At 71.2% G+C, this 56979-nt stretch carries 45 protein-coding genes and 15 pseudogenes (1 of these 60 only partly in view); 31 read left to right on the top strand and 29 right to left on the bottom strand.

Annotated features, from left to right (window positions below):
• Together QQK35_RS00295 and QQK35_RS00290 are read right to left on the bottom strand one after the other, a co-directional pair.
• A protein-coding gene (locus QQK35_RS00295) for a hypothetical protein (protein WP_284251950.1) crosses the window boundary here: on the bottom strand, positions 1 to 43 show its start. It extends 206 nt beyond the left edge of the window; only the first 43 of its 249 coding nucleotides appear in the window; the start codon lies at positions 41 to 43; its stop codon lies off the left edge, out of view.
• Positions 33 to 683 carry an LLM class flavin-dependent oxidoreductase gene (locus tag QQK35_RS00290; RefSeq protein WP_284251948.1) on the bottom strand — a complete coding sequence of 217 codons (651 nt, stop codon included), beginning with the start codon at positions 681 to 683 and terminating at the stop codon, positions 33 to 35. The genes QQK35_RS00295 and QQK35_RS00290 overlap by 11 nt, the downstream gene beginning before the upstream one ends.
• A gap of 118 nt (positions 684 to 801) precedes the next feature.
• Between QQK35_RS00290 and QQK35_RS20115 the strand changes: the two genes are divergently transcribed.
• From QQK35_RS20115 to QQK35_RS00270, 5 genes are all read left to right on the top strand, one after another.
• Positions 802 to 2178, top strand: a complete 1377-nt coding sequence (locus tag QQK35_RS20115; protein WP_431311784.1) for a hypothetical protein — start codon at positions 802 to 804, stop codon at positions 2176 to 2178.
• 118 nt (positions 2179 to 2296) lie between these two features.
• Entirely contained in the window at positions 2297 to 4447 is a 2151-nt protein-coding gene (locus tag QQK35_RS00285; RefSeq protein ID WP_431311828.1) for an SCO7613 C-terminal domain-containing membrane protein, read from the top strand.
• Between the two features lie 94 nt (positions 4448 to 4541).
• Positions 4542 to 4784, top strand: coding sequence for a DUF1905 domain-containing protein (locus QQK35_RS00280; protein WP_348534853.1), 243 nt, complete (start codon positions 4542 to 4544; stop codon positions 4782 to 4784).
• Between the two features lie 50 nt (positions 4785 to 4834).
• Positions 4835 to 5659 carry a P-loop NTPase family protein gene (locus tag QQK35_RS00275; RefSeq protein ID WP_284251944.1) on the top strand — a complete coding sequence of 275 codons (825 nt, stop codon included), beginning with the start codon at positions 4835 to 4837 and terminating at the stop codon, positions 5657 to 5659.
• A gap of 64 nt (positions 5660 to 5723) precedes the next feature.
• Positions 5724 to 5885 carry a hypothetical protein gene (locus tag QQK35_RS00270; protein ID WP_284251943.1) on the top strand — a complete coding sequence of 54 codons (162 nt, stop codon included), beginning with the start codon at positions 5724 to 5726 and terminating at the stop codon, positions 5883 to 5885.
• 71 nt (positions 5886 to 5956) lie between these two features.
• Here the strand turns inward: QQK35_RS00270 and QQK35_RS00265 are convergent, their stop codons facing one another.
• From QQK35_RS00265 to QQK35_RS00255, 3 genes are read right to left on the bottom strand one after another with little or no spacing between them, the layout of a single operon-like run.
• Positions 5957 to 6439: a nucleoside deaminase gene (locus QQK35_RS00265; protein WP_284251941.1), complete on the bottom strand. Its 483-nt coding sequence runs from the start codon at positions 6437 to 6439 to the stop codon at positions 5957 to 5959.
• Positions 6436 to 7875: a purine-cytosine permease family protein gene (locus QQK35_RS00260; RefSeq protein ID WP_284251939.1), complete on the bottom strand. Its 1440-nt coding sequence runs from the start codon at positions 7873 to 7875 to the stop codon at positions 6436 to 6438. Before QQK35_RS00260 ends, QQK35_RS00265 begins: the two co-directional genes overlap by 4 nt.
• A gap of 49 nt (positions 7876 to 7924) precedes the next feature.
• Positions 7925 to 8122, bottom strand: a complete 198-nt coding sequence (locus QQK35_RS00255; RefSeq protein WP_284251937.1) for a hypothetical protein — start codon at positions 8120 to 8122, stop codon at positions 7925 to 7927.
• A 95-nt stretch (positions 8123 to 8217) separates the two neighbouring features.
• Here QQK35_RS00255 and QQK35_RS19485 point away from each other — a divergent pair, with 95 nt between their 5' ends.
• Genes QQK35_RS19485 through QQK35_RS00240 form a run of 4 tightly spaced genes read left to right on the top strand, consistent with a single transcriptional unit; the run spans position 8218 to position 13628 of the window.
• Positions 8218 to 9315, top strand: a complete 1098-nt coding sequence (locus tag QQK35_RS19485) for a DNA polymerase Y family protein (protein WP_348534852.1) — start codon at positions 8218 to 8220, stop codon at positions 9313 to 9315.
• The gene (locus QQK35_RS19480) at positions 9306 to 9854 is read left to right on the top strand and encodes a hypothetical protein (protein WP_348534851.1); all 549 of its coding nucleotides are present in this window, start codon (positions 9306 to 9308) and stop codon (positions 9852 to 9854) included. The genes QQK35_RS19485 and QQK35_RS19480 overlap by 10 nt, the downstream gene beginning before the upstream one ends.
• 20 nt (positions 9855 to 9874) lie before the next feature.
• On the top strand, positions 9875 to 13294 hold the full coding sequence (locus QQK35_RS00245; protein ID WP_284251935.1) for an error-prone DNA polymerase: 3420 nt from the start codon (positions 9875 to 9877) through the stop codon (positions 13292 to 13294).
• Positions 13295 to 13301: 7 nt separating this feature from the next.
• The gene (locus tag QQK35_RS00240) at positions 13302 to 13628 is read left to right on the top strand and encodes a hypothetical protein (protein WP_284251933.1); all 327 of its coding nucleotides are present in this window, start codon (positions 13302 to 13304) and stop codon (positions 13626 to 13628) included.
• Here QQK35_RS00240 and QQK35_RS00235 read toward each other — a convergent pair.
• The 3 genes and pseudogenes from QQK35_RS00235 to dinB all read right to left on the bottom strand — a co-directional run bounded on the left by QQK35_RS00235 (position 13625) and on the right by dinB (position 17962).
• Positions 13625 to 14863 (bottom strand): aspartate aminotransferase type Ic, encoded by a 1239-nt coding sequence (locus QQK35_RS00235; RefSeq protein ID WP_284251931.1) that lies wholly within the window; start codon positions 14861 to 14863, stop codon positions 13625 to 13627. The two genes, QQK35_RS00240 and QQK35_RS00235, sit on opposite strands and share 4 nt — an antisense overlap.
• 23 nt (positions 14864 to 14886) lie before the next feature.
• Positions 14887 to 16655 (bottom strand): annotated as a pseudogene (locus QQK35_RS00230) (DEAD/DEAH box helicase).
• Between the two features lie 63 nt (positions 16656 to 16718).
• Positions 16719 to 17962, bottom strand: a pseudogene (dinB, locus tag QQK35_RS00225) (DNA polymerase IV).
• A 41-nt stretch (positions 17963 to 18003) separates the two neighbouring features.
• Here dinB and QQK35_RS00220 point away from each other — a divergent pair.
• Positions 18004 to 18788 (top strand): annotated as a pseudogene (locus QQK35_RS00220) (SGNH/GDSL hydrolase family protein).
• A 21-nt stretch (positions 18789 to 18809) separates the two neighbouring features.
• Here QQK35_RS00220 and QQK35_RS00215 read toward each other — a convergent pair.
• Together QQK35_RS00215 and QQK35_RS00210 are read right to left on the bottom strand one after the other, a co-directional pair.
• Positions 18810 to 20039, bottom strand: a complete 1230-nt coding sequence (locus tag QQK35_RS00215) for a D-alanyl-D-alanine carboxypeptidase family protein (RefSeq protein ID WP_284251929.1) — start codon at positions 20037 to 20039, stop codon at positions 18810 to 18812.
• 30 nt (positions 20040 to 20069) lie between these two features.
• A pseudogene (locus QQK35_RS00210) lies at positions 20070 to 20866 on the bottom strand (TrmH family RNA methyltransferase).
• Positions 20867 to 20937: 71 nt separating this feature from the next.
• On the opposite strand from QQK35_RS00210, the gene QQK35_RS00205 reads away from it, so the two are divergent.
• Genes QQK35_RS00205 through QQK35_RS00195 form a run of 3 tightly spaced genes read left to right on the top strand, consistent with a single transcriptional unit; the run spans position 20938 to position 22905 of the window.
• Positions 20938 to 21786 carry a Sir2 family NAD-dependent protein deacetylase gene (locus QQK35_RS00205; protein WP_425565061.1) on the top strand — a complete coding sequence of 283 codons (849 nt, stop codon included), beginning with the start codon at positions 20938 to 20940 and terminating at the stop codon, positions 21784 to 21786.
• Positions 21787 to 21811: 25 nt separating this feature from the next.
• Positions 21812 to 22447: a histidine phosphatase family protein gene (locus QQK35_RS00200; protein ID WP_284251925.1), complete on the top strand. Its 636-nt coding sequence runs from the start codon at positions 21812 to 21814 to the stop codon at positions 22445 to 22447.
• Positions 22444 to 22905, top strand: a complete 462-nt coding sequence (locus QQK35_RS00195) for a YbaK/EbsC family protein (protein ID WP_284251922.1) — start codon at positions 22444 to 22446, stop codon at positions 22903 to 22905. The genes QQK35_RS00200 and QQK35_RS00195 overlap by 4 nt, the downstream gene beginning before the upstream one ends.
• Positions 22906 to 23022: 117 nt before the next feature.
• Here QQK35_RS00195 and QQK35_RS00190 read toward each other — a convergent pair.
• Positions 23023 to 24116: pseudogene (locus tag QQK35_RS00190) on the bottom strand (glycosyltransferase family 4 protein).
• A 13-nt stretch (positions 24117 to 24129) separates the two neighbouring features.
• Entirely contained in the window at positions 24130 to 25014 is an 885-nt protein-coding gene (locus QQK35_RS00185; RefSeq protein ID WP_284251920.1) for an alpha/beta fold hydrolase, read from the bottom strand.
• A gap of 70 nt (positions 25015 to 25084) precedes the next feature.
• On the opposite strand from QQK35_RS00185, the gene treS reads away from it, so the two are divergent.
• The 3 genes from treS (at position 25085) to QQK35_RS19475 (ending at position 28516) form a co-directional block, all read left to right on the top strand.
• Entirely contained in the window at positions 25085 to 26812 is a 1728-nt protein-coding gene (gene treS, locus QQK35_RS00180; protein WP_284251918.1) for a maltose alpha-D-glucosyltransferase, read from the top strand.
• Positions 26813 to 26890: 78 nt separating this feature from the next.
• Positions 26891 to 27127 carry a hypothetical protein gene (locus QQK35_RS00175; RefSeq protein ID WP_284251916.1) on the top strand — a complete coding sequence of 79 codons (237 nt, stop codon included), beginning with the start codon at positions 26891 to 26893 and terminating at the stop codon, positions 27125 to 27127.
• Positions 27128 to 27136: 9 nt separating this feature from the next.
• On the top strand, positions 27137 to 28516 hold the full coding sequence (locus QQK35_RS19475) for an exonuclease domain-containing protein (protein ID WP_344202565.1): 1380 nt from the start codon (positions 27137 to 27139) through the stop codon (positions 28514 to 28516).
• A gap of 37 nt (positions 28517 to 28553) precedes the next feature.
• On the opposite strand, the gene QQK35_RS00160 is transcribed toward QQK35_RS19475, so the two are convergent.
• The 3 genes and pseudogenes from QQK35_RS00160 to glgA all read right to left on the bottom strand — a co-directional run bounded on the left by QQK35_RS00160 (position 28554) and on the right by glgA (position 30866).
• Entirely contained in the window at positions 28554 to 28802 is a 249-nt protein-coding gene (locus tag QQK35_RS00160; protein WP_284251914.1) for a type B 50S ribosomal protein L31, read from the bottom strand.
• Positions 28803 to 28862: 60 nt separating this feature from the next.
• On the bottom strand, positions 28863 to 29660 hold the full coding sequence (locus QQK35_RS00155; RefSeq protein WP_284255555.1) for an ABC transporter ATP-binding protein: 798 nt from the start codon (positions 29658 to 29660) through the stop codon (positions 28863 to 28865).
• A 1-nt stretch (position 29661) separates the two neighbouring features.
• Positions 29662 to 30866: pseudogene (gene glgA / locus QQK35_RS00150) on the bottom strand (glycogen synthase).
• Between the two features lie 89 nt (positions 30867 to 30955).
• Between glgA and QQK35_RS00145 the strand changes: the two are divergent.
• The 3 genes and pseudogenes from QQK35_RS00145 to QQK35_RS00135 all read left to right on the top strand — a co-directional run bounded on the left by QQK35_RS00145 (position 30956) and on the right by QQK35_RS00135 (position 33897).
• Positions 30956 to 32136, top strand: a pseudogene (locus QQK35_RS00145) (glucose-1-phosphate adenylyltransferase).
• Positions 32137 to 32161: 25 nt separating this feature from the next.
• Positions 32162 to 32796: pseudogene (gene serB / locus QQK35_RS00140) on the top strand (phosphoserine phosphatase SerB).
• A gap of 678 nt (positions 32797 to 33474) precedes the next feature.
• Positions 33475 to 33897, top strand: coding sequence for a DUF4232 domain-containing protein (locus tag QQK35_RS00135; protein ID WP_284255554.1), 423 nt, complete (start codon positions 33475 to 33477; stop codon positions 33895 to 33897).
• Here the strand turns inward: QQK35_RS00135 and fabG are convergent.
• Positions 33894 to 34604, bottom strand: coding sequence for a 3-oxoacyl-ACP reductase FabG (gene fabG / locus QQK35_RS00130; RefSeq protein ID WP_284251912.1), 711 nt, complete (start codon positions 34602 to 34604; stop codon positions 33894 to 33896). The genes QQK35_RS00135 and fabG overlap by 4 nt on opposite strands.
• A 138-nt stretch (positions 34605 to 34742) precedes the next feature.
• Here fabG and QQK35_RS00125 point away from each other — a divergent pair, with 138 nt between their 5' ends.
• From QQK35_RS00125 to QQK35_RS00115, 3 genes are read left to right on the top strand one after another with little or no spacing between them, the layout of a single operon-like run.
• Complete coding sequence (locus QQK35_RS00125) at positions 34743 to 35042, top strand: DUF3099 domain-containing protein (RefSeq protein WP_284251910.1); 300 nt, start codon at positions 34743 to 34745, stop codon at positions 35040 to 35042.
• Between the two features lie 25 nt (positions 35043 to 35067).
• On the top strand, positions 35068 to 35271 hold the full coding sequence (locus QQK35_RS00120) for a hypothetical protein (protein ID WP_431311783.1): 204 nt from the start codon (positions 35068 to 35070) through the stop codon (positions 35269 to 35271).
• Entirely contained in the window at positions 35268 to 36092 is an 825-nt protein-coding gene (locus QQK35_RS00115; protein ID WP_284251908.1) for an SURF1 family cytochrome oxidase biogenesis protein, read from the top strand. Before QQK35_RS00120 ends, QQK35_RS00115 begins: the two co-directional genes overlap by 4 nt.
• 140 nt (positions 36093 to 36232) lie before the next feature.
• Here the strand turns inward: QQK35_RS00115 and QQK35_RS00110 are convergent, their stop codons facing one another.
• Positions 36233 to 37831: an ABC-F family ATP-binding cassette domain-containing protein gene (locus tag QQK35_RS00110; RefSeq protein ID WP_284251906.1), complete on the bottom strand. Its 1599-nt coding sequence runs from the start codon at positions 37829 to 37831 to the stop codon at positions 36233 to 36235.
• Between the two features lie 70 nt (positions 37832 to 37901).
• Between QQK35_RS00110 and QQK35_RS00105 the strand changes: the two are divergent.
• From QQK35_RS00105 to QQK35_RS00090, 3 genes and pseudogenes are all read left to right on the top strand, one after another.
• Positions 37902 to 38509 (top strand): annotated as a pseudogene (locus QQK35_RS00105) (biotin transporter BioY).
• Positions 38510 to 38566: 57 nt separating this feature from the next.
• The gene (locus QQK35_RS00095; protein WP_284251900.1) at positions 38567 to 39535 is read left to right on the top strand and encodes a glycoside hydrolase family 6 protein; all 969 of its coding nucleotides are present in this window, start codon (positions 38567 to 38569) and stop codon (positions 39533 to 39535) included.
• Position 39536: 1 nt separating this feature from the next.
• Positions 39537 to 40394 carry a response regulator transcription factor gene (locus QQK35_RS00090; RefSeq protein WP_284251898.1) on the top strand — a complete coding sequence of 286 codons (858 nt, stop codon included), beginning with the start codon at positions 39537 to 39539 and terminating at the stop codon, positions 40392 to 40394.
• 128 nt (positions 40395 to 40522) lie between these two features.
• On the opposite strand, the gene QQK35_RS00085 is transcribed toward QQK35_RS00090, so the two are convergent.
• Positions 40523 to 40900 (bottom strand): hypothetical protein, encoded by a 378-nt coding sequence (locus tag QQK35_RS00085; RefSeq protein ID WP_284251895.1) that lies wholly within the window; start codon positions 40898 to 40900, stop codon positions 40523 to 40525.
• On the bottom strand, positions 40897 to 42333 hold the full coding sequence (locus QQK35_RS00080; protein ID WP_284251893.1) for a glycosyltransferase family 2 protein: 1437 nt from the start codon (positions 42331 to 42333) through the stop codon (positions 40897 to 40899). The genes QQK35_RS00085 and QQK35_RS00080 overlap by 4 nt, the downstream gene beginning before the upstream one ends.
• A gap of 149 nt (positions 42334 to 42482) precedes the next feature.
• Between QQK35_RS00080 and QQK35_RS00075 the strand changes: the two genes are divergently transcribed.
• Positions 42483 to 43088 (top strand): hypothetical protein, encoded by a 606-nt coding sequence (locus QQK35_RS00075; RefSeq protein WP_284251892.1) that lies wholly within the window; start codon positions 42483 to 42485, stop codon positions 43086 to 43088.
• Here the strand turns inward: QQK35_RS00075 and QQK35_RS00070 are convergent.
• From QQK35_RS00070 to sufB, 8 genes and pseudogenes are all read right to left on the bottom strand, one after another.
• On the bottom strand, positions 43085 to 43888 hold the full coding sequence (locus QQK35_RS00070) for a diguanylate cyclase (RefSeq protein ID WP_284251890.1): 804 nt from the start codon (positions 43886 to 43888) through the stop codon (positions 43085 to 43087). The genes QQK35_RS00075 and QQK35_RS00070 overlap by 4 nt on opposite strands.
• A gap of 343 nt (positions 43889 to 44231) precedes the next feature.
• Positions 44232 to 45014 (bottom strand): sensor histidine kinase, encoded by a 783-nt coding sequence (locus QQK35_RS00065; RefSeq protein ID WP_284251888.1) that lies wholly within the window; start codon positions 45012 to 45014, stop codon positions 44232 to 44234.
• Positions 44942 to 45475: a sensor histidine kinase family protein gene (locus QQK35_RS00060; protein WP_284251886.1), complete on the bottom strand. Its 534-nt coding sequence runs from the start codon at positions 45473 to 45475 to the stop codon at positions 44942 to 44944. The genes QQK35_RS00065 and QQK35_RS00060 overlap by 73 nt, the downstream gene beginning before the upstream one ends.
• Positions 45476 to 46108: 633 nt before the next feature.
• The gene (locus QQK35_RS00055) at positions 46109 to 46438 is read right to left on the bottom strand and encodes a metal-sulfur cluster assembly factor (protein ID WP_284251884.1); all 330 of its coding nucleotides are present in this window, start codon (positions 46436 to 46438) and stop codon (positions 46109 to 46111) included.
• Positions 46439 to 46440: 2 nt separating this feature from the next.
• On the bottom strand, positions 46441 to 47217 hold the full coding sequence (gene sufC / locus QQK35_RS00050) for a Fe-S cluster assembly ATPase SufC (RefSeq protein WP_284251882.1): 777 nt from the start codon (positions 47215 to 47217) through the stop codon (positions 46441 to 46443).
• Positions 47214 to 47543, bottom strand: a complete 330-nt coding sequence (locus tag QQK35_RS00045) for a non-heme iron oxygenase ferredoxin subunit (RefSeq protein ID WP_284255534.1) — start codon at positions 47541 to 47543, stop codon at positions 47214 to 47216. Before QQK35_RS00045 ends, sufC begins: the two co-directional genes overlap by 4 nt.
• A 15-nt stretch (positions 47544 to 47558) precedes the next feature.
• Positions 47559 to 48693, bottom strand: a pseudogene (sufD, locus tag QQK35_RS20110) (Fe-S cluster assembly protein SufD); the annotation flags it as partial.
• 1 nt (position 48694) lies between these two features.
• Positions 48695 to 50111: pseudogene (gene sufB, locus QQK35_RS00035) on the bottom strand (Fe-S cluster assembly protein SufB).
• A 539-nt stretch (positions 50112 to 50650) separates the two neighbouring features.
• Between sufB and QQK35_RS00030 the strand changes: the two are divergent.
• The 4 genes and pseudogenes from QQK35_RS00030 to QQK35_RS20105 all read left to right on the top strand — a co-directional run.
• Positions 50651 to 50884, top strand: coding sequence for a hypothetical protein (locus QQK35_RS00030; RefSeq protein ID WP_284251880.1), 234 nt, complete (start codon positions 50651 to 50653; stop codon positions 50882 to 50884).
• 115 nt (positions 50885 to 50999) lie between these two features.
• Positions 51000 to 52457 (top strand): cell wall-binding repeat-containing protein, encoded by a 1458-nt coding sequence (locus tag QQK35_RS00025; RefSeq protein ID WP_284251878.1) that lies wholly within the window; start codon positions 51000 to 51002, stop codon positions 52455 to 52457.
• Positions 52458 to 52488: 31 nt separating this feature from the next.
• A pseudogene (locus QQK35_RS00020) lies at positions 52489 to 53895 on the top strand (hypothetical protein); the annotation flags it as partial.
• Positions 53879 to 54523 (top strand): annotated as a pseudogene (locus tag QQK35_RS20105) (cell wall-binding repeat-containing protein); the annotation flags it as partial. The pseudogenes QQK35_RS00020 and QQK35_RS20105, both read left to right, overlap by 17 nt.
• Before the next feature lie 116 nt (positions 54524 to 54639).
• On the opposite strand, the gene QQK35_RS00015 reads toward QQK35_RS20105, so the two are convergent.
• A complete protein-coding gene (locus tag QQK35_RS00015; RefSeq protein WP_284251874.1) occupies positions 54640 to 55602 on the bottom strand; it encodes a COX15/CtaA family protein in 963 nt (320 codons plus the stop codon).
• Positions 55599 to 56494, bottom strand: a pseudogene (locus tag QQK35_RS00010) (heme o synthase). The gene QQK35_RS00015 and the pseudogene QQK35_RS00010 overlap by 4 nt, the downstream one beginning before the upstream one ends.
• Before the next feature lie 170 nt (positions 56495 to 56664).
• Between QQK35_RS00010 and QQK35_RS00005 the strand changes: the two are divergent.
• A pseudogene (locus QQK35_RS00005) lies at positions 56665 to 56979 on the top strand (transketolase); the annotation flags it as partial.

Genomic DNA, 56979 nt, shown 5'->3' with positions numbered 1-56979 from the left:
CGGCGTAGTCGGTGCCGAGCCGATCGCAGTGCTCACGGAGCACCTGGAGCTTGTGCGCGACCGCCTCGACGTCGGAGGCGATGAGGTTGCAGCCCTGCGCGTACTGCGCGACCAGGCGCAGCGTCTTGCGCTCCCCGACCCGCCGATGACGATCGGGGGTGGGGCGCCTGGATCGGCGCCGGGCGGTTGATCGTCTCCGCCAGCCGGTAGTGCGTGCCCTCGTACGGGCCGTCGTCGTCGCTCCACATCTGCAGCGCGATCTGCACCGCCTCCTCGAGCCGCTCGAACCGCTCCGCCAGCGGCGGGAACGGCACGCCGAGCGCGAGGTGCTCGCGCTCGTACCAGGCGGCGCCGATGCCGAGGAAGGCGCGGCCGCCGCTCAGCACGTCGAGCGTCGTCGCGATCTTCGCCAGGAGCGCCGGATGCCGATATGTGACGCCCGTCACGATCGTGCCGAGCTTCATCCGGCTCGTCACGCCGGCGACGAAACCGAGGGCGGTGTAGCCCTCGAGCATCGGATCGTGGGCCGTGCGGAACTGCTCCATCTGGAAGTAGTGGTCCATGACGCTGAACCACGAGGCCCCGATCTGCTCGGCCGCGATCGCGGTGTCGCGCATCATCGGGGCGATCGTCGCCGGCTCGCCGGGAATGGTGAAGTCCATGAAGTGGAATCCGAAACGCATGACTCAACGCTACGCCCAGCCGGAGGGTGCCTCCGCACAGGGGGCGTCGCGGGCGGGGCCAATCCACAGGCCGGGCAGTCCGGACGGTTCCGAGCCGGCCTCACCCTAGACTCCGGGGATGCTGGAGGGATGGAGCCGCCAGGCGGCCGACTACGTCGACAGCACCGCCGTCTGCCCGCGATGCGGTGCCCGCATCGAGCCCACGCTCGTGTGCGGCACCTGCCGCGCGATCCTGAGCGGTGAGGAGGCCGTGCGGGTCCGCGCCGCGTCGCAACGGGCCGCCGAGGCCCTGCGGGAGCGGCAGCGACTCATCGATCTGCTGCCGGTGGCCCCGCTCGCGAGCGCGGCGGCGGCCGTGCCCGCCACGGCGCCGGTCGGCCCATCGCCGACCTCCGCGGTGCCGCGCGCCCCGGGATCGCAGGGCCAGATCGGCGTGCCATCCGTCCTGGCGGTCGTCGGCGCCGCCCTCGTCGCGGTCGCGGGCATCGTCTTCACCTTCCTCAATCCCGATATCGCCTTCGCCGCCCGCACGGTGATCATCGCCCTGCTCACCGTGCTGTTCCTCGGCGCGTCGTGGCTCATGATGCAACGACGATTGCGGTTGTCGGCCGAGGCCCTCGGGGCTCTCGGCATGGTCTTCGTCGTGCTCGACATCTGGGCCGCGGTGCAGAAGACGCCGCTCGACGTGAGCGGATGGGTGCCGGCCGCCGTCGGCACGCTGCTCGCCTCGCTCGTCATGTTCGGGCTCGCGCTGCTCGTGCGGATGCGGGTGTGGCTCTGGACCTCGATCGTCGGCTTCGTCCTCGTGCCGGCGATGTTCGGGTACGCGCTCACGAACGGCTGGGCGGTGCACGCCGGGCACGTCGCGGCGGGTTTGGTCGCGTGGGGCGCCCACCGCCTCCTGCGGCGCGCGGCCGGGCGCTTCGGATCGGAGCTGCGGGCCGACCACGGCACGGCGACCACGCTGCAGCTGGTGGCATCCGGGGTCGTGGTGCTCACGCTGCCGTTCTTCCCGGCGCCCGATGGATTCCGCGTCGTCGGCTCCGGGGCCGACGACGCGGGAGCCCGCGTGCTCGGTGCGGGCCTCGTCCTGCTGGCGCTGGCCGTGCTCGCGGCGCTCGGCACGCGGGATCGCCTCCCCGGCTGTGGAGCGTGCTGGCCGGCGTGTGGGTCGCCCTCGCCGTCGCCCAGCTCGCCTTCGTGCCGCTGGACGACGCGGCACCGCGCGTCGTGCTCGCGCCGCTCACGACCGCGATCGTGCTCGTGCTGCTGGCGGCGATCCCCTTCCCGGCTCGGTGCGACGGCCTCAGCTGCTCGCGGGTGCCACCGCGGTCGCCGCCCTGGCGGCCGTGCCCGCGGCGGTCGAGGGCCTGCTGGAGCTCGGATCGGCCGGCGTGCTGCTGCCCGCGGACGCGGGCAGGTGGTCGATCCTCGGGCTGGCCGCCGCCGCGGTCGGCGCGGCCGCCACCGGCTTGCTCTCCCGCCGGCGCGGTGAGGGCGGGTTCGCCCGTGCCGGCTGGATCTCCAGTCTCTGGATCGGCGCCGGCACCGTCCTGACCCTTGCCGCCTGGGCCGGCTGGAGCCGCACGACGGGCGCGGTGCTGGCCCTCGCGATGGCCCTGGTGCTCGGGATCCTGGTGCTGCTCGTACCCGCGGCGCGCCGGTCGCCGGCCTGGCTGCGCATCCCCGTGCTCGTCGCGGGACACGCACTGCTGCTCGTCGCCGGCATCTCGTCGTGGATCGAGCGGCCGCTGACCGTGCCGGTCGGGGTCGCGATCGTCGCGGTGCTCATCCCGCTCGGTCTCGCGTCTCCCCGCGCACTACGGCCGTACACCGTCGCCGCCGGCTACGCGTACGCGCTCGTCGTGTTCGCCACCGGTCTGGCCCGGGCCGACGTCGAGTCGATCGCGGTGCTCTGCCTCACCGCGTCGCTCGCCGCGGTCGCGGGCCTCGCGGCCACGCTCGTGCGACGGGTGCGGGCGGGGGCCTGGTACGCCGTGCTCGTGGTGACCGCGGTGCCGTTCCTGATCGGCGTCGTGACCGTGCTGTTCGTGCGCAGCGGGTGGACCGCGCTCTCGACCGGGCTGATCTTCCTGCTCGCGCTCACCCTCCTGCTCACCCGCCGCCCCGGGCTCAACCGCGTCGTGCGCACGCTCGCGGCGGCGCTGCTCGTGCCCGCCCTCGCGGTCGTCGTGGTGTGCCTCGGCGCGCAGCTGCTGGTCCAGAGCGGCTCGCCGGTGACGCTGCCGATCATCGCCGTCATCGTCGCGGCGACCCTGTGCGCCACCACTCCGATCGCCGCGGGCCTCACCCGGCACGGACTCGCGGCGCAGGATGCCGTGGCGGCGCGCATCGCGATCGAGACCTCGGCGCTCGTCACCGGGGCGATCGCGGTGCTGCTCGCGCTCGTGCGCCAGGCGGCCGGACTCGGTACGACGTTCGTCGTGCTCCTCGTCCTCGGCATCGGCGCCGCGGCCGCGGCGGCGTTCGCGAAGCGCGGCTACGGCTGGTGGGTCGCCGGCGTGTGCTGGAGCGGCGCCCTGTGGTGCGCGCTGTGGCTGGCCGGTGTGCAGGTGGCGGAGCCCTACGTGCTGCCGCCCGCTCTCGCGCTGGCGCTCGTCGGGGTTCTGCTCGCGGCGCGCGGCGGGGCGGGACTGCCGCTCGTGGCGACCGGGCTGGCGTGCGCGGTGCTGCCGACCCTCGTGCTGCTCGCGGTCGCCGGGCCTGGCGACGGCATCCTGCCCTGGCGCACGGTCGGCCTGCTCGGCGGTGCGTTCGTGCTGCTCGTGCTCTCCCGCCTCGCGGCGGGCCGGCTGGATCGGCACGGCCGGCTGGCGAGGCTCCACGCGCCCGTGCTCGCCGCCGCGATCGTCGCCTCCGCGGCCGGCGCGGTGCAGGGCGTGCGGTGGGCGGTGCGGGGCGACGCGGTCGCGATCCCCTCGGCACAGCTGGTCCTCCCGGTGCTCGGCCTCGCGATCGTCGCGGTCGTGTTCGCGGGATTCGCCGGCCGGATGCTCGTGCAGCGCACCGGCCGCGCCTCGCGCTGGGTGCTTATGCCGGCCACGCTCTTCCTGATCCCCGGGCCGATCGCGTCGGCACGCGATGTCTGGCTGCCGATCTGGACCCTCTGGGGCCTCATGCTCGCGCTGCTCGCCGGGGTCGTGCTCGTCGCATGGCGAGCGCGACGCGGCCCCACGATCCTGCCGCCGGTGTGGCTCGTCTGGGGCGCCGCGTGGGCGGTCGCCGTCGCCGGGTGGAGTGCCCGCGAACTGCGGGTGGAGATGTTCTCGCTGCCCCTCGGCATCGCCCTCCTCGCGGCGGGTGTCGTCGGTATGCGTCCCATGGCGCCGACCACGATCGTCGACCGACCCCTGCGCACCACGCCCAACGGCTGGCCGGTGGGGTTCACCGGCTCGTGGGCGCTGCTGACGCCGGGCATCGCGGCGGTGTTCCTGCCGTCGCTGCTGTCGACCGGCACCGATCCGCAGACCTGGCGCGCCATCCTCGTGATCGCGCTCGCGCTCGCCGCGATCCTGGTCGGCTCGCTGTTCAAGCTCGGGGCGCCGTTCGTGCTCGGCATCGCCGTGCTGCCGATCGAGAACATCGTCGTGTTCGCGGTGCAGATCGGCCGCTCGATCGGCTCGACGCCGTGGTGGATCACGCTCGCCAGTGCCGGCGCCGTGCTCATCGTCATCGCGGCGACCTGGGAGCGGCGCACGAGCGGCGAACGGGGCGTGGCCGCCCGGATGCGCGATCTGCGGTAGCGCGCGCTCCGACTTCGACCTGCGATAGTCGAGTCATGACCGCGTCGTACGCGTTCGAGGCCGAGCTCTACCGCTGGGCGTCGCGGCGGGAGAAGTGGCTGTTCGTCTCGCTGCCCGCCGACGTGTCGGAGGAGATCGGCGAGCTGCCCGCTCCCCGCGCGGCTTCGAGTCGCTGCGCGTCGACGTCACTCTCGGTGCCAGCACGTGGCGCACCTCGATCTTCCCGGGCGGTGACGGTCGGTACACGATGCCCGTCAAGCGCGCCGTCTACGAGAAGGAGGGCGTCGACGAGGGCGACACGGCGCGCGTCTCGATCCGCCTGCTCGACGTCGGCTGAGCGGAGCGCAGCACACGCAGGTGTCGGCCGTCGTTGACACCATCGAACACATGTTCGACACTGGAGCGATGACGGCGACAGCAGCGGCCGTCACCTTCGAGCTGTCGGAGGTGGAGGCCGAACTCGATCGGGGCGGCCACGCCCCGACTGGCCGCGCGCAGGGTGACGTGGTGCGCGAGCTGCAGGCGCGCATCCGGAGCATGCAGCGCAACCGCATCGACACACGGGCGCTGCCGACCCACCCCGCCCTCGCCGACCTGCTGCCGAACGGGGCGCTGAGTGCCGGCGGCACCTACGCGGTCGCCGGGTCGACGACCCTCGCCCTCGCCCTGCTGCAGGGCGCGAGCGCCGCGGGGGCCTGGTGCGCCGTGGTCGGGGTGCCCGATCTCGGGGTGGAGGCGGCCGCCGGCCTCGGTGTCGATCTCGACCGGCTCGTGCTGGTGCCGCATCCGGGTGAGCAGTGGCTCGCGGTCGTCGCCGCGCTCGTCGACGTCGTCTCGATCGTGCTCGTGAAGCCGCCGTCGGCCGCACCGGGCGTGCCGCGCATCGGCGAGGCGACCGCGGGCAGGCTCTCGTCCCGGCTGCGTCAGCGCGAGGCCGTGCTCGTGAGCCTCGGCGACTGGCCGCGGGCGGATGCCCGACTCGCCGTCACGGAGTCGGCGTGGGCCGGCGTCGGCGCCGGTTTCGGCCACCTCGTCGGGCGCCAGGCGACCGTGACCTCCGCCTCGGCGGCATGGTCGGGTCGTCCGCGCTCACGCCGGCTGTGGCTGCCCGGTCCCGGCGGGACCACCGTCGAGGCGGTCGTCGCCCGACCGGAGGGCGCCGACCGCGCCGACCGCGCCGACCGCATGGACCGGCTCCGCGTTGTCGGCTGAACGTCGCGGCCGCTGCGCGACGAGCCGGATGCCGAACAAGGCTCAGGGACAGCACAATGACCCCATGCAGATCTTTGCGATCGGATGGTTCACCCTGTTGGCGGCCGGCGTCATCCTCGTGATCGTCGGTCTCGTCGTCTGGATCACGGTCGGCATCCGCTGGCTGCGGCTTCATCCGGAAAACAACGCGCCCTCGTCGAACGGCACCGCGCCGCCCGCATCCTGACTCACTCCGGACCGACGCCCGAGACGGGCGTCGGGACTGGCGTCGCCGCGAAGGCCAGAAATGGCCTTCGCTCAGAGCTCCAGCGTCCCGATGTCCTCGTTCCACAGCTCGGGGTTGCCCGCGATGAAGTCGGTCATGATCCGGACGAGCTCCGGGTCCTGCACGACGTCGACGCGCACGCCGTTCTCGCGCAGCCAGTCCTCGCCGCCGTAGAACGTCGTGTTCTCCCCGATCACGACCCGGCCGATGTTGAACTGGCGCACGAGCCCGGAGCAGTACCAGCACGGCGACAGCGTGGTCACCATCGTCGTGCGGCGGTACGAGCGCTGACGCCCGGCGTTGAGGAACGCGGAGGTCTCGCCGTGCAGGGCGGGGTTGCCGCCCTGCACGCGCTGGTTGCGGCCGGAGCCGAGCAGCCGGTCGTCCGCGTCGAACAGCGCCGCACCGATCGGGATGCCGCCCTCCTCGAGCCCCGCGAGGGCCTCGTGCCGGGCGACGTCGAGCTTCTCGGCATCGGTGGCGTACACCGCGCCGACAACGGGCGCGGCGCTCATGCGGCCTCGTCCGCCGCGTCGACGCCGATCACGACATCCGGCTCCTCGGAGACCGGACCGCCGACCTGCGGGCGGAAGACCCGGAAGAACAGCAGGTACAGCAGGCCGGCCAGCACGAATCCGACGAGCGGCGTGAGGTCGCCGATCGGGGAGCTCGCGCCGCCCGTGGCGGTCACCACGAGCCCCGTGAACAGCACCTGGTTCGAGAACAGCACGATCGAGACGACCGCCGCGATGACGAACGCGATGATGCCGGCCGGGTTGCGGTACTTCGCGCGGTCCGGGATGAATGCCGCGATCGCCGTGCCCCGGCGCAGCAGCCGGTCGACGAGCACGACGCCGAGCCACGGCGCGATCCAGTAGGCGATGACGAGCAGGAAGTTCTCGTAGTTGCTGGTCACATCGGTGAGGATCGACACCAGCGCGATGAGGAATCCGAGGATGCCGAAGCCGATCGCGATGATCGCCCGCCGCAGCGAGAACCGGATCCGGATGCCGGCCGCGAGGAACGACATGGAGCCCGAGTAGATGTTGAGGGCGTTCGCGGCGATCGCGCCCACGGCGATCGCGAGGAGGGTGATGGCGGCGACCCAGCCGGGCATCCCGTGCACGAAGGCGTCGGTCGGGCTCGCGTTCTTCGGCGCCACGATGAGCGCGGATGCCGCGCCGGCCGCCATGAGCACCGTGCAGGAGACGAAGTTGCCGAGCGCGGCGGCCCAGCCGGTCTTGGCCCGGCTGACCGTCTTGGGCAGGTAGCGGGTGTAGTCCGAGGCGTACGGGTTCCAGCCGGCGGCGTAGCCGAAGGCCGCCGCCGCGGTGAGGGTGAACCCGCCGAACGTGAACGCCGAGTGGCCGAGGGCCGGGCCGACGACCGGGTTCGCGAAGATCGCGATGGTCGCGATGATGAAGACGACGCCGAGCACGATGCTTGCGTACCGCTCGAAGACCTGCACCAGATCGTGCCCGACGAAGGCCAGCAGCACCTCGAGCACCACGATGATGAGCAGCGCGAGCCAGATCGGCATGTGCGTCAGGGTCGCGAGCGCGAAGGCGCCGGAGACCGAGTTGACGGCGAACCAGCCGAGCCCCGCCATGATCGTGTTGATCGCCGCGGGCAGGATGTTGCCGCGCAGGCCGAACGCGGTGCGGCTCAGCACGAGCTGGGCGAGGCCCTCGCGCGGCCCCCAGGTCGACAGGATGCCGTGGCTGGTCGCGCCCAGCGCGTTGCCGATGACGACCGCGAGGATCGCCTGCCAGAAGCCGAGGCCGAAGTACGCGACGCCGATGAAACCGACGAAGACGGTGGCGAATTCGAGGTTGGGGGCTGACCAGGTGGCCAGGAGCTGCCAGGGCGATCCGTGGCGCTTGTCGGCCGGGATCGACTCGATGCCTCCCGGCTCGATCGAGGTGGGCCGGGGAGGGGCGGTCGTCGTCATGGCCACACCGTAGCGACTCGGCGCGTTTCGGGGTGTTTCGCCGCGACGATCAGCGCGACCGGCGCCGCTGACGGGCCGAGGCGACGAGGACGATGATCCCGATGACCGCCATGACGACGCCGAGCCCGATCTTGACGCTGTCGGGCGGTCCGCCCTCGATGAACTGCGTTGCGGCGTAGCCGACGCCGCAGACGGTCAGCAGGATGCCGAAGATCATGATCACGGTCATCGCGGTGCGGCGTCTCACGGGCGGGTCTCCTCCATCGCCCTCGATCCTCTCAGTTCTCTCCCGACGCGCCGGACCGGGTTGAACCATTCGAACATATGTTCGAGAATACCGGGATGACACCACCCCGCCTCCTCGTGCTCTGGGTGCCGGACTGGCCCGTGCTCGCCCATGCGCGGGCCGGGCGGCTGCCGGAGGAGGCACCGATCGCGCTCGTGGCGAAGAACGAGGTGGTCGCCTGCTCGGCCGCGGCGCGCGACGACGGCGTCCGGCGCGGGATGCGGCAGCGCGAGGCGCAGGCGCGCTCACCCCGGCTGCACGTGCTGCGTTACGACCCCGCGCTCGACGCGCGTGCGTTCGAGCCGCTGCTCGTCGCGCTCGAGCAGTCGTTGCCGGGGCTGCATCCGCTGCGTCCCGGCACGGTCGCCGTGCGGGCGCGGGGGCCCGCGCGGTACTACGGCGGCGAGAAGGCGGCGGCCGTGCACGTGCTCGGCGTCGCGCGCGAGCTCGGCGCGCCGGGTGCGCGGGTCGGCATCGCCGACGGGCTGTTCGCCGCGGAGCGCGCCGCGAAGAGCGGCGCCGACGCCGCCACGATCGTCGCCCCCGGCGCCACCCCCGCCTTCCTCGCTCCGCTCCCGATCACGCTCATCGACGAGGATCCGAGGGCCGGGACGGCCCTCGGCGCTGGGGTCGCGGCGAAGGCCAGAAATGGCCTTCGCTCTGAGCTCCACCGCGCGGAGCTCGTCTCGCTGCTCCCCCGGCTCGGCATCCGCACGCTCGGCGAGTTCGCCGAGCTCGGCGCCGACGATGTGCTCGCGCGGTTCGGTCCCGCGGGAGCGCGGCTGCATGCACGGGCCGGGGGTCGGGATGCGCGGCCGGCGACCCCGCGCATCCCCCGAGGGACGTCGACGCGCAGGTCGACTTCGAACCGGCGCTCGAGCGGGTCGACCAGATCGCGTTCGGCGTGCGGCAGGCGGCCGACGAGTTCATCGCCGCCCTGCTCGAGCAGAAGCTCGTGTGCACCGCGCTGCGGGTGGAGCTCGTCGGCGATCGCGGCGAGGCGAGCGAGCGGGTGTGGCTGCATCCGCGCTCCTTCTCCCCCGCCGAGGTCGTCGACCGGGTGCGCTGGCAGGTGGCCGGCGCCCTCGATCCGAAGCGCAGCGCGCGGCCGATCGAGGGCGAGCTGCGGTCCGCCGTCACCCGGGTGCGGCTGAGCCCGGAGGCCGTCGACCCGGCCGGGGCGCACGAGCGCGGGCTCTGGGGCACCGGACCGGACGAGGGCGTGCACTCCGCGCTCTCGCGCGTGCAGGGCATGGTCGGGCACGAGGGCGTTCTGACGGCGGCACCGGCCGGCGGTCGCACGCCGGCCGAGCGGCAGGCGCTCGTGCCGTGGGGCGACCGGCCGCTCGTCGCGCGCGATCCCCGTCGCCCGTGGCCCGGTGTGCTCCCGCCGCCGGCGCCGTCGATGGTCTACGAGCTGCCGCGCGGCATCGGCGTCGAGGATCCGGCCGGCAAGCCGGTCACGGTCGACGAACGCGGGGCCCTGAGCGGACCGCCCGCCGTGATGGTCTCGCCGACCGGCGCGCGGCGCGATCTGACGGCGTGGGCGGGTCCGTGGCCGCTCGACGAGCGCTGGTGGGATGCCGAGGCCGCCCGCAGCGTCAACCGCTTCCAGGCGGTCGACAGTGAGGGCGTCGCCTGGCTGCTCGTGCTCGACGGCGGCGGCTGGTGGGCCGAGGGGCGGTACGACTGATGATCGGCCGGGAGTAGGCGATGGGCTTCGACAATCCGCCGATCCCGTGGTCGGAGATCGAGCGCAAGCTGAGCGACCGGCGCCGGCCGAAGCAGATGCCCGCTGCGGCCGACGGCGGCGACAGCCCGGCGTGGTCGTTGCGCCGCGGTCCGTACCAGCGGCCCGACGACATCGTGCGCGACCGCGCGGCGGTCCCCTACGCCGAGTTGCACGCGCACTCGCACTACAGCTTCCTCGACGGCGCCTCCAGCCCCGAGGAGCTGCTCGAGGAGGCGGATCGGCTCGGCCTGCACGCGCTCGCCATCACCGACCACGACGGCTTCTACGGACTCGCGCGGTTCGCCGAGGCGGCCGAGCAGGCCGAGGTGCAGACGGTGTTCGGGGCGGAGCTCTCGCTCGGGCTGAGCGCCCCGCAGAACGGCGAACCCGACCCCGAGGGCGACCACCTGCTCGTGCTCGCCCGGCAGGAGGAGGGCTACCACCGGCTCTCGGGCGCGATCACGGCCGCCCAGCTGCGCGGCGGCGAGAAGGGGCGCCCGGCCTACGACCTGGGCGAGCTCGCCGAGATCGCCGGCGGGCACTGGGTGATCCTCACCGGATGCCGCAAGGGCGCGGTGCGGCGCGCGCTCGAGGAGCGCGGCTTCGGTCCGGCGGGTCGTATGGCCGCGGGCGAGGAGCTCGACCGGCTCGCGGGGTTGTTCGGGCGGGAGAACGTCTACGTCGAACTGTTCGACCACGGCGAGCCGCTCGACTCCGATCGCAACGACGCGCTCGCCGCCCTCGCCGCCGAACGCGGGCTGCCGGTCATCGCGACCGGCAACGTGCACTACGCCGCCCCGCGCCACCACCGGCTCGCCACCGCGGTCGCCGCGGTCCGCGCCCAGCGCAGCCTCGACGAGCTCGACGGCTGGCTGCCCGGGGCGGGAACCGCGCACCTGCGCAGCGGACGCGAGATGCAGGAGCGGTTCGCGCGGTATCCGGGCGCCGTCGAGCGGACGGTCGCTCTGGCCGACGAGCTCGCGTTCCCGCTGCGGCGCGCGAAGCCCGCGCTGCCCACGCAGGAGGTGCCCGAGGGGCACACCCCGATGTCATACCTGCGGCAGCTCGTCTGGGACGCCGTGCCGCAGAAGTACCCCGACCTCGACGAGGCCGGGCGCGAGCGCATCGAGAACGAGCTCGCCGTGATCGAGCAGAAGGACTTCCCCGGCTACTTCCTCATCGTCTACGGGATCGTCGCCGAGGCCCGGCGCCTCGGCATCCTGTGCCAGGGTCGCGGCTCGGCCGCGAACTCGGCCGTCTGCTACCTGCTGAACATCACGGCCGTCGACTCGATCTACTACGGACTGCCGTTCGAGCGGTTCATCTCCAGCCTGCGCGAGGAGGAGCCCGACATCGACGTCGACTTCGACTCCGACCGGCGCGAGGAGATCATCCAGTGGACGTTCGAGAAGTACGGGCGCGAGCGCGCGGCGCAGGTCGCCAACGTCATCCAGTACCGGCCGAAGAACGCCGTGCGCGACATGGCGAAGGCGCTCGGGCACTCGCCCGGCCAGCAGGACGCGTGGTCCAAGCAGGTGGAGCGCTGGGGCGCGTCGCTCTCGTCGATGGAGGACAACGACATCCCGCCGCCGGTCGCCGCGCTCGCGATGGAGCTGCTCGGCGCACCGCGGCACCTCGGCATCCACTCGGGCGGCATGGTGCTCACCGAGCGCCCGGTCGGTGAGGTCGTGCCGATCGAGCACGCCCGCATGGACAAGCGCACCGTCATCCAGTGGGACAAGGACGACGCGGCGTGGATGGGACTGGTCAAGTTCGACCTGCTCGGGCTCGGCATGCTCGCGGCGCTGCAGTACTGCTTCGACCTCATCCGCGAGGCCACCGGCGAGAAGTGGGAGCTCGCGACGCTGCCCAAGGAGGAGGCCGCGGTCTACGACATGCTGTGCCGCGCGGACTCGATCGGGGTGTTCCAGGTGGAGTCGCGCGCGCAGATGGGGCTGCTGCCCCGCCTGCAGCCACGGCGGTTCTACGACCTCGTCGTGCAGATCGCGCTCGTGCGGCCGGGTCCCATCCAGGGCGGCGCCGTGCATCCGTTCGTGCGGCGCAAGCTCGGGCAGGAGGCGGTGACCTACGCGCATCCGAAGCTCGTGCCGGTGCTCGAGCGCACGCTCGGGGTGCCGGTGTTCCAGGAGCAGCTCATGCAGATGGCGATGGCGGTCGGCGAGTGCTCGGGCGAGGACGCCGACCTGCTGCGCCGGGCCATGGGCTCCAAGCGCGGCATGGAGAAGATCGAGAAGCTGCGCGAGAAGCTCTACGCCGGCATGGCGTCGAACGGCCTGACGGGCGACGCCGCCGACGCGATCTACGAGAAGATCGAGGCCTTCGCGAACTTCGGCTTCGCCGAGAGCCACGCCCTGAGTTTCGCGCTGCTGGTCTATGCGAGCTCGTGGATCAAGCTGCACTACCCCGCCGTGTTCCTCGCGGGACTGCTGCGGGCTCAGCCGATGGGGTTCTACTCCCCGGCCACGCTCACGGGCGATGCGCGCCGGCACGGCGTCGAGGTGCGGCGCCCCGACATCCAGCGCTCGGGCGTGCACGCCGGTGTGGAATCGCTGAGCGGGTCGAGGAGTCCCTCACCCACGGGGATGGATTCGTGCCGCACCCTCCACCAGCCGCCGATCCCCGAGTTCGATCCGTCGGCAGCGGTCGCCGATGCCGCGCACCGCCGCGACGGGAACGTCGCCGTGCGCCTGGGACTCGCCGAGGTCACCCGGATCGGCGAGAAGGTCGCGCAGCGCATCGTCGCCGAGCGCGACGAGAACGGTCCGTTCCGTTCGATGGAGGACCTCGTGCGCCGCACGGGCCTCGTCACGGCGCAGCTCGAGGCGCTCGCCACCGCGGGTGCGTTCGACGAGTTCGGCCTCACCCGGCGGGAGGCGCTGTGGCGGGCCGGGTCGGCCGCGCAGGACCGCGAGGAGTTCCTCGCCGGCTCGATCGTGACCGTGCAGCCGCCGCTGTTCGCCGACCAGAGCGCGTTCGAGACCCTCGCCGCCGACCTCTGGGCAACCGGGATGTCGACCGACGACCATCCGCTCGCCCACTTCCGCGGGGCGCTCGACGAGCGCGGCGCGCTGTCGTCCGCGGCGATCCGGGTCGCCGAGCCGGGACGGCGGATCGAGGTCGCGGGGCTCGTGACGCACCGGCAGCGGCCGGCCACGGCATCCGGGATCACGTTCCTCAACCTCGAGGACGAGCACGGTCTCGTGAACGTCATCTGCTCGCAGGGCGTCTGGGGCCGTTATCGACGGATCGTGCGCGACTCCCCCGCGCTCATCGTGCGCGGGGTGCTCGAGCGCAGCCCCGAGGGCGTCACCAACCTGCTCGCCGACCGCTTCGAGCCGCTGCGCGTACCCGTCCAGCACCGCTCGCGCGACTTCCAGTGAGCGCGCGATGGCGGTCAACAGCGACCCGAAGGACGGGATCGATGCCGCCGGCCGGGCGCGCATCGGGTACGCGCCCGGATGGCATCCGATCCTCGCCGCCGTCGAGCAGCGGCCCGGCGAGTGGTGGCTCACGACGCAGTACGGCACCCACTACGCGATCGTGCGGCTGCTGCGCGTCGGCGGCGAGCTCGGGTACCGCGCGGTCACCTGGGCCGAGCACAGCGCCGACCGCGAGCTCATCGGGTACTTCCGCACCCTGCGGGCCGCGACGTTCTGGGCGCACCGGCACTGGCTGCGCACCCTCGCCCGGCCGGGCGGGGTGAACGGAGGTTAGGCGCGCTCCTCGATCGCGAGCAGCAGACACGTGCACAGCCCGTCGACCGCGGCCTCGACCTCGTCGAGAGCGGGGAAGGTCGGAGCGATCCGGATCACCGCGTCGTCCGGGTCCTCCCCGTACGGGAACGCGGCGCCCGCCGGCGTGATCGCGATGCCCGCGTCACGGGCGAGGTCGACCGCACGTGTCGCCGTGCCGGCCGGGCCGGTGAGCGCGACGAAGTAGCCGCCCGCCGGCGTCGTCCAGCGTGCGACGCCACCCGATCCGGGCGTGCCGAGCCGCTCCTGCAGGATCCGCTCCACGGCCGCGAACTTGGGCTGGATGATCGCGCGATGCCGCTGCATCAGCGCCCGGACGCCGTCGGCGTCCTGGAGGTGGCGCGCGTGGCGCAGCTGGTTGACCTTGTCGGGCCCGATCGTCTGCACCGATGCGTGCTTCCGATACCACGCGACATTCGTGGGCGACGAGCCGAAGAACGCCACCCCGGAGCCCGCCATCGTGATCTTCGACGTCGACGCGAACACGAACACCCGATCCGGGTTGCCCGCGTCCGCCGCGAGGCCGAGCACGTCGATGACCGGCGGGAACTCGTCGGTGAGCACGTGCACCGAGTACGCGTTGTCCCAGAACAGCCGGAAGTCCGGCGCCGCGGCGGGGAGCGACACGAGCGCGCGCACCGTCTCCTCGTCGTAGACCTCGCCGCCGGGGTTGGCGAACATCGGCACGCACCACATGCCGCGCACGGCCGGGTCCTTCAGGTGCTCGGCGATGACGTCGAGCGGCAGGCGACCGTCCTCGTCGAACGGCACCGGGATCATCCGGATGCCGAACGCCTCCGTGATCGAGAAGTGCCGGTCGTAGCCGGGCGATGGGCACAGGAAGGCGACGTCATCGTCGCGCCAGGGCACGTTGCCACCGGGCACGCCGTGCAGCAGCGCATGGACGATCGTGTCGTGCATGACCGCGAGGCTCGCGTTGCCGAGCGCGAGCAGTTGCTCGACCGGGATGTGGAGCAGGTCGCCGAAGATCGCCCGCAGCTCGGGCAGCCCGGTGTCGCCCCCGTAGTTGCGAACGTCGGTGCCGTCGGCGGCGCGGTAGTCGTGCGAGAGGTCCATCGCGAGCAGCGGCGCGGCGAGCTCGAGCTGCGCGGGCGACGGCTTGCCCCGGGTCAGGTCGAGCTTCAGGCCGCGGGCGACGAGCGCCTCGTAGGCGGCGCGCGCGGAGGTCGTGGGCATGGTTTCAGGCTACCGGCCGCGCCCTACTGCCCGATGCGCGCGCGCAGCCAGTCGATCCGCTTCTGCAACTGCGTCACGGAGGCGCGGGCGACCTCCGGACCGCCGTTGACGCGCCGCACCTCGGCGTGCACGTACGCGTGCGTCTGGCCCGTGTTGCGCGCCCGGATCGAGACGAGCCGGTTGAGAAGCTGACGCTGCTCGGAGAGGGTGCGGTGCAGCGGCGGCGGCACGTCGTCGGAGATCGGCCGGCCGGCGCTGCGGCGCGCCTGGCGGGTCTGCCGGGACCGCAGGAGCTCGCTCACCTGCTCCGGCTCGAGGATGCCCGGGATGCCGATGAAGTCCCACTCCTCGTCGCTGCCCGGCTCCGCGAGGTGACCGAACTCGGCGCCGTCGAACAGCACCTTCTCGAACGTCGCGATCGAACCGAGCGCTGTCCACTCCCCTCGTCGAGCAGGTCCGCGCTGGCCGACTCGCCCTGCTCCGCGCGGTCGAGGTCGTCGTCGTCGAGCAGCTCGTCGTCGTCGCGTTCCCGATCGAGGGCGTGGTCGCGCTCGAGTTCGAGCGCGGTGGCGAGCGCGAGCAGGATCGGCACGCTGGGCAGGAAGATCGAGGCCAGCTCGCCGCGGCGGCGCGCTCGCACGAACCGGCCGACCGCCTGCGCGAAGTACAGCGGTGTCGCGGCGCTGGTCGCGTAGACGCCGACCGCGAGCCTCGGCACGTCGACGCCCTCGGAGACCATCCGCACCGCGACCATCCAGCGGTCGTCGCTCGCGGCGAAGCGCGCGATCCGGTCGCTCGACGCCTTCTCGTCGCTCAGCACGACGGTCGGGGCTCGGCCGGTCAGCTCGGTGAGGATGGCCGCGTACGCGCGCGCCGCCGCCTGGTCGGTCGCGATGACGAGACCCCCGGCATCCGGCAGGCTCTGGCGCACCTCGCTCAGCCGCCGGTCGGCCGCAGCCAGCACGGCGGGAATCCAGTCGCCCGACGGGTCGAGCGCCGCGCGCCAGGCCTGCGCCGTGACGTCCTTCGTGTCGCCCTGGCCGAGCGCGGCCGACATCTCCTCGCCCTGCCGCGTGCGCCAGCGCATCGACCCCGCGTAGCTCAGGAACAGCACCGGACGAACCACCCCGTCCTGCAGCGCGCGCCCGTACCCGTAGGCGTAGTCGGTCTGCGAGACCCGGACGCCGCGCTCGTCGCGCAGGTACGTGACGAACGGGATCGGCGCGGTGTCGCTGCGGAACGGCGTGCCGGTCAGCGAGAGCCGTCGCGTCGCCGGCTCGAACGCCTCCCGGATCGCGTCACCCCAGCTGAGCGCGTCGCCGCCGTGGTGCACCTCGTCGAGGATCACGAGCGTGCGGCGCCAGCCGGTGAGTTCCCGGTGCACGGCCGCCTTGACGGCGACCTGCGCGTAGGTGACGACGACGCCGTGGTAATGCCGCGCCTCGCGCCCGTGCCGGTTGCTGAACTTCGGGTCGAGCCGGATGCCGGCCCGGTGCGCCGCCTCCGCCCACTGGGTCTTGAGGTGCTCGGTGGGAGCCACGACCGTGATGCGGTCGACGATCCGCCGCCGCAGCAGCTCGCTGGCGAGCCGGAGCGCGAACGTCGTCTTGCCGGCGCCCGGAGTGGCGGAGACGAGGAAGTCGCGGCGCGCATCGCTCGCGAAATAGGTGTCGAGCGCCTCCTGCTGCCAGGCGCGGAGGCGGTTCGCGGTGCCCCAGGGGGCGCGCTCGGGGAAGCTCGGCGGGAGGTGCTCGGCTGCCGCGGTCGCGCGGAAGGTCGGCAGCTCACTCATCGCGTGTTCGAGGGTAGGCGATGACACCGACGGTCGAGACGGCCGTCGACGCCGGCGACCCGCTCAGTCGTCGCCGTCGGCGCCGATGCGACGCGCCGGCGACCGGCCGAGCAGCGCCGCCGGGCCGATCGCGCCCGCACCGAATCGTGACGCGACCGCGTCGACGGTCGACTCCGCGTCGCGCCAGGCGGCATCGTCATCCCAGAGGCCCAGATCCGCGCTCGCTCCCACGAGACCCTCGCCCCGCACCCCGAGGAGCCGCACCGGCCGGCCGTTCTCCGAGGCGGCGTCATAGAGGGTGCGCGCCTCCTCGTAGAGCCGTCGCCCGAGGTCGGTGGGCTCCGCGAGCGTGCGCGAGCGCGAGACGGTCGTGAAGTCGGAGAACCGGAGCTTGAGGGCGACGGTGCGGGCCTGCACGCTGGAGCGCCGCAGCCGGGCGCCGACGGCATCCGCGAGGCGCAGCAGCTCCTTGTGGATCTCGGCCCGGCTCGTCACGTCGTGCTCGAACGTGAGCTCGTGCCCGATGCTCTTCTCGACGTGGTGGGTCTGCACCGTCCGCGGGTCGCGGCCCCACGCCAGATCCTGCAGGCGCGCGGCATTGGTCGGCCCGACCGCGCGCGACAGCGCATCCAGCGGCACGGCGGCGACCTCGCCGACCGTGCGCAGGCCGAGGCGCTCGAGCTGCTCGGCCGACTTCGGGCCCACCCCCACAGCGCCGACACCGGCAGCGGATGCAGGGTCTGAATCGTGCGATCGCGCGGCACGACGAGCAGCCCGTCGGGCTTGGCGAGCGATGACGCGAGCTTGGCGACGTACTTGGTGGCCGCGGCGCCGACGGAGGCGCGCAGCCGCGTCTCCTGATGGATGCGCTCGCGGATCCGGGCGCCGATCTGCCAGGGCGTGCCGTACAGGCGAAGCGCGCCCGCGACATCCAGGAACGCCTCGTCGATCGAGAGCGGCTCGACCCGGGGCGTGAACTCGTGCAGCAGTCGCATGACGATCTTCGAATAGCGGCTGTAGTCCTCGAAGTGCGGCTCGAGCACGATCGCCTGGGGGCAGCGCCGCAGGGCGAGCGCCATCGACATCGCGGAGTTGACGCCGTACTTGCGCGCCTCGTAGGTCGCCGCGGTGACGACCGAGCGGGCGCTCGGATGGCCGACGATGACGGGCTTGCCGACGAGGTCCGGGCGCTGCAGCAGCTCGACGGAGGCGTAGAAGGCGTCCATGTCGACGTGCAGGATGGTGGCGGTCAGGTCGTCGAGCGGCTCGGCCGAGACCTGCCTCCCGCTCCCGTCCTGCTTGCTCACCCCACCATGCTCGCAGCGACGGCGGACTTAAGCTCGAAGGCGTGACGGCTGCACACGCCTGGACGCGCTACGTCGCGATCGGCGACTCCTTCACCGAGGGCATCGGCGACCCGGAACCGGGTGCGCCGGGCGGCCACCGCGGCTGGGCGGACCGCGTCGCCGAGGTGCTGAGCGAGACGGCGGCGGGAGGGCCGGAGGGCTTCGCCTACGCCAACCTCGCGATCCGGGGCCGTCTGCTCGACCGGATCCTCGCCGAGCAGGTGGAGGCGGCGATGGAGCTGCGCCCCGACCTGATCACGATCTCCGCGGGCGGCAACGACGTCATCCGGCCGCGCACCGACCCGGACGACATCACCGCGCGCTACGAGACGGGCCTGCAGCGCCTGGTCTCGGGCGGTGCGACGGTCGTCGTCTTCACCGGCCCGGATCCCGGTCGCACCCCGGTGCTCGGCCGGGTGCGCGGCAAGGCGGCCATCTACAACGAGAACGTGCGGGCGCTCGCGAGCCGCTACGGCGCCCGGGTCGCCGACCTGTGGGCGCTGGATGTGCTGCGCGATCCGCGCATGTGGGCGCCCGACCGGCTGCACTTCTCCCCGTCGGGCACCACACGATCGCGCGCATGGTGCTCGACGTGCTCGAGGTGCCGAACGAGCTGGAGCCGTTCCGCCCGGAGCCGCTGCCGCGCAGCGGCTGGCGCCGCGCCACGCGCGAGAACATCGACTGGGCGCGCGAGTACTTCGTTCCATGGATCGGACGTCGGCTCACGGGGCGCTCGTCCGGCGACGGCATCGAGCCCAAGCGACCGGTGCCGCGCGCGGTGCGCTGAGCGCCGCGGAGGACCCGCTGCTCAGACCCCGCCGAACACGATCCCGGGATGCCCGAGGCGCCATCCCCAGCCCGGGTCCTGGATGCCGCGCGACAGCTCGAGCGGCACGCTCAGCGTCGTGCCCGCGACGGTGAACCGCGCGGTGCCGACGTCGGCGCCGCGCACCGCGGTGGTGAGATTCTCGGCCGTGACCCTCGGGGCGACCGTGACGGCGCCCCAGACCAGCGTCGTGACCTTCTTCGTCGCGACGAGCTCGGCGCGCTGCCCCCACGGCATCGTGTAGCCGCCGAACACCTGGCCCCTGCTCGCGAGCGTGACGACGTGGAATCCGGCGACGACGCTGCGGATGAGGGCCCGGATGTCGCGGTCGATCGTCGCATGGTCGCGCCCGCCCAGCACGACGCCCACGATCGTGATGGCCTTCCCGCCGATCGTGCGGTCGCTCGCGAAGAGCAGATTGGCGCCCCAGTCGTTGAGCGTCCCGGTCTTGACCCCGTCCACCCCGTCCGTGCCGAGCAGCGTGTTCGTGTTGCGCACGCTGCCGACGTTCGGCACGGTCGCCGTCGCGCTCGACACGATCGGCGCGACCACCGGGTCCTGCAGCGCGAGTTCGCCGAGTTCGACGAGATCGGATGCCGTGCCGACGTTGCGCGGGTCGATGCCGGTGGGTTCGACGACGTGGATGCCGGTCAGGCCGTGCGCGGACAGCCAGGCGGTCGCGGCATCCGCGTAGCCCGCCGAGGAGCCGAAGGCCCACAGCGCAAGGCTGCCGGCGTAGTTGTTGGCCGACTTCACGAGCGCGAGCTTCAGCAGATCGAGCTCACTGAACCGAAACCCGGGCTGGACCTGCACGACCTCGCCGTCCAGGGAGAGGTAGTGCCGGTAGAGCGCGACGTCGTCGCTCGTCATCGTGATCGTCGGCCCCGCCTCGCCGGGTTTCAGCGGCTTGGCCTGCAGCACGACGAGGGCCGTGATGACCTTGCTGATGCTCGCCATCGGCACCGCGTCGGTGCGACCCGCGGTCGCCGCGGCCTGCGGATACCCGACGACACCGACGGCGCTCGCGCCGTACGACGGCAGACCCGGCTGGGCGGCGGCGGTCGGCGGGATCGCGGGAGCGGTGACGGTGGCGGCCACACCGCGCACGGGGGCGAGCAGTGTGAGCGTTCCGTACAGTCCGCCGCCCACGACGACGACGGCGATCAGCAGGGCGGCAAGGCGGCGTCGGCGATAGGTCGCGGGCGTCGGCACCGGTCGAGACTAACCGGTGTCGCGCGGGCGTCAGGTCCGCGTCGCCCAGATCGCGACCGCGGCCGCCGACGCGACGTTGAGAGAATCGACGCCGCCCGCCATCGGGATCTTCACGACATCGTCGGCGGCATCCATCGTGCGGGGCATCAGCCCGTCGCCCTCGGTGCCGAAGACGAGCGCGAGCCGCTCGGGGGCCCGGTACTCGTCGAGCGGGATCGCGTCGTCGCGCAGGCCGAACGCCGCGACCCGGAAGCCGAGCGACGTCAGCAGCTCGAGACCGGCGCCCGGCCACTCGTCGATCTTGGTCCACGGCACCTGGAACACCGTGCCCATCGACACGCGCACGCTGCGCCGGTAGAGCGGGTCGGCGCAGCGCGGGGTGATGAGGACGGCATCCACCGACAGCGCGGCGCAGCAGCGCACGATCGCCCCGACGTTGGTGTGGTCGACGATGTCCTCGAGCACGACGACGCGCCGAGCGTCCGCGAGGAGCTCGGCGACGGGTCGCAGCCGCGGTCGATGCATCGAGGCCAGAGCGCCGCGGTGCATGACGAAGCCGGTGATCGACTCCAGCACGTCGGGCTCCCCACGAACACCGGCACGTCATACGGGTCGAGCACGGCCGAGACCTCGTCGACCCACTTGGGCAGCACGAGCGCCGATCGGGGCAGGTGCCCGGCCGCGAGGGCCCGCTCGATCACGCGTACCGACTCGGCCAGATACAGCCCGCCGGCGGGCTCGGCGAGGCGCCGCAGCACCACGTCGGTGAGGTCGCGGTAGTCGCGCAGCGCCGGATCGGCGGGGTCCGAGATCGGCACGAGATGCACGAGGCGGAAACATAATCGAAAAGAGCGGCGTTTACCCTGGGGAGCCTGACCAGGAGGTGCGCATGAGCGTCATGACCCCGCCCGCGCGGGACGCGCTCGCCCCGGAGACCGCGCCGCTCGTCGACGAGGCCGCCGAGCTGCTCGGCGGGCGGCTGCTCGTGCTGCTGACGGGAGCGGGTGTCAGCACCGATTCCGGCATCCCCGACTACCGCGGCGAGGGCGCACCCGTCCGCACGCCGATGACGATCGACCGGTTCCTGAGCGACCCGGTCGCCCGCCAGCGCTACTGGGCCGGCAGTCACCTCGGCTGGCGGCACTTCTCGGCGGCCCAGCCCAACGACGGGCATCGCGCCATCGCCGACCTCGAGCTGCTGGGCGTCGCCGACGGGGTCATCACGCAGAACGTCGACGGGCTGCACCTGCGGGCCGGCTCGCGGCGCGTTGTCGACATCCACGGCTCGATGGATCGGGTGCGCTGCCTGCACTGCGGCCAGATCTTCGCGCGCACCGACATCGCCGACCGGCTCACCCGCGACAACCCGTGGCTCGCCTCCCCCGACGACGTGAAGCTCAACCCGGACGGCGACGTCGACGTCGACGCGTACGACGAGGTCATCGTGCCGGCCTGCACCAACTGCGGCGGCGTGCTGAAGCCCGAGGTGGTGTTCTTCGGCGAATTCGTGCCGCGCGAGAAGTTCGCGGAGGCCGCGTCGCTCGTGCGGCGTGCGGAGGGCATGATCATCGCCGGCTCGTCGCTCGCGGTGAACTCCGGCATCCGGCTGCTGGATCAGGCGGTCAAGCGCAAGCTGCCGGTCGTGATCGTGAATCGCGGCGCCACCAAGGGCGACCCGCGCGCGACGCTCAAGATCGACGCCGGCACCTCCGAGGTGCTCGCGGCGCTGCGCGATCGCCTGACCTGAGCGCGCACCTGGCATCCTGGGCTGCGTGACACTGCTCTTCCTCGTGCGCCACGGCGAGACCGACTGGAACCGGCAGCGCCGCATCCAGGGCCGCACCGACATCCCGCTGAACGAGACCGGACGCGAGCAGGCCCGGATGACGGGGCGGCGGCTCGCCTCCCGATCCTGGGACGGCCTGCTCGCCAGCCCGTTGTCGCGGGCGCGGGAGACCGCGGCGATCATCGCCGAGGAGATCGGCCTCGGCGATCCGGATGCCGTTCCCGCCCTCGTCGAGCGCGACTACGGCGAGGCCGAGGGCATGGACTGGCTCGAGATCGAGCGGCGGTTCCCGGCCGGCACCGTCGTGCCCGGGCGCGAGACCCGCGCCGACGTGGCGAACCGGGTCGTGCCCGCACTCATGGAGATCGCGGCGTCGCGTCCGGGAGCCGCGCTCATCGTGGTCAGCCACGGCGGCGCGATCCGCGCGGTGCTCGACCGTGTCGACCCGGCGACCGAGTACGGGCCGATCACGAACGGCTCGGTGCACAGCTTCGAGCTCGCGCGCGGCGAGTTGCGGCTGGTCGCCTTCGACGATCCGCTCGGGTCGTCGCTCGACGAGCAGAACGCCATCGAGGCCCGCGAGGACGAGCAGCACGACGCCCGGCACGAGGGCGGCCGATGAACGGCGTCGACCGGTTCCGTGCGGCCGTCGCGCCGCTCGGTCTGCACCCGGAGATCCGCGAGTTCGACGAGTCGACCCACACGGCCGCCGAGGCCGCTGCCGCGATCGGCTGCCCCGTCGCGGCGATCGTCAAGAGCCTCGTGTTCGAGGCCGGCGGCGCGCCGTTGCTCGTGCTGGTCTCCGGCCCGAACCGCGTCGACACCGCCGCGCTCGGCGCGCGGTTGGGGGTCGACATCGGCAAGGCGGATGCCGCCCTCGTGAAGTCGGCGACCGGCTACTCGATCGGCGGGGTGCCGCCGCTCGGCCTCTCCTCGCCGTTGCGCACGGTCATGGACGCGGACCTGCTCGAGCTGGATGTCGTCTGGGCCGCTGCCGGCTCGGCGACGTCGGTGTTCCCCATCGGGCCCGCCGACCTGGCGCGGCTGACGCGCGCGGAGGTCGTCCCGGTCGACGCCTGAGCTCCGAGCGCGCTCACGGGTTCGACCGCCCACGTTCGCATCGATCCGGCACCGTCACCCGTGCCGACGTGATGCGAACGTGGGCGCTCGGTGGTCGCGGATCAGGCGAGCGACTGATCAGGCGAGCGACTCCATCAGCTCCAGCAGGGCGGCCGCGGAGCGGTCCCAGTCGAAATGCGCGGCCTGGAGCACCGACGCCGCCGATCGTACGCGCCACTCGTCCGGATCCTCGAGGCGCCGGATGCCCGCGGCGAACCCGGCGGGATCGTCTGCGGGTGCGTAGAGCGCGGCGTCTCCCCCGATCTCGCGGAAGATCGGGATGTCGCTCACGACGACGGGCGTGCCGAGCACCATCGCCTCCACGAGCGGCAGCCCGAACCCCTCGTCGCGGGATGCCGTCACGAGCGCCCGCGCCGACAGCAGCAGCGCGCGGTACTCCTCCTCGCTCGTGCCGTCGTGCACGACGAGCGCGCCGGCCGGTGCCAGCGCCTCGAGTCGGCTGCGGGCGGCGGACGGGATCCGGCTGAGGAGGTGCAGCCGGTAGCCGGGCAGTTCGTGCAGCGCGCGGGCGAGCGTCTCGACGTTCTTGTAGGGCATGAACGAGCCCATGTAGACGAGGTCCCGGCCGCCGGCGCCGGCCGGATCCGGTGCCGGCCGGTCGAGCCGGGCGCCGGCCGGTGCGGGATCGGCCGCGTTCGCGACGACGACGACGGGACGTCGCGTGAGCCGGTGCTGTGCGATGAGCTGCTTCGTCGTCGCCGACACGGTCGCGACCGCATCCGCGCGGTCCAGCAGCAGACGCTGCGGCCACCACGCGAGGTGGTAGATCCGCCAGAGCAGCCGGACGAACGCCGGCAGATCGCGCGGCGGGGTCCGGTGCCGGTGGTAGATCAGGTCGTGCAGGGTCTTCACCAGGCGGTAGCGCCGCCCGAACGTGCCCATCGTCTGCAGAGGCGTGAAGACGACGTCGGGTCCGAGCCGATTGACACGGCGGGCGACCCACGGCTCCCCGGGCCGGTGGGCGACGGCCCCATCGCCCACGGCAGGTCGGGCAGCAGCGCCAACTGGCGCTCGTCGCAGATGAGCATCGTGACCTCGTGCCCCGAGGCCGCCGCGAGCCGGCCGAGCGCCGCCGTGATCCGGGAGCTGTACCGGCTGATGCCGTCGTGGTGGTCGACCCGCACGTAGCGGCAGTCGGAGACGATCTTCATCGCCGCGGCAGCCTCACGGCGCCACCTCGTCGAGGAAGGCGGTGATCGCGGTGGCGGCGCCCTCGGAGGCCTCGTAGTGGATGAGGTGCCCCACCCCCGGCAGCACGACGAGACGCCCGTCGGGGAACCGCCGCACGGTCTGCCGGGCCCCCGCGGCGGGCGCGATGTGGTCGACGGCGCCCGCGATCAGCAGGGTCGGCACGGTGACGTCCGCCGCCGCGTCGCCCACCTGCCGGCTGAGCGACGCGTCGAACCCCTCGGCGACCGTGCGCACGTCGCTGAAGCCGTTGAAGTAGCGGTGGTGCTCCTGGTGGATCCAGCGCCGCAGCGCCTTGTCGGGCGTCTTCACGAGGGTGCGCGACATGACCGTCACGATGGGCCGTGCCGCGAGCAGCGCGCGACCGATGCGCTCGGGCAGCCGCCGGGCGAGCCCGTAGTAGGCCCGGGTCGCGCCCGCTCCGCCGACCTTCGCCGGGTCGCTGGCGATGGGGTTCACCAGGATGAGGGCCGGCGGCGTCAGCCCCGCCGCCACCGCGTGCGATGTGACGATCGACCCGAACGAGTGCCCGAGCACCACGGCATCCTGCAGGCCGAGCGCGTCGACGAACGCCGCGAACCAGCGCGCGTAGCCGTCGATCGTGTGCCGGTCGTCGGTCATCGGCGTCGACGAGCCGAAGCCGGGCAGGTCGGGGCCGATGATCCGGATGCCCGGCAGCTTCGCGATGACCGGCTCGAGGCCGTGGTGGTCGCCTCGGTACCCGTGGCAGATCACGATCGTGCGTGCGGCGTGCAGCGGGCCGTAGTCCCAGTACCGGGTGGTGCTGCCGAGCAGCCCGAGCTCGCCGGTGCGCAGCGGCAGGGCCGCCAGCTCGGCGGCGTGCGGGGCGGGTACGGGCATCTGGCGAAGTCTATGAGTGCTGGCTGGGCGTGCCGTCCCCGGCACGACGGGCCAGCCCTAGGGTGGAAACGTGACCTTCACGGCCCCGATCACCCTGCCCGGTCTGGCGCTGGATCCACAGTGGTACCGACGGTCGGTCTTCTACGAGGTCATGGTGCGCTCGTTCGTCGACTCCAACGGCGACGGCACGGGAGATCTCGGCGGCCTGATCTCGAAGCTCGACTACCTGCAGTGGCTCGGCATCGACGCCCTGTGGATCCCGCCGATCTACACCTCGCCGCTGCGCGACGGCGGCTACGACATCTCCGACTACAAGGGGATCCTGCCGGAGTTCGGCACCCTCGACGAGTTCCGTGAGCTCGTGACCAAGGCCCACGAGCGCAACATGCGCATCGTCATCGACCTGGTGATGAACCACACCTCCGACCAGCACGAGTGGTTCCAGCAGTCGCGGTCGGACCCGGACGGCCCCTACGGCGACTTCTACGTCTGGAGCGACACCGACGAGAAGTACCGGAACGCGCGCATCATCTTCACGGACTACGAGGAGTCCAACTGGGCCTTCGATCCGGTGCGCCGCCAGTTCTACTGGCACCGGTTCTTCTCCCACCAGCCCGACCTCAACTTCGAGAACCCGGCCGTGCACGAGGCCATGTTCGACGTCATCCGGCACTGGCTCGACATGGGCGTCGACGGCCTGCGGCTGGATGCCATCCCGTACCTCTACGAGTCCGAGGAGGGCAACAGCGAGTCGGAGCCGCCGACGCACCAGTTCCTGCGCGAGGTGCGTGCGCTGGTCGACCGGGAGTACCCGGGACGGGTGCTCATCGCGGAGGCGAACCAGTGGCCCGCGGAGGTGGCGGAGTACTTCGGCTCGGACGAGGGCCCCGAATGTCACATGGCGTTCGACTTCCCCGTCATGCCGCGCATCTTCTATTCGCTGCGGTCCCAGTCGGCGGCGGAGCTGCAGCGGGTGCTCGCCGAGACCCAGGACGTGCCCGACGGCGCGGCCTGGGGCGTGTTCCTGCGCAACCACGACGAGCTGACGCTCGAGATGGTCAGCGAGGAGTACCGCCAGGCCATGTACGGCTGGTACGCCTACGACCCCCGGATGCGCTCCAACGTCGGCATCCGGCGGCGCCTCGCGCCGCTGCTGGACAACTCCCGCGCCGAGCTCGAGCTCGCGCATGCACTGCTGTTCTCGCTGCCCGGCTCGCCGTTCCTGTTCTACGGCGACGAGATCGGCATGGGCGACAACATCTGGCTGCCCGATCGCGACTCCTCCCGCACGCCCATGCAGTGGAACCCGGACCGCAACTCGGGATTCTCCACCGCCGATCCCGGCAAGCTCTACCTGCCGGTCGTGCAGTCGCTCGTCTACCACTACAACCAGATCAACGTGGAGGCCCAGCTCGCCCAGTCGCGGTCGCTGCTGCATTGGGTGCGCAACGTCATCCACGTGCGCAAGGCCCACCCGACCTTCGGGCTCGGCAGCATCCAGGTGCTCGAGACCGACCACGAGTCGATCCTGGCGTTCATCCGCGACTACCCCGGCTCCGGCCAGCAGTTCGGCGACGCACCGGAGCGGATCCTGTGCGTGTTCTCGTTCTCGCACAACCCCGCCTCCGTGCACATCCGGATGCCGGAGGAGGATCACGGCGCGCCCGTCTACGACCTCTTCGGCGGCGGCGAGTTCCCCACCGTCGACCCGGACGGCACCCTCACCCTCACGATGGCCACCCAGAGCTTCTACTGGCTCCACGTGGGCACCCAGCGCTACCAGCCGCCGCGGCCGTGAGCGACGATCGAACGATCCGGCTCTGCTGCCTCCTGTGGGCGGTCGAGGGCGAGGCGGCCGGCCTGCACGGCTACGAGGATGCCGTTCTGCCGCTGGTCGCCGAGCACCGCGGCGCGGTCACGAGCCGGGTGCTCGGAGGGCGCCGACGGCACGCCGCACGAGGTCCAGATCATCGAGTTCGCCGATCGGGAGGCCATGGACGCCTTCCTCGGCGATCCCCGGCGCACGGTCCTCGCGCCCGAGCGAGACCGGGTGGTCGCCCGGACGGAGCTCTTCCCGGTGCGCCTCCCCGGTGCTGACGGGGGCGCCGCCTAGCCTGACCGGGTGAGCACCTGGGACGGTCCTCTGGGCGTCTTCGACCTGGAGACCACGGGCGTCGACACGGACGTCGCGCGCATCGTCTCGGCGTGCATCGCGGTGCTCGATTCCGAGGGCCGGGTGACGGCGCGCTGGGACTGGCTCGTCGATCCGGGCGTCGAGGTCCCGGAGGGCGCGAGCGCCGTGCACGGCATCACCACCGAGCGCGTGCGGGCGGAGGGCCGGCCCGCCGGGGCGGCGATCGCGGAGATCGCGCAGACGCTGCGCGTGCTGTTCTCGCAGGGCATCCCGTTGACCGTCTACAACGCGCCGTACGACCTCACGCTCCTCGATCGGGAGTGCCGGCGGCACGCGATCGAGCCGGTCGAGCACCCGCAGCCGGTCGTCGACCCGCTCGTCATCGACAAGGCCGTCGACCGCTACCGCCGCGGCAAGCGCACGCTCGAGGTCACCGCCGAGTTCTACGGGGTGGAGCTCGACGGCGCGCACGACGCCGGTGCCGACGCGATCTGCGCCGGACGGGTGGCGCAGGCGATCGCCCGCGCCTACCCCGACGACCTCGGCGTGAGCGCGGGTGACCTGCACGGTCGGCAGGAGATCTGGTTCGCCGACCAGCAGCAGAACTTCGAGGAGTACGTGCGCACCAAGCCGGGGCGCGAAGGCTACGTCGGCGACCGCTCCTGGCCCGTGCGACCGGTCGGGCATCCGAACACCTTCGTCGACACGCAGCCGCTGCCCCCGCTGCCGCCCCAGCCCGGACGGGTGCCCATCGTCGACTTCTCGGAGTTCGATCAGCGACGGCTCGCGGCGCCGACCGTGGCGGACGAGCTCCGCGGCGCCCCCGGCGTCGGACCGCAGGCCGAGGACCTTCGGCGAGCACCCGAGGTACCGCTGACGACGCTGGTCGAGTCGATCAGCATCACGGAGGTCGAGGTCGAGGTCGAGTCCACTCCCGCACCGGCGGTGACGACGGTGCTGCGCGTCGCGGCCGCGATCGTGACGGATCCGGCCGGGCGGGCGCTCGTCGTGCGCAAGCGCGGCACCGAGCTGTTCATGCAGGCCGGCGGCAAGGTCGAGCCGGGCGAGTCGGCTCTCGAGGCGCTGACCCGTGAGCTGCGCGAGGAGCTCGAGCTCGAGCTCGACGCCGATCAGGCGGAGTACCTCGGCATCTTCCGCGCACCGGCGGCCCACGAGTCCGACACGATCGTATCGGCCGCGGTCTTCGCGGTCGCGGCGGCCGACGGGCTCCAGCCGCACGGCGAGATCGAGGAGCTGCGCTGGATCACGTCGCTCGACACGGACCTGCCGCTCGCTCCGCTCACCCGCGACGAACTGCTTCCGCTATGGGAACAGCGCCGCACGTCGTCCGACGGGGCGCTGTTCTGATCGGCGGGGCGCCAGGCGCGGAGCCCGGCGCGGGCGGTTACTTGCCGAAGCCCTTGTAACGCGAGTTGAACTTCTCGACGCGGCCGGCGCTGTCGAGGATGCGCTGCTTGCCCGTGTAGAACGGGTGCGACGCCGACGAGATCTCGACGTCGATGACCGGGTAGGTCTCGCCGTCCAGCTCGATGGTCTTCTCGCTCGTGACGGTCGAGCGGGTGAGGAACGTCTCACCGCTGGCCAGGTCGCGGAAGACGACCGGAGCGTACTCGGGGTGGATCTCGGACTTCATGGCGATACCTCGGGATGGAGATGGAAAGCGTACGGGCCGAACGGCCGAAGGATGAGTCTACTACGAGCGGGCGCGAGCCGAGAAGCGGCCGTCCTCGCTCGTCGCGACGACGAGCGGGACGCCGAATGCCTCGCTCAGGTGCTCCTCGGTGAGGATCTCGGCGATCGGACCGGCGGCGCGGATGCGGCCGTCGGCCAGCAGCAGCGCGTGCGTGAAACCGGGCGGGATCTCCTCGACGTGGTGGGTGACCATGATCATGGCGGGGCTCTGCGGGGCCGTGGCATAGGCGCCGAGCAGCTGCAGCAGCTCCTCGCGCGCTCCGAGGTCGAGCGAGGCCGCCGGCTCGTCGAGCAGCAGCAGCTCGGGATCCGTCATCACGGAGCGGGCGATCTGCACCCGCTTCTGCTCGCCATCGCTGAGCGTGCCGAACAGACGCCCCTCGAGGTGCTCGAGCCGCCACTCGGCGAGCACGCGGCGCGCCCGGCGCAGGTCGACGTCGTCGTACTCCTCGTTCCACCGCCCGGTCACCGAATAGGCCGCCGTCATCACGACATCCAGCACCGCCTCGTTCGCCGGGATGCGTCGGGCGAGCGCCGTCGAGGCGAACCCGATCCGCGGCCGCAGGTCGAACACGTCGACCCGGCCGAGCGTCTCGCCGAGGATCGTCGCGGAGCCGGAGCTCGGGTGCACGTTCGCCGACACGATCTGCAGCAGCGTGGTCTTGCCCGCGCCGTTCGGGCCGAGCACGACCCAGCGCTGATCCGGCTCCACCTCCCACGACACGTCGTCGAGGATGGACTTGCCGTCGCGGACGACGGTGAGATCGTGGAGGCCGAGCACGGGGGCATGATCAGCCAGCCTAAGCGGTGGTGGTCGCCCCGGCTCCGAGCACCTCGTCGTAGATCGCACGGGTGCGCTCGGCGATGGTCGTCCAGCTGAACTCCGACTCGACGCGCCGCCGGCCGGCCTCGCCCATGCGCCGCGCCGACGCCGGGTCGGCCACGACCTCGGTGAGTGCGGTCGCGAGGTCCGCGACGAAGCGGTCGGGGTCCAGCGGTGTGCCGCTGCCGTCATCGGCCTGCTCGATGGGCACCAGCCGGCCGGTGACGCCGTCGTCCACCACCTCGGGGATCCCCCGGTGGCGGTGCCCACCACGGGGGCGCCGCACGCCATCGCCTCGAGATTCACGATGCCCAGCGGCTCGTAGATCGAGGGGCACACGAACGTCGTCGCCGCGGAGTGCAGCACGGCCAGCTCGCGGCGCTGCAGCATCCGGTCGATCCACACCACGCCGGTGCGTTCCGCCTGCAGCGCCTCGACCCCCGCGGTCACCTCGGCGAGGATCTCCGGCGTGTCGGGGGCACCCGCGCACAGCACGAGCTGCACCTCGGGCGGCAGGCTGCGCGCGGCGCGGAGCAGATAGGGCAGGCCCTTCTGACGGGTGATGCGCCCGACGAACAGGACGCTCGGGCGATCGGGATCGAGCCCCAGAGCGCGTGCCGCCTCGGGATCCTCATCGCGGTGCCAGAGCTGCGGGTCGACGCCGTTGTGCACGACGCGCACGCGGGCCGGGTCCACCTCGGGGTAGCTGCGCAGGATGTCGCCGCGCATGCCCGCGCTCACCGCGATCACGGCGTCGGCCGCGTCGAACGCGCCGCGCTCGATCCAGCTCGACACCCGGTAACCGCCTCCGAGCTGCTCCGCCTTCCACGGCCGCAGCGGCTCGAGGCTGTGCGCGGTGACGACATGCGGGATGCCGTGCAGCAGCTGCGCGATGCGCCCCGCGGAGTTCGCGTACCAGGTGTGCGAATGCACGAGGTCGGCGTCGCCGGCATCCTGGGCCATCTGGAGGTCGATGCCGAGCGTCGCGAGCGCCGGGTTGGCACCGATCAGCTGCGGCGGCACCAGGTAGGCGTAGGTGTGCGGCTCGTCGCGCGGCGCGCCGAAGCAGCGCACGACCGTATCGATGTCGAGTCGGAGAGCGCGCACCAGCTCGGCGACGTGCACGCCGGCTCCGCCGTAAACCTCCGGTGGATATTCACGGGTGAGGACATCGACGCGCACCTGGGAAGGGTATCCGGCCTTACTGTGGGGTCGTGGCGTCGAAGAAGATCTTCGGGATCGTTCTCGCCGGCGGCGAGGGCAAGCGCCTGATGCCGTTGACGGCCGACCGGGCCAAGCCCGCGGTCCCGTTCGGCGGGGGCTACCGTCTCATCGACTTCGCCCTCTCCAACCTCGTCAACTCGGGGCTGCGGCAGATCGTCGTGCTGACCCAGTACAAGTCGCATTCGCTCGACCGCCACGTCTCGACGACCTGGCGACTGCCCCCGATGCTCGGCGCCTACGTCGCCTCCGTGCCCGCGCAGCAGCGACTGGGCAAGCGCTGGTTCTCCGGGTCGGCCGACGCGATCCTGCAGAGCCTCAACCTGCTGCGCGACGAGAAGCCCGACATCGTCGTGGTCGTCGGCGCGGATCACGTGTACCGCATGGACTTCAGCCAGATGATCGAGGCGCACGTCGAGTCGGGCAGCGGCGTGACGGTGGCGGCGATCCGCCAGCCGATCGAGCTCGCGAACCAGTTCGGGGTGATCGACGTCGACCCGACGCGGCCGGATCACATCCGCGCGTTCCTCGAGAAGCCGGAGGACCCGGTGGGCCTCCCCGACGCAGCCGATCAGGTCCTCGCCTCCATGGGCAACTACGTCTTCGACGCCGACGTGCTCATCGACGCGGTGCAGAGAGACGGGCTGCGCGCCGACTCGAACCACGACATGGGCGGCGACATCATCCCCGATTTCGTGCAGCGCGGCGACGCGGGGTGTACGACCTCAACCGCAACGAGGTACCGGGATCGACGGTGCGCGATCGCTTCTACTGGCGCGACGTCGGCACCATCGACTCGTTCTTCGACGCCCATCAGGACCTGATCTCGGCACTGCCGATCTTCAACCTCTACAACGAGCAGTGGCCGATCTTCTCGTCGCAGCTCAACTCGCCGCCGGCCAAGTTCGTGCGGGACAGCCGGGGCGCGCTCGGCGAGGTCATCGACTCGATCGTCTCGCTCGGCTGCGTCGTCTCCGGAGCCCACCTCGAGCGCTCCGTGCTCGGCACCTGGGTGTCGATCGAGTCGGGGGCGGTCGTGACGGACACCGTCGTGTTCGAGCGCTCCCAGATCGGCGAGGGCGCGATCGTGCGTCGCGCTATCCTCGACAAGGGCGTCGTGGTGAGCCCCGGGGCGACCGTCGGCGTGGATCGCGAGGCGGATCTCGCGCGCGGCTTCACCGTCACCCAGAGCGGCATCACGGTCGTCGGCAAGGGCATCCTGGTCGAGTAGCCCGTCCCGACTACGAGAGGAACGCATGTCGCGCTTCCTCGTCGTCCTCGACGTCGACTCCACGCTGATCGAGGACGAGGTCATCGAGCTGCTCGCCGAGGAGGCCGGCTCGCTGGATGCCGTCGCCGACGTGACCTTCCGCGCGATGAACGGGGAGCTCGACTTCGCCGACTCGCTGCGGCAACGGGTCGCGACGCTCGCCGGACTCGAGGAGGCCGCGATCGACCGGGTGGCCTCACGGGTGCGCGTGACCGGCGGGGTTCCGGAGCTCATCGCGGCCGTGCAGGGCGCCGGCGGCCTCGTCGCCGTGGTCTCCGGGGATTTCACGAGGTCATCGATCCGCTCGCAGCCCGGCTCGGGCTCGACCACTGGCGGGCCAACCGACTCGAGGTCGCGGGCGGCCGCCTGACGGGTGGGGTGATCCCGCCCATCGTGGATGCCACCGCCAAGGCCGACGCTTTGCGCGAGTGGGCGGGCGCGGCGGGCATCCCGTTGCATCAGACTCTCGCGGTCGGCGACGGCGCCAACGACCTGCCGATGATGGCGCTGTGCGGCCTGTCGATCGGGTTCGATGCGAAGGCGCCGGTGCGCGACGTCGCCGACGTGCTGCTCGACGACCGCGACCTCTCGCGGCTGCTGCCGCTGATGGGGCTGCGCTGATGGGCCGCACGTGATCACCGTCGGACGGGCGATCGCCGCGGGCGTGCTGACGGCGGTCCTCTGGGTGGCGACCGCGCTTCTCGGCACCGTGCCGATCGGCGCCCGGCCGCTCGGCTGGCTCGAGCAGGTCATCGTGCCCGGTCCGCTGGCGCGGATCGGCGAGCTGCCGGTGCCCTGGCCGCAGATCACGGTGGGAGCCGGGGCGGTGCTGCTGGGCGCGCTGATCGCCGGCGCCGCCCTGCTGACCCGCGGCGGTGCGCGCCTGCCGGTCGTCTGGCTGGCCGCCGCGGTCGGGTCCCTGATCGTCGGTGCGGTCATGGGCGTCGGAACGATCATCGGCGAGACGCCGCGACTCGGCGTGTCCTATCCCGCCGCCGACGTGGCCCGCGATCTCGGCACGCAGGCGTGGGGGCTGGTGCTCGGATGGGCGCCCGCCCTCGTCGCCGGGTGGTCGCGCGACCGCGGTCCGCTGCGGGCGGCCGGGATCGCGACGGGGGCCGTCGCTCTCGTCGCCGCCCTCGTCACGGGGGTCGCCGCCGGGGTCGGCGGGCCGTTGCGTTTCGCCGCGCTCGACGCCGCCGCCTCGCCGCCGGCCACGCCCTCCCCCACGCCGTCTCCGCCCGTCACCTTCTCCCCGGCACCGCTGCCCCATAACGTCTATGCCCTCGCGTCGACGACCTGCCCGCCGGACGCACTCGTGCTCGCGTCCACGGGGGCGACGCTGCGCTCGGGCACCGGCACTTCGCGATCGAGATCCGCAACTCCTCCACCGCGACGTGCACCCTCGACGGCTATCCGGCCGTCGGCTTCCGGGACGCGCGGGGCCGTGCGGTCGCGGCCTCCGTGGCGCCGGGCCGCTCGTTCATGGACCCCGACCCGGGCGCGACGCCGGTCACTCTGGCGCCCGACGCGACCGCCCTCGCGACCATCGGATGGGATGCCGGCGCCGGATCCGGTGATCCGACCCTCGCGCGCGAGCTGGTGCTCCGGATCGACGCGGGCGGGCGCGAGCTGAGCATCCCGTCGGGCGCCTTCGACGTCGTGCAGGGCACCTCGGTCACGGTGCAGGCCTGGCACGCGGCGCCGGCGACGTCGGGCTAGTGCCCCATCCCGAGGCCGCCGTCGACGGGGATGACGGCTCCGGAGATGTAGCCGGCGTCGTCGGACGCGAGCCAGGCGACCGCCTTCGCGACCTCCTCGGCGCGTCCGGGCCGTCCGGCCGGCACGGTCTTGATGTACTCCGCCTGCTGATCCGCGGGAAGCTCGGCGGTCATGTCGCTCTCGATGAAGCCGGGCGCCACCACGTTCGCCGTGATGCCGCGCGCCCCGAGTTCGCGGGTGAGCGAACGCGCCATGCCGACGAGGGCGGCCTTCGACGAGGCGTAGTTGACCTGGCCGGGGCTGCCGTACAGGCCGACGATGCTCGAGATCAGGATCACCCGCCCGAACCGCGCCTTGAGCATGCCCTTCGAGGCGCGCTTGACGACGCGGAACGCGCCGCCGAGGTTGGTGTCGACGACCGTGTCGAAGTCCTCGTCGCTCATCCGCAGCACGAGCGTGTCCCGGGTGATGCCGGCATTGGCGACGACCACCTCGACGGGGCCGAGCTGCTTCTCCACCTCGGCGAACGCGGCATCCAGGGATGCGCCGTCGGTGACGTCGGCGCGAACGGTGAGTGCACCCTCCGGACCCTCGCCGGAGCGCGCAGTCACCGCGACGCGGTGACCCTGGGCGACGAACTCCGCCGCGATGGCGCGGCCGATACCACGGTTGCCGCCGGTCACGAGCACGGTGCGAGGTGTGGTCACGGTGAGCCAGCCTAGAGCCGAGGAACCCGGCCCGGAACCGACGGCCGAGACGGCCGTCGGCGCTGGCGTCGCGGCGGAGGTCCGAAAGGACCTCCGCTCTGAGCTCCAGCGCGCGAGCGTAGGCTAACGCTCAAGCCCATGGCCAAGACCGTCTCGATCACCGAGCTGCCGCCGTCGCCGGATCACGAGCGGCACATGCGGATGATCAAGTACGCGGTGGCGATGACCGTCCGGGTGATCTGCCTGATCGCGGTGCTGTTCGTCCCGGGCTGGTGGCGCCTCATCCCCGCGATCGCGGCCGCGGCGTTGCCCTACTTCGCGGTGGTCATCGCGAACAACGTGCACACCGACCGCGCTGCCGCTGTGGAGCGACCCGGCGGGATCGTGCCGGTGGGGTCGGGCGCGGGCGCCGGCGGCCAGCACGAGGACATGCGGTGATCGGCGGCGGCGAGGCGCCCACCCAGTGCTCGAGCGCGGGATGCCGGGAGCCGGCGTCCTGGCGGGTCAATTGGCGCAATCCCCGCCTGCACTCCCCGACCGCGTCAAGGTCTGGCTGGCCTGCGACGCCCACCGCGACCACCTCGAGGGGTACCTCGCCTCGCGCGGGTTCCCGGTGGTCGTGACCGCGCTCGACGTCGTGGCTGACGTCGTGCCGGATCGCGCGTGAGCGGCATCCGACGCTGGGGCGGCTACGTCGCCCTCGTCGTCGTCTTCTCGATCGCCTGCGGCGTCCTCTCCTGGTGGCAGTGGTCGCGCAACGCCGAGCGGACGGCCGAGAACACGCTCATCTCGATCAACTGGTCCAAGCCCGCCGTGCCGGTCGACCAGGCGCTGCCGAGCCTCGACTCCTGGCGGCACGACCTGGAGTGGCGCGAGGTGACGCTGCACGGGCGGTACCTGCCCGGCCAGCAGCTGCTCGTACGCGATCGTGCGCGCAACGACAACCCCGGATTCGAGGTGCTGGTGCCGCTGCGCCTGCCCGACGGCCGGATCTTCGTCGTCGACCGCGGCTGGCTCCCGATTCCCGCGCGGGGCGATGTGCCGCAGGTGCCCGCGCCGCCGTCCGGTGACGTGTCGGTCGTCGTGCGGCTGCAGCAGAGCGAGCCCGACCTGCCCGGCCGCACCTCGCCGCGGGGCCAGATCGCCTCGATCGATCTGCCTCAGATCGCCCGCGCAACCGGCGCGGACACGTACACGGGCGCGTACGGCACGATGACGCGCGAGGATCCCCCGCGACGAGCCGGCCCGTCGCGGAGCCCGAGCCGGTGGCCGATCCGGGGCCGTTCCTCTCCTACGCGATCCAGTGGATCGTGTTCGCGCTGCTCGCCGTCGTGGGCCTGGTCTGGGCCTACCGCCGCGAGAAGCGCCTCGGCGCCATGTCGGCCGAGGAGCGCGCGGTCGCCCTGCGGTCGCGCCGCCCCTCGCACGACGCCGACTACGAGGACGCGGTCCTCGACCGCAACCCGGACTAGCTGGCGCGCTAACTGACCCAGCGAAGCGGGGCGACCGCGCTCGTCCCGCGTAGCGGCCGCGCGCCGCAGGAGCGGCGGCGCGCTAACTGACCCAGCGAAGCGGGGCGACCGCGCTCGTCCCGCGCAGCGGCCGCGCGCCGCAGGAGCGGCGGCGCGCTAACTCACAGAAATGAGGTCGGCGTAGTCGGGGTTCCAGTGGTCCTCGACCCCGTCGGGCATGATCAGCACACGCTCCGGGTTGAGCGCCTCCACCGCGCCCTCGTCGTGCGAGACGAGCACGACGGCGCCCGTGTAGCCGGCCAGCGCGCCGAGGATCTCCTCGCGCGACGCCGGGTCGAGGTTGTTGGTCGGCTCGTCGAGGAGCAGCACGTTCGCGCCCGACACGACGATCATCGCGAGCGCGAGACGGGTCTTCTCGCCGCCGGAGAGGACGCCGGCGGGCTTGTGGCCGTCATCCCCGGTGAACAGGAACGAACCGAGCACCTTGCGCGCCTCGGTCTCGGTGAGCTGCGGCGAGGCGCTCATCATGTTCTGGATGACGGTGCGGTTCACGTCGATGGTCTCGTGCTCCTGGGCGTAGTACCCGATCCGCAGCCCGTGCCCCTGTTCGACCGCGCCGGTGTCCGGCCGGTCGATGCCGGCGAGGATCCGCAGCAGGGTGGTCTTGCCCGCACCGTTCAGCCCCAGCACGACGACCTTGGACCCGCGGTCGATGGCCAGGTCGACCGCGGTGAAGATCTCGAGCGATCCGTACGACTTCGAGAGGTCGGATGCCGTGAGCGGCGTGCGCCCGCACGCGACCGGGTCGGGGAAGCGCAGCTTCGCCACCCGATCCACCGCGCGCACCTCCTCGAGGCCGGCCAGCAGCCGTTCGGCGCGCGCGACCATCTGATGCGCGGCCGCCGCCTTGGTCGCCTTGGCGCCGAATCGCGCCGCCTGCAGCTGCAGCGCGGTCGCCTTCTTCTCGGCGTTGGCGCGTTCCTTCTTGCGGCGCTCCTCATCGGCCTCGCGCTGGCGCAGGTAGTGCTTCCAGCCCATGTTGTACACGTCGAGAACGGCGCGATTGGCGTCGAGGTAGAACACCTTGTTGACCGTCTCCTCGACGAGGTCGACGTCGTGGCTGATCACGATGACGCCGCCCTGGTAGCCCTTGAGGAACTCGCGCAGCCAGACGACGGAGTCGGCGTCGAGGTGGTTGGTGGGCTCGTCGAGGATCATCGTCTCGGCGCCGGAGAACAGGATGCGCGCGAGCTCGATGCGGCGCCGCTGGCCTCCGGAGAGGGTCTTGAGCTGCTGGTCGAGGATCCGGTCCGGCAGCGCGAGGTTCGACGCGATCGCGGCCGCCTCGGCCTCGGCCGCATACCCGCCGAGCGCGACGAAGCGATCGTCGAGCCTGCTGTAGCGCGCCATGGCCGCCTCGCTGACCGCCGGATCCGGGTTGGCCATCGCCAGACTCGCGGTGCGGAGGTCGGTCACCAGGCGCCCGAGGCCGCGCGCGTCGAGGATGCGGGTGCGTGCGGTGTCCTCCGGATCACCCGACCGCGGATCCTGCGGCAGGTACCCGATCTCACCGCTGCGGGAGATCGTGCCGCCCGTGGGCTGGGCCTCGCCGGCCAGCGCCTTGGTGAGCGTCGTCTTGCCCGCGCCGTTGCGGCCGACGAGGCCGACCTTGTCGCCCTTGTCTACGCGGAACGTCACGTCCTCCATGAGCAGACGTGCCCCGATGCGGATCTCGAGGTCGTGCACGGCGAGCACAGAAGGACTCCGGTTCTTTGGTGGGGAGGGTTGATGAGGCCGACGTGGGCCAGCCCGCTAGCCTAGCCGCATGACCATCGCAGCGCCCGTCCGCCGTCCCGTCCTCGCCGATCGCGTGGTCCCTCGGTCGTGGATCACGAGCGCGATCTTCGTGGTCGGCGGAACCGGCCTCGTCGCGCTGCTGGCGCAGGTCGCGATTCCGTTGTGGCCGGTACCCATCACGGGTCAGACGTTCGCGGTCCTGTTCGTGGGTGCGGCCCTCGGGCCGGTGCGCGGCGCGCTGTCGATGGCGCTGTATCTCGTGCTCGGTGTGGCCGGACTGCCGATCTTCACGGGCGGCGCCCACGGCAGTCTGTTCGCACTGGCCTCCGGGGGTACATCGTCGGGTTCCTGTTCGCGGCCGGACTGGTGGGCTGGCTCGCCGCGCGCCGCTGGGACCGCCGTTGGTACGGCACCGTCGTCGCCTTCCTGGCCGGCTCCGCCGTCATGTACCTGTTCGGACTGCCCTGGCTCTACCTGACCGTCGGCGTGCACCAGGCCGACCCGGTCGGCTTCACGCTCCAGAACGGGCTCCTGGTCTTCCTGCTCGGCGACGCCATCAAGGCCGCGGTCGCCGGGGTGATCCTGCCCCTCGCCTGGAGGATGAGCGACCGCGCCGAGAACCATCGCTCGGCCTGAGCGACCTACGGGGGGGGCGGTGCACGGTGGGCGCTTCGGCGTGACGAGGGCGACGGCATGACCGAGACGCCCCGTCGGGTCGCGGTCGGCCTCGTCATCGGCGTGCTGACGGCCGTTCTCCTCGGGCTCGCCGGCGTCGCGGTCTTCTCCGCGACGGTGCCGCGCGCGACCTCCGCCAATCCGCTGCATGAGGCGCGGTTCTACGTCGATCCCGCCTCGAGCGCGGCGCTCGCCGCCCGTCGCGATCCCTCCTTCGGCCCGATCGGCCGTGAGCCCGCCGCGATCTGGCTGACCCCGGAGGCGCATGGTGCGTCCGAGGTGGGCGGATACGTCGGTGGGATCGTGGATGCCGCCCGGCGCGGAGGCGAGTGGCCCGTGTTCGTCGTCTACGGCATCCCGCACCGCGATTGCCAGGCGCAGGAGTCCGCCGGCGGAACGGCGGATGACGCCGCATACCGCGATTGGCTCCGGGCCATCGCACGCTCGCTGACGGCGCAGACCCTCGTCGTCGTCGAACCGGATGCGCTCGCCCTCACCGCCGAGTGCCACGATCGGTCGGCGCGGGTGGCGCAGCTGCGCGACGCGGTCGGTCTGCTCGCCCCGACGGGCGCCGTCGTCTATCTGGACGCGGGTCACTCCGGCTGGCTCGATCCCGCGCTCATGGCTGGCCTGCTCCGGGATGCCGGGGTCGACCGGGTGCGCGGGTTCGCGAGCAACGTCTCCAACTTCGAGACGACCGCCGCGGAGCGCAGGTACGACGAGGCCATCAGCGCCGCGCTGGGCGGCGCGCACTACGTGATCGACACCTCGCGCAACGGCAACGGGCCCGCGCCCGACCAGGCGTGGTGCAATCCGCCCGGTCGCGGGCTCGGCGACCCGCCGCGCGTCGTCGAGGATCGAACGCACCTGGATGCGACGCTGTGGGTCAAGAACCCGGGCGAGAGCGACGGCGCCTGCAACGGCGGTCCGGCGGCCGGGCGATGGTGGCCGGATGGCGCGCGAGCGCTCATCGCAGGAGGAGACTGAGATGGCCGAACGCGACGCACGTCGGGTGGCAGTGGTGATCGAGGACGACGACGACATCCGCAACCTGCTCGAGACCGTCCTCACCCAGGGCGGATTCGAGGTCGTCGCCCGGTCGAACGGGCTGGACGGGATCGAGGCGGTGCGCGCGTTCAGCCCGACCGTCACGACCCTCGACGTCAACATGCCCGGGATCGACGGCTTCGAGACCGCGAAGCGGATCCGGGCCTTCAGCTCCACCTACATCGTGATGCTCACCGCTCTCGACGAGGAGATCGACACCCTGCAGGGGCTGGAGGCGGGCGCCGACGACTACATCACCAAGCCGTTCCGGCCCCGCGAACTGCGCGCTCGGATCGAGGCGATGCTGCGGCGTCCGCGGACGCTCGGTTCCCCCGACGACCCGGCCTCGGTCGCCGGATCCTCCGCGCTCTCCCCCGCTGACGACGCGTCGACCGAACCGGTGCAGCCGGGCGCCGAGACCGACGGGACGCCCGTCGCGTCGGGATCGGCTGTGCGGGACGATGCAGAGGGCTGGATCGAGCACAACGGCCTCCGGCTCAACCTGCCGATGCATATCGTGCGCGTGGACGACGAGGAGATCCCGCTGACCCGGTCGGAGTTCGAGCTGCTCGCCGCGCTCATGCAGTCGGGTCGGCGGGTGCGCACGAAGGCGGATCTGGCGCTCCTGCTGCGCGGCGAGAGCTACGTGACGAGCCACTTCGTGAGCGAGGCGGATAAGCGCGGCATCGAGGTGCACATGGGCAACCTGCGCAAGAAGATCGGTGAGAGCTCCGCCACGCCACGCTGGATCGAGACCGTGCGCGGCGTCGGATACCGCCTCACCGCCGCCGACGACTGACGTCCGGAGGACGCTGACGGGAGGCCGCCCCGCCTGAGCTCCGTCCGACGACCCAGGGGGATGGAAGTCGTCACCGCCGTCTAGATTCGGCGGGCCGCGTCGGGGGTCGCGGCGAACGGATCGGGTTCTCAGGCGGGCGCAGCCTCCAGTCGGTGGGCCAGGTCGGCCAGTTCGTGGCAGGAGGCGGTGCCCACCTCCACGAGTCGCCGGACGGCGGGTCCGTCCACCTGGTGGGTTGCGGCGATCCGGTGCTCCAGATCGCTCGCGGCCGAAGACAGAGCCGTGGCTCCCAGCATCCCGCTCGCAGTGCGAACGCTCAGCAACACGGTGGTCACGTCCTCGGGGTCACGTCGTTCGGCCGCGTCGAGGAGCCGGGCGACCCGGCCCTCCCACGCCCGAACGAAGTCGGTCAGGAAGCGCACGCCGGCCGGGACGTCGCCCGCGAGCTCCCGCAGGAGTCGCACGACGATCGCCTCGTCGATGTGCATGTAGGTCATGGCGGTCACACCCGGTATCCGCGCTGGCGGCGCAGGAGCTTGAACAGCATCCCGACCGTCTGGACGGCGGTGATGACCCCCAGGATCGGCCAGCCGACCCAGAGGATCGACGACTGGATGATCACCGGCAGCAGGAACCACCCGAGCACGAGCACGGCCATGACGAGCACGGCGATGACCGCCGGCGCGATGAACGCGCTGCCGGAGCCGCGCTCCGCCTTGGCCTGGGCGGCCCAGTTGTCGACCTGCTTGCGACTGAGGAACTTGCTCCACGCCCGCACGAAGTGGCCCAGCCGGATCCACATGTAGATCTCCGACGGGACGAACAGCGCGGCGAACAGGATGTCCTTCGCGTCGCGCCGGTGCATGGACAGCGCGATGCGCAGGTTGAGCAGGATCGCGACGGCCGGCGCGATCAGCCAGATCGGCTCGAACACGAACGCGTGGATCGACAGCGACCCCACCAGCAGCAGGACGAACAGCAGACGCGTGACGCCGTTGATGAGCATCGACAGGTTCTCGAGCCAGCGCAGGCGGAGGTTCGGATGCAGTGGCTGGCCCTTCGTGTCGCCGCGCTGACCGGGCCACATGAGCTCGATCGCTCCGAAGTTCCACTTGACCTGCTGGGCATCGAGGCCGCGCAGCGTGGTCATGCCGCCGACGTCGGCGCGGGCGCGGGCGCTGATCTTGGTGAGATATCCGGCGCTCTTGATCTGCAGCGAGAGGAGCGAGTCCTCGACCTCGCTGTCCTTGACCCACGGCGTGGACTGGTGGTTGTCGATCATGGCCTGGTGCAGGGCCTTCATCGAGAAGATCGAGAACTGACCGCCGAGGACCGCCATGTTGCGTCCGCGCAGCATGTTCTGCATGTTGAAGGCCGCGAACTGGGCGCGCTGGCCGGCGACCAGGAAGCCCGCCATGCCGGACATCCGGGTGTCGTCGATCGTGTAGATCGCCGAGATGCCGCCGATGCGCGTGTCGCTGACGATCTCCTCCTCGAGGCGTTGCACCGCGTCGGCGTCGGCGACCGTGTCGCCGTCCACGCCGAGCAGGTAGTCGCAGCCTTCGACGAGCTCGAAGCCGTAGTTGAGTGCGCCGACCTTCTTGTCGGGGTTCTTGCCGATGTCGTGGACGAAGACCTCGGTGAACTGCTCGCGTGCGGCGTTGACGACGCGGTGCGGGCCGGCGTAGGCGCTCGCGATGGCGACGGTGTCATCCGTGGTGTTGTTCACGACCACGTGGATCATGTCGGGAACGCGTGACTGCGCGAGCAGCGACTCCAGCACCTGGGCGATCGATTCCCCCTCGTTGTAGGCCGGGATGATGCAGCCGATGGTGGCGCGCTGGACGCTGAGAGCCTCGACGGAGGCGATGAAGTCGTTGTCGGCGTCGGGCTCGACCCGCGTCACGTACGCCTTGGGCGCCGCGATGGTGTCCGTCATGTCTGTCATCCCCCGTGTCGCGGTTCCGGGTCTGTCCCTGGCCGCTACAGTCAGTGTTCAGCAGCGACCTCAAGGACCGGGCCTGGTCCCCGGCAAGATCACCTCAAGATCGGATCAAGTCGCAGCGGGGTCGTGGACGGGGGTGCCGGATGACGCGGACGGGACGTGGGATCGTCGTGGTCGCCGCTGGCTCGGCGCTCGTGCTGGCGCTCGCCGCGTGCGGAACACCGCCCTGGGATCAAAGCGGAGCGGCGACCGGAGGCGCGACACCGTCGCCGACGTCGACCCGGATCGTCGTCGTCCACAACGACCTGCAGACGGGTTCCACGAAGCGGACCCTCAAGGCGGGCGACATCACGCTCGACGTCACCTACTTCTCGACCCTCGACATCGGCCGGTGGTACGCCGACGCGAACAAGCCGCTGAGCCTCACCGCGGTCGCCTCGCTCGGCACCGACGTGGGCCAGGGCGTGTATCTGAGCAAGGTGACCATGACGACGACGGTGCGGGGTCCGAAGGGGGCCCTCCCGGCTCCCGCGGCGCAGGTCGACCAGTCGACGGTGCCGCCGGGGTACTTCATCAAGCAGCCGTTCAGCTACTCGCAGACCTTCGTCGTGCCACCCGTCGCCCCGTCGGCCACCTCGGCGACCTTCTCGATCGTCTACGAGCTGCTGCTGCAGACCGGGGCCAGCTCGTCGACGTACGCCAAGGAGACCGCGTCGGACAGCGTCACCGTGACCTTCCCGGCGCGTTAGGCCGCGTACTCGATCGTGCCGGGGCGGCCGGAGTCGATCGCGAGGTCGAGCACGGCTTCGGCGGTCTCGAGCAGTTCGTCGTAGCGCGATCCGGCGGCTCGCGTCGAGGTGATGCCGATGTAGGTCGCGACACGGAACCGGTCCGCGTCGTCGATCGGCGAGGTGAGAGCGTCTCCGTTGATGCGCTCGGCGACGACGCGCGCGTCGTCCTCGTCGTCCATCGGGAACAGCACGGCGAACCGCCGGCGGCTCAGCCGTCCGACCAGCGACGCGGCGGGAGCGTCGCCGAGCGCCAGCCGTCCCATGACCCGGATGGCGTGGTCCCCCAGCCCGCGCCCGAAGGCCAGGTTGATCTCGTCGATGTTGGCGAGCTCGACCAGCACGAGCGCGATCGTCGTCTGGTCGCGCATCGCCCGGCGCAGCCAGACCTCCGCCAGGGTCCGGAATCGGTCATCGGCGAGCAGTCCGTCGGCTTCCGAGTCGGATGGGATGTTCAGCCCAGGGCGCCGGAAGCGTTCCATCTGGAGCATGGAGAGGCTCACCGTCCCGAGGACGATCAGGCCGAGGTTCACGAGGGTGGCCTCCGCCGGTCCGAATCCCGTGGAGAAGACCGCGTCCGAGGGGCCCAGCAGCGGCAGCAGCACCGCGCGGGCGGCGTAGTACAGCGCCATGACGAGGCTCGCGATGCCGACGATCCGGGCGTTGAGGCTGCGTCTGAGCCACCCGCGGAGGGTCTCGATGAATCCGAGGCCGGCGAGCACCGCGGCCGCGACGAACATCTCGACCGCGCCGGCCCACATGCCGGCGGACGCCCCCGCGCGAGCACCGCGGCGGCGACGAGTGCCGCGACGCCGAGCGGCACCGCGGTGAGCGGCCGACGTCCGTTCGCGGCACGGTGGCCCGACCACAGCATCCCGATCGCGAGCACGAAGGCCCCGTTGCCGACGGCGATCGCCCACCAGGCCGACGGCTGCAGCCCCTCGATCGTGTACGCGAGCGTCTCGAGGATGCCTGCCACGAACGCGACGCTCCAGATCCGGCCCACGGCGTCGTTGCGGCGCAGGGTCGTATTCAGCACGAACGTCACACCGCACAGGATCACGATGAACCCGCTGACGGCGGCGACGGTGGTGATGTCGAGCTTCATGCTGCCTTTCCATGGCGGGCGATCGAGGATGCCGAGATGGCTCGATCTGGCGCATCCGGCGCGACGTGCTCGGTCGGAATCCGGACGCGGAAGGTGCTGCCGAGCCCCAGCTCGCTCTCCACCGACAGGTCGCCGCCATGTCGCTGGACGATCTCGCGCGTGATGGCCAGGCCGAGCCCGGTGCCGCCGGTCGTGGAGTTGCGGGCCGACTTGGTGCGATAGAAGCGGTCGAAGATGCGGGCGAGGTCGATGTCCGGGATGCCCTGGCCGGTGTCGCGGACCTCCAGGGTGATCGCGGGGCCGGTCTCGCGCACCGACACCTGGACCGTTCCCCACTCGCGGTTGTACTTGATGGCGTTCGTGACGAGGTTGTCGACCACCTGCCGGATGCGCACCGGATCGATCGTCGCCGTCGCGGACGCCGGGACATCGAGCTCGAGCTCGACCTCGCGGTCCTCGGCGAAGATGCGCTGCGACGCGACGGACTCCCGGGCGATCTCCGCCACGTCGGCTCGTACGAACGACATCGGCAGGTTCTTGTCCGCGTCGCTCGCGGCGCGCAGCAGGTCGTTGACGAGCACGAGCAGTCGCTCGGCGTTGCTCGCGGCCACGTCGACCTGCTCGAGCGTCTCGTCGTCGAGGTCGGCGTCGCGGACGAGGTCGAGATACCCGAGGATCGAGGTGAGCGGAGAGCGCAGCTCGTGCGTCACCGAGCCCACCAGATCGTCCCGCGCCCGGACGGCGTCGAGCTCCCGGGTGACGTCCTTGACGACGACCACGCCGCCGCGGTATTCGCCGCGGGCGTCACGCAGCGCCCGCGATCCCACTGAGTAGGCGGCGCGGCGCCCGCCGGGGTCGCCCACCCAGATGACGAGGCCGTCGAACTCCTGCCCCGCAAGGGCGCGGGCGAACGGACGGTTCTGCTGCGGATAGGGGTGGCTCGGTCCGCCTGATAGACGACGCGATGCACGAACACGGTCTTGGGCTCGCCGAACTCATCGAGCCACCGGCGCTGCGTGCGGTTGACGAAGGTGACCTGGCCGTTCCGGTCGAAGGCCAGCACGCCGAAGTCGACGGTGTTGAGCACCTCGTCGAGCAGCCGCTGCTGCTGGCGCGCTCGCTCCAGCGCGTTCTCGATGAGCTGCGAATGCTGCCGCAGCAGCACCGACTGCGCGCGCGAGCGCCGCGCCGCGACGTACACCGTGGTCGAGACGAAACCGAGCGTGATGGGAAGGAGCACGACGGAGGCGAAGTCGTTGACGACCAGGGGGTCGGCGAGAGAGCGCGACTGATCCAGATCATGGCGACCGCCAGGCTCGTGCCGCCGACCACCTCGACCAGCGCGAACGACCTGGCCAGCCAGATCACCGGGAAGACCATCATGAGACCGGAGCCCAGTTGCGGCTCGGCCGCGCGGATCGCGCCGATCGCCAGGATGTTCAGCACCGGCATCAGCACCCGCCACTGTCGCGAGATCAGGTCCCACGGCACCATCGCCGCGACGCCGGTGAGCACGAAGACGAGGCCGATGCCGGCGAAGATCGCGGGCTGGGTGAGGGCCTCCGGTGCGAAGACGACGATCGCGACGACCACGACGAGGACCGCGGCGGAGACCAGCATCTGGCTCGCCAGGATCGCCGTCGCAGCCGCGCGCGATCGCGGCCGCGACGGGGCGCGTCGCTCCCCGCCGACATGGACTCAGGTTATCGGGGCGGACGGAGCGATCCGAGGTCCCAGAAGGGGTGGGGCCAGAACGGGGGCGGACCGGACTCCGAGCTCCCCGCGTTCGCCGTCAGATGCTGAAGCCGCTACCTGCTGTCGCAGGAGCGATCGGTCGGCCGCCATCGGCGCCCGACATCTGCCGACTTCGTCGTCAGATGCTGAAGCCGATCGCTCTCATCATGTCTCGGCCGTCGTCGGTGATCCGCTCGGGGCCCCACGGCGGCATCCACACCCAGTTGATCCGGAATCGCTCGACGATGCCGTCCAGCGCCTGGCCGGTCTGCTCCTCGAGGACGTCCGTCAGAGGGCACCCCGCCGAGGTGAGGGTCATGGAGATGATGAGCGCGTCGTTCTCGTCGTCCCAGGCCAGGTCGTAGATGAGGCCGAGGTCGACGACGTTGACGCCCAGCTCGGGATCGATGACGTCCTTGAGACCTTCCTCGACCTGGTCGAAGAGCGCGGGCGACAGTGCGGTCGGCATGGCTACGCCTGCTCCCCGGCCAGCGCGGCCCCGTCGTTCAGATACCTGTCGTAACCCTCGTCCTCGAGCCGCTCGGCGAGCTCGGGGCCCTCCTCGGCGACGCGACCGTCGACGAAGACGTGCACGAAATCCGGGTGGATGTAGCGCAGGATCCGCGTGTAGTGCGTGATGAGCAGGATGCCGAGGTTCGTGGTCTCATGCGCCCGGTTGACGCCCTCCGACACGATCTTGAGCGCGTCGACGTCGAGACCGGAGTCGGTCTCGTCGAGCACCGCGAAGCTCGGCTTCAGCAGCTCGAGCTGCAGGATCTCGTGGCGCTTCTTCTCGCCGCCCGAGAACCCCTCGTTGACGTTGCGCGACGCGAACGAGCTGTCCATCCGCAGGTTCTTCATCGCCTGCGTGACCGTGCCTGCCCACCCGCGGATCGCGGGGGCCTCCCCGTCGATCGCGGTCTTGGCGGTGCGCAGGAAGTTCGACACCGCGACCCCGGGGATCTCGACCGGGTACTGCATCGCGAGGAACAGCCCCGCGCGCGCGCGGGCGTCGACCGTCATCGCGAGCACGTCCTGCCCGTCCAGCGTGATCGAGCCGCCCTCCACCTTGTACCGCGGGTGTCCGGCGATCGTGTAGGCGAGGGTCGACTTGCCGGAGCCGTTGGGGCCCATCACCGCGTGGATCTCGCCCTGCCGGATCGTCAGGTCGACGCCCTTGAGGATGTGCTTGGTGCCCTGATCGGTCTCGATCGAGACCTTGAGGTCCTTGATCTCGAGGGTGCTCATGCGATGTCCTTCTTCACGTCCGGGTCGATGTACACGTCGTCGCCGTCGATCTCGACGACGAAGACGGGGACCGGCTCATAGGCCGGCAGGCTGAGCGGCTTGCCGCTCAGGAGGGAGAACTGCGAGCCGTGGGCCCAGCACTCCAGGGTGTCGTCCTCGACGAATCCCTCGCTCAGCGAGATGTCGCCGTGGGTGCAGGTGTCGCCGATCGCGTGGATCGCGCCCGCCGAGTCCTTGACGACGGCGATAGGTACCCCGCCCAGCACGACGCGCTTGGCCGTGTCCGGTTCGAGCTCGGCGACCGAGCACGCGCGCTCCCGGCTCACGACGCCGCCACCGTCCGAGCCCTCCAGCTCCGCGACGAGCGCCTCGAGCAACCGCGCCTCCAGAGCCGGTTCGCCGATGCGCTGCACGATCTCGCTGAGAAAGCCGAGCACGACGAGGCGGCGCGCCTCGTCCTCGGGGATGCCGCGTGCCTGCAGGTAGAACAGGTGCTCGTCGTCGAAGCGACCGGTGGCACTCGCGTGCCCCGCGCCGACGATGTCGCCGGTCTCGATCTCGAGGTTGGGGATCGAGTCCGCTCGGGTGCCTTCGCTCAGCACGAGGTTGCGGTTCTGCTCGTAGCTGTCGGTGCCCGTCGCCCGGGGGCCGATGAGCACGTCGCCGACCCACACCGTGCGTGCGCCGTCGCCGTTGAGCGCGCCCTTGTAGGTGACCCGGCTGCGCGAGTGCGGAGCATCGTGATGCACGTACACGCGCTGCTCGAGGTGCTGATGCGCGTCGGCGAAGTAGACCCCGAGCAGTTCGGCCTCCGAGCCCTCGCCCGCGAGGTGCGTCGAGGGTTAACCCGCACGACCGCCCCGCCGAGCGACACCACGATGTGCTTCAATCGCGCGTCCTTGCCCACCCGCGCGAACTGGCTCGAGAGGTGCAGCGCGTCGTCGTCCCATTCCTGCAGGCTGACGACCGTGAGGTCGGCGCCCTCGTCGAGGATGATCTCGACGTTCTCGGTCACGGCGGCCGGCCCGCGGCTGTCGAGCACGACCAGCGCGCGCGACTGCGCGGCGGCCGTGATCAGCACGTGCGCGGCTCGCGGGGTGTCGCCGAGCTGCGCCCGGGTGACGGTCAGCGCGTCGGCGACCTCCCCTGGACCCCGATGTGCAGCGCCTTCTCGAAGGCCGTCCAGGCGTTCGCGGCCGCGCGCTCCTCCGGCTGGCCGGCGGAGCCGATCCGGGTGTCGGTGCGATCGATCCACTCGACGGTCGTGCCGGCGACCTCCGGGTACAGCACGGGGTACGGCGATCCGTCGAGCTCGCCGTCGATGAGGGTGCGAACGCGATCGACCGGGGTGAGCTTCCACTCCGCCTCGAAGCCGGTGACCTCGGCGAAGTCGGCATGCTCGAAGCTCTTGAAGCGCTCCGAACGGGTCTGGACCGGGGCCAGGAAGGTGGGCTCGGTCTCGGTGTACGTGCTCACGTCAGCCGACGCTGCCTTCCATGCTCATCTCGATGAGCTTGTTGAGCTCGAGCGCGTACTCCATGGGCAGCTCGCGCGCGATCGGCTCGATGAAGCCGCGCACGATCATCGCCATCGCCTCGTCCTCGGGCATGCCGCGGGACTGCAGGTAGAACAGCTGCTCCTCGCTCACCCGCGAGACGGTCGCCTCGTGGCCGAGCTGCACGTCATCCACCCGGATGTCGATGGCCGGGTAGGTGTCGGAGCGCGAGATCGTGTCGACCAGCAGTGCGTCGCACCGCACCGTGTTGGCGGCGTGATGGGCCCCTCGGTGACGCGGACCTCGCCCCGGTAACCGGCGCGGCCTCCGCCTCGGGCGATCGACTTCGAGACGATCGACGATGTCGTGTACGGCGCCATGTGGATCATCTTCGCGCCCGCGTCCTGATGCTGGCCCGGTCCCGCGAAGGCGACCGAGAGGGTCTCGCCCTTGGCGTGCTCCCCCACCAGATAGATCGACGGGTACTTCATCGTCACCTTGGAGCCGATGTTGCCGTCGATCCACTCCATGGTGGCGCCCTCGTGTGCGATCGCACGCTTGGTCACGAGGTTGTAGACGTTGTTCGACCAGTTCTGGATCGTCGTGTAGCGCACGCGCGCGTTCTTCTTGACGACGATCTCGACGACGGCCGAGTGCAGCGAGTCCGACTTGTAGATGGGCGCCGTGCAGCCCTCGATGTAGTGCACGTACGAGCCCTCGTCGGCGATGATGAGGGTCCGCTCGAACTGGCCCATGTTCTCGGTGTTGATCCGGAAGTAGGCCTGCAGCGGGATCTCGACGTGCACGCCGGGCGGCACGTAGACGAACGATCCGCCTGACCACACCGACGTGTTGAGCGCCGCGAACTTGTTGTCGCCGGCCGGGATCACCGTGCCGAAGTGCTCCTTGAAGAGCTCCGGGTGCTCCTTCAGGGCCGTGTCGGTGTCGAGGAAGATCACGCCCTGCTTCTCGAGATCCTCACGGATCTGGTGATACACGACCTCGGACTCGTACTGGGCCGCGACGCCGGCGACGAGGCGCTGCCGCTCGGCCTCCGGGATCCCGAGCTTCTCGTAGGTGGCCTTGATGTCGTCGGGCAGCTCTTCCCAGCTGGTGGCCTGCTTCTCGGTCGACCGCACGAAGTACTTGATGTTGTCGAAGTCGATCCCGGTGAGGTCGGCTCCCAGGTCGGCATCGGCTTCATGCCGAAGATCTTGAGCGCCTTGAGGCGGTTCTTGAGCATCCACTCGGGCTCGTTCTTGAGCGCGGAGATGTTCCGGACGACCTCGTCGCTCAGGCCTCGCCGCGCGGCGGCGCCGGCGGCGTCGGAGTCGGACCAGCCGAATTCATACTGGCCGAGACCGGCCAGCTCGGGACGATCGATGAGCACGTCGGACATGGGGTTACCTTCTCTCTGCCGCTGCGAACCATTCCGCTCGGACCGGCATTCGTGGCACGCGCCATTGCGTTCGATCTGTCCACGATCCTACAGGGCGCTCCTCCGGCTGCGCCGAGAAGCCGGCCGTCACCGCGCCGTGCGAGTGCTAACTTTTCTTCATCCACGTCAGGAGTGAAGGTGTCTCGCATCCGGGCTCTCATCAGCGCACTGGCCGTCCTGTGCCTCGCCATGGCGGGCGCGATGTCCGGGGCTGCGAGTGCGACAGCCGACGCTGGCACCGGTTCGATTTATGGTGTCGTGACGGCGCCAGACGGTTCGACGCTGGACGGACCGGTGACCGTCACGCTCGGCCGAGTCTCGAGTCAGCAGACGGACGTGCACGGCAGGTATCTCTTCTCGGGTCTTGCCGCAGGGTCGTTCGATCTGACCTTTGACTACGGGGGACGTCGAAGATCGTCCGTCATGAGAGGTGGGACGGATCGTTCGGGCCGACCGGCCCCGACGTTGTCCTCACCGCCGGCGCCGCCCGAGAGGTCAACGTGCGCCTCGTTCGGGGCGCCACCGTCAGTGGCGCCGTCACCGGCATCGACGGCCCCCTCGACGCGACGACGACGGTGACGCTCTTCTGGCGCACCTCGCCGGCCACGTTCAAGATCCCCGCCTCGTTCGATGCCGCGAGCCAGACCTGGCAGGTCAGCGACGTGCCGCCCGGCAGCTACTCCTCCTGGTCGATCCACCCGACCGCTGGTCCTCGCAGCAATGGGGAGGGCTGACAGTCGTGGAAGGCGTCGATCTCGTCGACCAGTCCCGTACCCTCGCGCGGTCGACCAACATCGGTGGCACGGTCTCCTACGTCGAGAACGGGGTCGCATCCCCCTGCCGGATGGCGTGGCATGGGCCTGGAATCACAAGGGCGGAGAGATCTCGGCGCCGATCGTCAACGGGCGCTACGACTTCTACGGGCTTTGGGCCGACAGCTACACGATCTGCTTTCAAGAGCAGAACTACGTCGATCTCACGTGCTACGGAGGCGGAGGCTTCTACGACCCGCCCAATGTCACCGTCTCCGAGGGCGAGGTGCTCGACGGCATCGATGCGACCGTCGTCCGCGGGGGGCAGATCCTCGGTGAGGTCCACGGCGCCGGCGACCCGCAGTGGCAGGTGAGACTTCTCCGGCGGGATCCCGATACCGGAGACTACGGCGACGAGCTCGATTCCTATACGAGCGCGGCGTTCGGCTTCTCAGCGGTCGCGGCGGGCACGTATCGACTGCAGGTGGTCGATCAGACCAATGCCAACCGTGCCCAGTACTGGGATGGTGCACAGTTCGCCGATGGAGCGACGGACATCGTGGTCACGTCAGGCCACACCGTGGATCTGGGCACGATCACGGCGCAGCCGTGGAACATCGACATGCAGAGAACCGGAGGATCCGACCGATTCGCCGTGTCCGCAGCGGTCTCGAACGAGCGCTTCCCGGTCATCCCCGCGTCGGGCGTCCCCGTCGTCTACGTCGCGGATGGACTGAACTTCCCCGATGCGCTGTCTGCCGGCCCGGCCGCGATCAAGGACGACGGCGACATCCTCCTCGTGACGCCGATGGCGATTCCCCCGCCGATCGCCGCTGAACTCGCGCGGCTGCGTCCCCAGCGGATCGTCGTGGTCGGGGGGACCGCGTCGGTGAACGAGGCGGTCCTCCATCAGCTCGATGCCTATGTCACGGGGGCGAGCGGCAAGGCGACACGCCTGGCCGGCGTCGACCGCTTCGCCGCCTCCCGCAACGTCGCCCGCTCGGCCTTCGGGACCGACGGCGCCCCGACCGTTTTCATCGCCACGGGGAACAACTATCCGGACGCCCTGAGCGCCGGGCCGGCAGCGGGATCGGTAAGCGCTCCCGTGATCCTCGTCGACGGGCTGGCCTCGCATTTGGACAGCGCGACCACCGCGCTCCTGCATGACCTGCACACGACCTCCGTCGACATCGTCGGCGGGCCGGCCAGCCTGAGCTTCGGGATCCAAGAGGATCTCGAGGGGATTGTCGGCCCGAGCCATGTGACGGTCTTCGGCGGCTCCACGCGTTACGACAACGCCGCGCAGTTGGGCGCCACCTTCTTCCGACACACTGATCTGGTCTACTTCGCGGTGGGCACGAACTTCGCCGATGCCCTCTCGGCCGCGGCACTTGCGGGCCACGACCGCGCTCCGATCGATCTGGTTGAGTCGAACTGTGTGCCGGCGAGCGTCGAGTACTGGGTGCGCGCTCAGGCGGCGCAGAGCATCCGGCTCATCGGAGGGCAGGTCTCGCTGGGTTCCGGCGTCGAGGCGATGACACCCTGTCCCGCGTGACCGAGCGACCACCTGACCTCGTGGAGGATCCATGACACGCACCCTCTCAGCCCTGACTTCGGCGCTCGTCATCGCGGTTGCCGTCGTGGTTCCTTCCGGGCCCGCGTTCGCCGACACCGGGACGGGGATGATCCATGGGGTCATTTCGATGCCCGACGGGACCGTTCCGGACGCCATTCAGCCGCTGGTCGTCTGCGGCGCCAATGCGGAGTCGAATGGATGCGGGTACGGAACCGCCTCCCTCGACCCCACTACGGGGGCGTACCAGATCACCGGCCTCCTGCCGGGGAGTTACCACGTGAGCGCCAGGTACGACGGCAGCTCGCCGGACGTGATCCAGTCGGTGGACTCGTCGAACGTCGACGTCGCGGACGGACAAGATGTCAGGCTGGACCTGCAGTTCGAGGCCGGCGCCGTCATCACCGGGCATCTCACCGGGTCGGACGGACCTCTGAGCTCGGCGATCGTCACCGGCTCATGGGACTCGGGAGCGTCATCCGGAGCCACCCAGGCGACATTCGACCCCGCCACGCAGACGTACAGGTTCGATCGCCTGTACCCCCAGACCTACACGATCCGATTCAGCAGCACGCGCTACGGGGATGTCACGGCACCGCCGGTCACGGTCACGTTCGGGCAGGTCGTCAGTGGTGTGGACGAGGTCCTCCCACGCGAGAACCAGATCTCGGGGCAACTGTCGTACGACGACGGCTCCGGTCCGGTCGCCCGACAGGGCAAGGTCTCGCTCATCTCGTCGGGCGCCGAGATCGCGTCGACGACAAGCGACGCGACGGGACACTACGAATTCAACGGCGTCGCGCCCGGCGACTACCGCATCTGCGCCAACGGGATCGGATACTTCGCGCAGGCGTGTTGGGGCGATGGCGGCGAACTCGACGCGCCGAACGTGTCGATCGCGAGCGGCGGATCCGCCGTCGGCAAGGACATCACTCAAGTCGCCGGTGGCATCCTCAAGGCGCAGGTCAACATGCCGCCGGAACCGGGCGGATTCTCGGTGGGGTACGAGGCCGAAGTCGACGTCTGGCGACTCGACCAGAGCGCGGGCTACTACACCCTGTTCCAGAAGTTCACTGCGAATGAGGGCGGGACGGGCACGGTCGAGGACGAGGGACTGCCGGCGGGCACCTACCGGGTCCAGTTCATCGACCCGCTGGGTACCTACAACGCGCAATGGTGGAGCGGCGCCCGCTACTTCAGCGACGGCGAGGACATCACGCTGTCGCCGAACCAGGTGACCGATCTGGGCAAGGTGGCGCTGATGCCGCGCACTCTGGACGTGTACAGGACATCCGGCAGCGATCGATACACGGGTTCCGTTGAGATGTCGAAGGAGACCTATCCGTCCGTGCCGAATGACGGCGTGCCCATCGTCTACGTCGCCAACGGCCTGAATTACCCGGATGCCCTTTCCGCAGGCCCGGCGGCGATCGCGCAGGAGGGGTGCTCCTTCTGGTATCGCCGACGCAGATCCCCTCAGCAGTGGCGGGGAACTCCAGCGTCTCCGGCCTCAGAAGATCGCCGTGGCGGGTGGCCCGGCGTCGGTGAGCGATGCGGTGCTCTCGCAGTTGACGGGATACGTGCAGAAGCCGTCGGACGTCTTCCGACTCAGTGGGGCCGATCGTTTCGCAGCATCGAGATCGATCACTCGCAGCGTCTTCCTCGGGGACGGCGCGCGCGAGGTGTTCATCGCCACCGGCAACAACTTCCCGGACGCGTTGAGCGCTGGTCCCGCCGCCGGATCTATCGGCGCCCCGGTGATCCTCGTGAACGGTCTGCTCCCCGCCCTGGACTCCGAGACCCGGCGTCTTCTGCTCGATCTCGGGACCACGGATGTCGATATCGCCGGGGGTCCGGGTAGCGTCAGCCCGGGAATCGAGGCGTCGCTGGACGACCTCATGGGCGGTTCGAGGCACGTGCATCGCTACACCGGTGCCACCCGGTACGAGGCTGCGGCTGCGATCGGCGCCGAGTTCTTCCCCGACCCGGAGACGGTGTTCCTCGCCACAGGGGCGAACTTCCCCGACGCTCTCGCCGGCGCGCCGCTGGCCGGTGCCGTCGGGGGCCGATCTATCTGTCGCAGCCCGACTGCCTCTCGGATGTGGACGCGGGTCAGATCGTCAACTCGGACACTCAGCTCATTTGGCTGCTCGGCGGACCGGCCTCACTCAGTCCCGCCGTCGAGGACCTCCACGTGTGCTGACGCGGCACTCCGGAGCGGGAACAGCGCGGGATCGGCATCCAGCAGCACCCGGATCGCGCCCACCCACACGAGCGCCGCGCCCAGCACGTGGATGACCACGAGGAGCTCCGGCAGTGCGGTCAGCGATTGCACGAGACCCACCGCCCCCTGCAGCAGCAGCACGACCAGGAAGACGATCGCCCGGCGACGGGCGGCCGGGACGAGCAGCAGCGTCGCGACCGCGAGCAGGATCACCAGTGCGGCGAGCAGGCCGTGCACCCAGACGACCGAACCCCAGTCGAACCCGTTGCGAGGAACGAGGTGGCGCAGGTCGGTGCTGTCGCCGGAGTGCGGCCCCGCCCCGGTCACGATCGTGCCGACGATGACGAGCCCCGCCGAGGCGACGACGACGGCCCAGCCCATGCCGCGTGCGCGCGGGGTCACCACGGCTCCCGGGGTCCCGCGCCAGCGCGCGCGATGCCAGGTGAGGGTCGCGGTGGCCAGCAGCGCCATCGCGAGCACGAAGTGCAGCGCGACGACCCAGGGGTTCAGGCCGGCGAGCACGGTGATGCCGCCGGCGACGGCGTTGACGATGACGAGCCAGAACATCGACCACGCGAGCCGGGTGAGGGCGCGATCCCACGGCCTCTGCAACCGCACCGCGATGATCGCCCAGCCGACCGCGACGACCAGAACGCCGGTGAGCGTGCGGTTGCTCTGCTCGATCAGCTGGTGCACCGTGTCCGGCACCACCAGCACGCCGTGGCCGTCGCACGTGGGCCAGGTCGAGCATCCGAGGCCCGACGACGTGACGCGCACGATCGCTCCCCCGAGGACGATGACCACGCTCATCACGAGAGCGGCGGTCGTCCCCCAGCGCAGCGCCCGAGGGCCGAGGGTCCAGCGGGAGGCCGCCCAGGCGAACGGCGTGACGATCCGGCTCACGGAAGCGGGATGGCCAGGTGCAGCAGCGGGTCGAGACCGACCGCGATGAACACGATCGTGAGGTAGGTGATGCTCGCGTGGAACACCCGCATCGGCTTGATCTCGCCGTCGCGGATGGCGTTGGCGTAGAGCCGGTGCGACTCGAGCAGGAACCACGCTCCGGACAGGACCGCGGACACGCTGTACAGCACCCCCATGCCGGCGATCGGGATCAGCAGGAGCGAGCACGCCACCGTCGCCCACGCGTACAGCACGACCTGCATCCCAACCGCGGTGCGGGTGCGAACGACGGCCAGCATCGGCACGTGCACCGAGGCGTAATCCTCCTTGTAGCGCATCGACAGCGGCCAGTAGTGCGGCGGCGTCCACAGGAACACGATCCCGAACAGGATGACGGGGCCCAGTCGAGCGAGCCGGTCACGGCCGCCCAGCCGATGAGCACGGGCATGCAGCCCGCCGCGCCGCCCCAGACGATGTTCTGCGGGGTGCGCCGCTTGAGGATCAGCGTGTAGATGAGCACGTAGAACGCGATCGCCGCGAACGACAGGATCGCCGCGAGCGGCGTCGTGAAGAACCACAGCCAGGCGATCGACACCGCGCCCGAGATCCAGGCGAACGCCAGCGCCTCGACGTCGCGCAGGTCGCCGGTCACGAGCGGGCGCTTCTGGGTGCGCTTCATCACGCGATCGATGTCGCGGTCGATGTAGCAGTTGAAGGCGTTCGCCGAGCCCGCGCTGAGCGTGCCGCCGACCAGCGTCGCCAGCACGGTCCACAGATTCGGGATGCCGTGTGCGGCGAGCACCATCACGGGCGCGGTCGTCACGAGCAGCAGCTCGATCACGCGCGGCTTCGTGAGCGCGACGTAGGCCAGGAGCTTGCGTCCGAGCGGGATCCGGGGTCGGCCGGCACGCCCGGCCGGCGGCGCGGCCGAGTCGCCACGGCCTCCTGCATGCGGCCAGTTTAGGCGACGCGCGGCACCCGGCCCGTACTCCCCCGGGAGTCGACTGGACGGGGCAACGCTCGGTCGGCGCGAGTTCCGGCCTCTCACTAGGATCAAGGAACGTGACTGCTCTTACATGGGACGCCATCGATCAGAAGGCGGTCGACACCGTCAAGATCCTCGCCGCCGACGCCGTCGAGAAGGTGGGGAACGGGCATCCGGGCACCGCGATCAGCCTCGCGCCGCTCGCCTACCTCCTCTTCCAGAAGGTCATGCGCCGCGACCCGAAGGACCTGCAGTGGCTCGGGCGCGACCGGTTCATCCTGTCCGCCGGCCACAGCTCGCTGACGCAGTACATCCAGCTCTTCCTCGAGGGGTCCGGGCTCGAGCTCGACGACCTCGAGGCGCTCCGCACGTGGGGGTCGAAGACCCCCGGC

Origin of the sequence: Pseudolysinimonas kribbensis (genome assembly GCF_030161895.1) — a bacterium.
Lineage (GTDB): Bacteria > Actinomycetota > Actinomycetes > Actinomycetales > Microbacteriaceae > Pseudolysinimonas > Pseudolysinimonas kribbensis.
This window is presented reverse-complemented; position numbering and strand designations above follow the sequence as displayed.

Excerpts from the sequence above, each read along its gene's own strand:
- QQK35_RS00205 (WP_425565061.1), top strand. The coding sequence starts at position 20,938 with ATGACCCCGCCCGCGCGGGACGCGCTCGCCCCGGAGACCGCGCCGCTC.
- QQK35_RS00070 (WP_284251890.1), bottom strand. The coding sequence starts at position 43,888 with ATGTGGGCCGGCGCGGTCGAGATGTTCGTCGCGGCCGCGGTGCTCGCC.
- QQK35_RS00245 (WP_284251935.1), top strand. The coding sequence starts at position 9,875 with ATGGGCTTCGACAATCCGCCGATCCCGTGGTCGGAGATCGAGCGCAAG.
- QQK35_RS00240 (WP_284251933.1), top strand. The coding sequence starts at position 13,302 with ATGGCGGTCAACAGCGACCCGAAGGACGGGATCGATGCCGCCGGCCGG.
- QQK35_RS00095 (WP_284251900.1), top strand. The coding sequence starts at position 38,567 with ATGACCGAGACGCCCCGTCGGGTCGCGGTCGGCCTCGTCATCGGCGTG.
- QQK35_RS00075 (WP_284251892.1), top strand. The coding sequence starts at position 42,483 with ATGACGCGGACGGGACGTGGGATCGTCGTGGTCGCCGCTGGCTCGGCG.
- QQK35_RS00090 (WP_284251898.1), top strand. The coding sequence starts at position 39,537 with ATGGCCGAACGCGACGCACGTCGGGTGGCAGTGGTGATCGAGGACGAC.
- QQK35_RS00275 (WP_284251944.1), top strand. The coding sequence starts at position 4,835 with ATGTTCGACACTGGAGCGATGACGGCGACAGCAGCGGCCGTCACCTTC.
- QQK35_RS00285 (WP_431311828.1), top strand. The coding sequence starts at position 2,297 with ATGGCCCTGGTGCTCGGGATCCTGGTGCTGCTCGTACCCGCGGCGCGC.
- QQK35_RS00260 (WP_284251939.1), bottom strand. The coding sequence starts at position 7,875 with ATGACGACGACCGCCCCTCCCCGGCCCACCTCGATCGAGCCGGGAGGC.
- sufC (WP_284251882.1), bottom strand. The coding sequence starts at position 47,217 with ATGAGCACCCTCGAGATCAAGGACCTCAAGGTCTCGATCGAGACCGAT.
- QQK35_RS00195 (WP_284251922.1), top strand. The coding sequence starts at position 22,444 with ATGAACGGCGTCGACCGGTTCCGTGCGGCCGTCGCGCCGCTCGGTCTG.
- QQK35_RS00160 (WP_284251914.1), bottom strand. The coding sequence starts at position 28,802 with ATGAAGTCCGAGATCCACCCCGAGTACGCTCCGGTCGTCTTCCGCGAC.
- QQK35_RS20115 (WP_431311784.1), top strand. The coding sequence starts at position 802 with ATGCTGGAGGGATGGAGCCGCCAGGCGGCCGACTACGTCGACAGCACC.
- QQK35_RS00080 (WP_284251893.1), bottom strand. The coding sequence starts at position 42,333 with ATGACGGACACCATCGCGGCGCCCAAGGCGTACGTGACGCGGGTCGAG.
- QQK35_RS00125 (WP_284251910.1), top strand. The coding sequence starts at position 34,743 with ATGGCCAAGACCGTCTCGATCACCGAGCTGCCGCCGTCGCCGGATCAC.
- QQK35_RS00235 (WP_284251931.1), bottom strand. The coding sequence starts at position 14,863 with ATGCCCACGACCTCCGCGCGCGCCGCCTACGAGGCGCTCGTCGCCCGC.
- QQK35_RS00270 (WP_284251943.1), top strand. The coding sequence starts at position 5,724 with ATGCAGATCTTTGCGATCGGATGGTTCACCCTGTTGGCGGCCGGCGTC.
- QQK35_RS00175 (WP_284251916.1), top strand. The coding sequence starts at position 26,891 with ATGCCGTTCTGCCGCTGGTCGCCGAGCACCGCGGCGCGGTCACGAGCC.
- QQK35_RS00290 (WP_284251948.1), bottom strand. The coding sequence starts at position 683 with ATGCGTTTCGGATTCCACTTCATGGACTTCACCATTCCCGGCGAGCCG.
- QQK35_RS00265 (WP_284251941.1), bottom strand. The coding sequence starts at position 6,439 with ATGAGCGCCGCGCCCGTTGTCGGCGCGGTGTACGCCACCGATGCCGAG.
- QQK35_RS19485 (WP_348534852.1), top strand. The coding sequence starts at position 8,218 with ATGACACCACCCCGCCTCCTCGTGCTCTGGGTGCCGGACTGGCCCGTG.
- QQK35_RS00185 (WP_284251920.1), bottom strand. The coding sequence starts at position 25,014 with ATGCCCGTACCCGCCCCGCACGCCGCCGAGCTGGCGGCCCTGCCGCTG.
- QQK35_RS00055 (WP_284251884.1), bottom strand. The coding sequence starts at position 46,438 with ATGCCGACCGCACTGTCGCCCGCGCTCTTCGACCAGGTCGAGGAAGGT.